Here is a 57,671-nt window from a genome sequence, read left to right as displayed (position 1 = left end):
TACGCGTCGATGCAGGAGGTTCCCCTGGTGGGGCGAGCAGCGTTTTTTGAACAGATTCCCGCGAATGACCGAGACCTGTACGAGGTGTTGGTCGGGGGGTGGGTACCACCAGAGGCGATTGTACAGGTGGTGATCCCGCGGGGTACGGAAGTGGATTTGTCGGTGACGGAGTCAATTAAGCGATTCCGAGCGGGGAAGGCATAAATCCGTTTGGGAAAATAAGGTGACAGTGTGTGGTTAGGGCGCGTAGGTTCGGTAGTAGCAGAGGTTTTTGCCGTCGTTTTGGAGGGTTACGTTGTACGGGCGAGAGGACTGCGTCCAGTAGTCGTAGCCGCTTTTGATGCGCCCGTGGGCGAGGTTCTTGTCTGGCCAGTTGTACTGGTTGTATTTGTCGTTGTCTTCGAGGGAGCCACGTTTCCCGATTTCTTCGCCATCTGGGAGGCTGACGGAGTATCTTGAATCGTAGCTGGAGGTACCTTCGATTTCCCACTGCGTGCGGTAGGTGTCGTTGCCGAGGCCGTTGTCATCAAGGCTGAAGGAAGCACAGCCGTCACAGCGGATGTACTCGATGTGGCCGGTGTAATAGAAGTCGTCTTGATAGCCCGTTTGGACCTCGCCTTCGAGGTAGTCGTCGGTAAGGACGTCGTCGTTGGAGTCGGCTCCGCCGCCTTTGGAGATGTCGCCGGTGACTTTGATGGCGTAGTGGGTGGTGATGTCGTCGCCGACGCCGTTGCACATGCTGGTACATTGGAGCCATTCGTCTTGACCGGTAACGGTGATGTGGCGACGGTTGGCGAGGGCGGGTTGGGTGAATGTGGTGAGGGCGGTCAGTCCGGTGAGGCTCGCTGCCCCGGTTTTCAGGAAGTTGCGTCTGGATGTCATCCATCCTGAATGTTCAGATGGAGTGTAAAGTGCTTTCTGTTTCAAGTTAAATTAAATTAATTTTATTTTTCAAGTTTGGATTTATTCGGTGGAATTTTCTCAGCGACTGTATTAATTACTCTGCAATCCAAGACCACACATCTACTGACCGGATCCGTCGGTAATGCGATCATCCTTGTTCCCGGCGGCACCGGAATCTTCCTTGGCTCACCATTCGCGGGCATCAACACGCCAACACCCCAATTGGTCACGCTCATGAAGCGCCGTCAGAATGACTGGCGCACCAACCTCAGAGTCATCATTCGTCATCGATCCCTCCACTGAAAGCTGGTGAAAACAGTCGTTGCACTACGTCAACCATCTGAGTGAACCGTCGTCTAAGAAGGGGTTTGTCCCACAGCGGAATCATTCGTTAAAATTTTATTCCCGAAAATGAATACGCCAAGTAATGAAGAAGGAGATCACCTCTAGTTAGAATTTTTACGGTAGGTATGTGAGGAATGTGCGAATTTGACGACTAGACGTGGTGATAAGAGTGAATCAGCCATATATAATAATAAATACATTAGTTGGTTTATTTTTAATCGGAAAATTCAGTACAGACGATTGATGAGAGTCCGGTTGATGAACGTCGATTATTAACTACAATTGGTATACTAATTGAAAGAATAGACATAATATTGGTGTTTTTCAGCGAAAATAATAATTTTATCAGACAAATGAACTTCGGCGATCGTTGAGATCCGTACTACACTGATATCACTAGAAAAACTTCTAATTTATAGTCAATTTTCAAATATGGTAGTGCTTCGATGACCCTAAGAGTGCAAATTAGTTTTGTCGAGGTAAGGTAATATATCTCGAAAAGAGTCTTTAATACGCCTTTTTGTAAATACTGGAATATGAGTAATACACGGACCAGTAGTAGAGTTCGTTATTTTCTAATTCATTTATATGTATGGCGGATTTACGCACGGATTACTCAATGCAATATGTTTGAGTATTTATTTACAATTTATTCACCGATTAGTTTCTCAAATCCAGTAGAGATGCCCAGGAGATGGTGAAAAACTCTCCACCTTGTCTGGAATATCCACCAAATTCGGAGTAAGGTGAACCATATCAGGCACATCCTCCAGTAGGATGCTATTCATTGTAGTTTAAAAAAAGACCAGTATTTGACCACGGAATTTTTATATCATGCTATGGTTAATCATACCAGTGAATAACATGCGAAACGAACAAACAACCATCATCAGATTAGTCAAATCTGCCGTTGGCAATGAACAATTCGAGAAAGCACTCTATAGAAAAAATAGTGGAACCCTTTCAAATCGAGACCAGGAGTGGGAGCATATTCACCTGATCTCGAATCTACCGATGACTAATCTCAAAGAATGGGAGGGGCTACTTGTATACACAGACGAGTCGGTGTATCGGTGGATTGAGTCTGGATTCGGTAAGAACCCAACACGCGTTCCAAGAAACCCAGGCTTTTCCACTAAATCGACATCTTAGTTCCTTCAGTTCAGGAATTGAGAAGACCCAGTGGTGTGTTCTCGATACTTACCACGTACCGATTGCTGGGAGTTGGTCAAAGAGAGCAAGGGAACGAGAGTGGAGGGGGTGTAGATACCCGCTTTGTTTACTGAATTGATTCCGACGGGAAACTCTGTGGATAGTCCTCAGTCGTAATCACCGCGACCGATACATTCATCCAATCGTTGATTGTTATTGAAGTACGAATGTCCGAGCACCGGGACAGAGTTATCGCTACCTGGCGGGCTGTGACTGTACTGTCCTGGCCAATCGTGGTTCAACAGGTGCTCAACACGCTAATGCGGTCAGTCGACATCGTGGTGACCGGCCTCTTCTCGCCAGCCGCAGTCGCTGCGATCGGGCTGGCCGATCTGTACGCGCAGATTCCATTTCGAATAGGGCGTGCACTTGGGACAGGAGGGATTGCACTTTCGAGTCAAGATACCGGTCGAGGCAACGCGAAAACCCGTGATCAAGCCGTGACCCAAGCGCTCCTTATCGGATTTCTCGTCGGCCTTCCGATCGTCATCATTGGGTTGACGTTGTCGGACGTTCTTATTGCGATTCTCGGCGCCGAGTCAGAAGTCGTGAGAATGGGCGCGCGTTATCTCGCGTTCGTTTTCGTCGCTGCACCGCTCCGAATCGTTGCGTTGGTTGGGGCACGCTCCTTGCAGGGGACTGGTGATACGCGAACGCCGCTCGTGGTGAACGGGCTAGCAAACCTTTTCAACATCATTGCGACGGTCGGATTGGGGCTGGGACTCGTGGGTCTCCCGCGGTTGGGTATCGTCGGCGTCGGGCTGGCGACGGCACTTAGCCGGGGGTTTGAGTGTATAACAATACTTGGAATGATCGTAAGTGACCGAACCGAACTGTCGCTCAGGCGACCACGAGATGCCACAGTTACAAAGCAACTTGTTGCCGTTGGTTTCCCGAATTTCGCGGAGGGAATGAGTACGTCTGTCGCCAATTTTCCGTTCAATGCCTTGTTACTTGTTTTCGGAACTGAAGTTAGTGCAGCGTACCATATCGGGCGGCGAATCTACCAACAGCTGGCAGGCCCGCTGTACCGTTCGTACAGCGTTGCAGCGAGCATCGTTGTCGGACAGAAACTCGGTGCGGGAGATACGGCCGATGCCCGTTTTTCTGGCTTGGCCATCACAGCGCTTAGCGCACTTTCGCTCAGCATCGTTGGTATCGTCATCTGGGTCATGGCAGAACCGCTTTCGAAGATATTCACGTCGGATTTGGTAACCCTCGGGTACGCCATCTCTTTTACGCGTATCTCTGGAATTTCGATGCTCTTTTTCGGGGTTTTCTTCCCGATGGCAGGGGCGCTTCAAGGCGCGAGCGATACGCGGACGCCCTTCTACGCTCGGTTCACCGGAACCGTCTGCTTCATGCTTTGCTTTAGCTATCTCGTCGGTGTTTGGCTCGGGTACGGCCTCTCTGCGGTCTATGTAGGAATCGTCCTCACGTACGTCTGGTGGGCACTCGTCGCGTGTGTCGGTTTTCTGTGGGGTGATTGGGCTGAGCGAGCAGAACAGATGATGGCAGAACGGGCCTCGACAGCGAACTGAACATCCTACATTGACGTCGTCAGGGTTCGGGCAAGTTACCCGTTGACTGCCCCATGGAACGAGACAGCGTAATGATGGGATTCACAAACCGCTACCAACCAGCTACTGGTCGGACGGCAACCAAGATCACAACTTAAAACACTTGGGGAATTAATGCAAGGAGTTCGCTGTCTTTTCAAAAGGGTCGTTTGCCAACGGCGAGACGACCATCATTATCGAACGCGACGCGGCAGATGACGTACCACGTTGCAATCGAAAGCACGATCGTCACAGCAAACGCAAGGATTCCCGATACCATCGTCGAGATTATCGACTGGTATGCCAGGACGAGCAAGAACGTCAGCAGTATCGGGACCAGAGTCTGGAAGGTATCCTGTATTCGGATCATTCGCTCGTCCCCGCGGTGTTGAATCCTGCTTCCTTCTCAGGGGACCTGGTCTCGATGGTCCTGTTTTCGTGAAGGAAGTTCTCGGGAGCGTACCTGTCTCTGGACGCCGACTCAAGCGTGATACCGCCGTCTCTGTCGAACGAACCAACGTGGATGCAGGCGGTTTCGTGACCGACTTTCGCGCCGTCGACCTGTTCCAGGTCAGGATCCATTGATCGACACTCCTCTGTCGCCTCCGGACAGCGAGGATGGAACGAGCATCCCTTCGGTGGGTCGATAGGTGACGGTACCTCACCCGAAAGTGGTTCTCGTTTCTGTGCGAGTTCCGGGTCTGGTTCTGGAATCGCTTTGAGCAATGCGCGAGTGTATGGGTGCTGTGGGTTAGCAAACAGCTGTTCTGTCTCTGCGATCTCGACGATTTCACCGAGGTACATCACCGCGACTCGATCACAGACATGCCTGATGACTGAGAGGTCGTGGGCAATGAACAGGATGGTGAGGTCGTATTCTATCTGCAGGTCTTTGAGCAGATTGAGAATCTGCGCCTGAATCGAGACGTCGAGCGCCGAGACAGGTTCGTCACACACGAGAAACTCCGGTTCGACCGCGAGTGCGCGCGCGATGCCGACGCGTTGGCGTTGTCCACCGGAAAACTCGTGAGGATACCGGTTCGAGTATTCGGGTGAGAGGCCGACTTGTTCCATCAGCTCTTCTACGCGTTCGTCGCGTTCGCCCTTGTACAAGCCGTGAATTTGCATCGGTTGTCGGATGATCTGTCCAACGGTCTTTCGTCGGTTGAGACTCGAGGCAGGATCCTGGAACACCATCTGGATGCGCTTTCGGAACTGTTTGAGTTCCTTCGCCGAGAGCGACGTCATGTCTGTCCCATCGTACGTGACGGTACCAGCGGTGGGTTCATCGAGTTGAAGAATGCTTCGCGCAGTGGTCGATTTGCCAGAGCCAGACTCACCGACGAGCCCGATTGTCTCTCCGTGACTGATCTCGAATGAGACGTCTTGGACTGCTTTGACCGTCTGCGTCGCACCGAACAACCGGTCGATGAAGCTGTCGTTCTGCGTGAAATGCTTCGTGAGTCCGTGGACGCTCATTATCGTGTCTTGGTTAGTCATTGGAGACACCTCCCTCAGTGGATGCCGAATTGTTTGTGTTTTGAGTCATCGTCGCTTGATTGTAGCCGAGGGCGTGGATACAGGCGGCTTCACGCCCAGCCTCAACCTCACGCAGGTCGGGGTCCGTCTGTGAGCACTCCTCTGTCGCGTGGATACACCGGGGATGGAACGAACACCCAGTCGGCAGTGCCGTCAGGTCTGGAATCCGACCCTCGATGGGGGTCAGCCGACTCTCGTTCGACCGCAGGTTCGGAATCGAACGCATCAATCCTCGTGTGTACGGATGGCGTGGAGAGTTAAACAGGTCGTGTACCCCCGCCCGCTCGACGATGCGCCCCGCGTAAACGACGGCAACCCTGTCGCAACTTCCGGCGACGACACCCAAGTCGTGCGTGATGAGAATGACACTCATCCTGTACTTTTCCTGAAGGCGGTCGATGAGGTCGAATATCTGTGCTTCGATGGTGACGTCGAGTGCCGTCGTCGGTTCGTCAGCGATGAGAATCTCTGGGTCACAGGAGATGGCCATCGCGAGGAGCACTCGCTGGCGCATTCCACCAGAGAATTGGTGTGGGTAGTCGTCGACGCGAGTCGCAGGTTCGGGAATCCCAACGTCACTGAGCAGCTCGATTGTCCGCTCACGTGCCGTTGCTTTCGTTGCGTCTGTGTGTTTGCGAATGACCCGAGAGATCTGACTCCCAATCGTGTAGACGGGGTTCAGCGACGTCATCGGGTCTTGGAACATCATGGCGATGTCGTTACCGCGAATCTCACGCATCTCCGCTTTACTCTTCGTTAGCAGGTCCTCTCCTTTGTACCGGACAGTTCCTTCTTTGATGTACCCCGGTTCGTCGATGAGGCGCATGATCGACATCGCGGTGACACTCTTCCCAGAGCCGGATTCGCCGACGATCCCTAGCACCTCCCCCTTGTAGAGGGTAAAGGAGTTGCCGTCAACCGCTTTGACGACACCCTCCTCTGTGCGAAATTGGGTAACCAAATTCTCGACTTCGAGAATTGGTTCACTGGTCATTGGAGGCCTCCTGAGAGTACCGTGGGTCGAGGGCATCGCGCAGTCCGTCACCGAGGAGATTGAATCCGAGGATGATGATCATGAGCGCCAATCCTGGGAAGACTGGGTACCACCACTGGCCACTGTAGACGAAGCTCCGCGCGTTCGACAACATCAGCCCGAGGCTTGCAGTCGGTGGTTGTAACCCAAGTCCGAGGAACGACAGCCCCGCACTTGCCAACACAGCAGTCGCCATGTAGAGCGTCGCTTGAACGACGACGATAGGAATCGTATTGACGAGGATGTCACGAGTGAGGATGTGGGAATTGCTCGCCCCGAGTGACTTTGCTGCGTCCACGTAGTCTTCTTCCATCTCCTTGAGCACCGCACTCCGCATCACCCGAGCGAATCTCGGAATGTAAGCGAACCCGATGACGAAGATGATTTTCGCGAGGTTGGGAACAACGATCCACCCATAGTCGGTCTTGCCAGCGCCGAGGATTCCAATAATCGCGATGGCTAAGATCAGACTCGGGAACGAGAGGATGATGTCCATCGCTCGCATGATCGTCTCGTCTACCCAGGAGTTACCCAAGTAACCAGCAATCGCGCCGAGTGTAATACCAACGGTCATCGCGACCAGATTGACGCCAATTGATATCATCATGAGCGTTCGAAGCCCGAAGATCATCCGCGAAAGGAGATCACGGCCGTGATTATCCGTCCCCAGATACGCGGTAATCTCAGCGTTGGAGTCGTCTTCTGCGAACAACGTAGAGCCCGGTGGGAGCGGATTGTGCTCTCCATCGGGGGCATCGAACTGCGTCGCAGGGTCGTGTGGTGCGAGAACCGGCGCGAATATCGCAGCAAACAGCGTCAGTCCGATAATTACCGCGCCGACAATCGACAATCGATTCTTCCGGAACTCCCGCCAAAACTGTTCGAACTGGCTCCGGTGTTCACTGGTCTTCGGTTCTTGCTCCATCGTGCGTGTCTCTTTTGTAGCCATTTCAGTTCCCTCCATCTTCACGAATTTTCGGATTGAGATATGCGTAGAGAACGTCGACACTCAGGTTAGCGAAGACGAACACGCACGTGATGAACAATACTAGTGCACGAATGACCTCGAAGTCCCGGCGGGCAATCGCTGTGATAAACAGTTTCCCAAGTCCGGGGAGATTGAACACTGTCTCTGTCAGAACCGCACCATTCAGCAATCCACCGATTCCAATTCCGATAACGGTTACAACGGGGATGAGTGCGTTTTTTGTCGCGTCCTTCAGCACAACTTCGACTTCGCCAATTCCCATAGCCCGGGCCGTCCGAACGTAGTCTTGATTGAGCGTTTCGAGCATCTCAGACCGAGTCATACGCTGGATAATCGCTGCCCGAGCAGTTCCGAGCGCGATGACTGGGAGGAGGAGATGCTGAAGGTTTGCAATTGGGTCTTCGAACGGGGATATCCAGCCACCGGTCCCCCAATCGAAGTTGAAGGTGACGCCGAACACCATGATCAAGACGATGCCTAACCAGAAGTTCGGAATCGAGATGCCCGAAAGTGCCCCGATACGAGACAAGTGGTCTGCGGGTTTGTTCTGTCGTACCGCACCGATGATTCCTGCCGGGATTCCGATGAGCACGGCAAGAAATTGGGCGAGGAGTGCGAGTTCGAACGTGAGCAAAAGGCGGCTTTTGATCAACGTCACCACTGGCGTCCCCTGCTGAACTGTCCACGAGGTACCAAGGTCACCTTGAATCGCACTGCTTGCCCACATCCAGTACTGGATGTAAAACGGCTGGTTCAGTCCGAGCTGTTGGCGTACCTGTTGAATGATCTGTTCGTTCTGGAGTGGCCCCAACATGACCGCTGCCGGACCTCCCGGTGCGATGTGGAGCAAGCCGAATACACTTACACTCACACCGAACAGTACCGGTACGATCAGCAACAATCGTTTGAGGATAAATCGTCCGATGCTCATAGGTTCAATGTATGAAACAAAATGTTAGTAGTGATTTCCATGGTTGTGACGTCAATCGCTTGCAGATGATTGATAATGACTCTTTTTGTGGATTTCCCTGGATTATCAGTCCTTTGTCACGGGCCTGAGATCAGACGAGAACGATCCCATCTCGTAGCCGGACGCCGCGTCACTCCACGCAGCCAGCCGACTCGAGTACGCGATATCGATCTGGATCGCATTCTCGACGAGGTACTCCTGCAGCCTGTACACAATCTCTTTTTGTTCTTGTTCGTCAACCGTCCGCTGGGCTTTCTTCACCGTTTGGACGTACCAGTCGTGGCCGTTAGAGAAGTCACCCTCCGCGTCTTCCGGGGCTGGCGGTCCGCTTGGTGCGTATCGGTCTGGCAGATCGGGAGACGCGTGATGCCAATTGTTGTGGTTCCGGTCGTTCGGAACGAACCCAGTACTCAGCCAGTAAGTGACGACTGGGACAGCGTTCGTCCAGTTCTCCAAGGCAGCGTGCCAATCCGTCGTGTTGTACACTTGGTCGAACAGTGCGGACTTCTCGAGTGTGGTGATCTCGACGTCGATGCCAATCTTCGAGAGCTGGTTCTGGATGACGACACCCTGGTCTTTGAGATGAGAGCCCTTCGTGATGAGCATCTCGAAGGTGAACCCGTCGGGGTTGCCCGCCTTCTCAAGTTCTTGGCGGGCCTTGTCTGGGTCGTACATCTCCATCTCCTTCAGTTTTGGCGATGTCCACTCGCTGTCCGGATACCAGAGCCCTTGCTGGGCAACTCCTCTCCCGTAGAAAATCTCGTCTAAGATCTCTTCTGCGTCAATGCCCCACTGGACTGCCCGGCGGTTGTTGACGTTGGACATCGGGTTCCCGTCCGCTTCCATGAGGTTCATGTAGAGCACCTCGGTCGTGTTCCCCGGAACGGTTCCCGTTTTGATGTTCGGGTCGTTTTGCAGCGACTCGAAGTCCTTGTCCGGGATAGATGTCGTCAGATCCGTCGTTCCAGATCGGAGGTTTGCCAACCTCGTCGAATCCTCTGGCATGATCTGGAAGTTGATCTCGTCGACCTTCGGAATGCCGTCCTTCCAGTAATTCTCGTTCTTTTTCAGAAGCACGTTCTCGTTGGTGTTCCACTCGACGAATTTGAATGGGCCAGTGCCGGCTCCACTCGGGTCTGTCGTGAGATTCGTCGCGATGCCAGTCGGCCCCTCTCGCTCACTGGCAGAGCCACGAGAGCCCTTCTGTACGATTCCCTCAAGTCCCCGAGTCAGCCACCAGTTGAGCGTGGCAAACTCTGTCGTCAGATTCAGTCGGAGCGTCCGGTCGTCTACGATTTCTGTTCCTTCCACGTTCGGAATCCGGCGTCGGATCGGAGAGTTGTTGTCTGGGTTCAGAATCCAGTCGACAGAATATTTGAAGTCCTCGACGGTCACGTCGTCTCCATTGTGGAACTGAAGTCCCTCACGGAGCGTGTAGTCAAACGCGAGTCCGTCGTTCGTCGGCTTCGGCACCTCTTCGACGAGACCTGGTGCGAGCTCGGAATCTGGCGTGAGCTCGATTACTTCGTCATAGATCAGACTCCCGATCGCGCTCGAACCCGTGTCAGCCCACAACGCCGGGTCGAAATTCCACGGCTCTGATGCGATTGCAACATTAAGGCGTACGGTTCCACCTGTGGAGCCAGACCCACTGCCAGTGTTGCTTCCTTCAGTACCGTTTCCTCCAGACTCACTATCACCCGTACACCCAGCAAGCGATGCACCCGTTAGGGCACCGGTCATTGCGAGGAACTGTCGTCGATTAATATCGTATTCGATGATGTCTCTAGCCATGTGTATGCGTACCTATTGCCAATCGTTGACATTGCAGTCAAAGGGTTACCATCATTTAAATCTATTCATCATTGCCAATATTTGTTATAGAAGTATGAGGAATATGCAGTACCATGGCTCAGTCGAAGATACATCCGCATTTTTGGAGACAGAAAGAAAACAGATGTCATACGAAAGATATCATACGTTCCTAACGTGCGCCCAGAGACGCACGAAAATTCGCTTTTTCGTCTGGCAAAGAGCGCAGTTGCACAAAGTTATAAATAGCAGATGCACATGGCTATTGGTAGACTTTCGATGTTAGCCATTAACACAGAGTCTTCGACTCGAGTAGAAGCAGTACCGACACTCTCTCCGCATCTGGGGGGACGCAGAATCGAGGTCGCAGTATGACTGTCTCACTTAACTACGACAGCTACGATCTCGGAAGCATGACATGGGAGGACGCGGAAGATGCCATCGAAAATGCTGATTTCATGGTTCTCCCAACAGGTGCAATCGAGCAACATTCGCTCCACCTCCCAGTTTCGGTCGACACCCTCCGGGCGGAAAATCTAACCCGGATACTCGTCGAAGCCGCAGCAGACCGTGAGCTCTCGATGATCCGCCTGCCCACGCTTCCATTTGGATACTCGGAACATCACATGACCCGAGCTGGTACCCTGACCCTGATGCCAGATACGTACCAGAAAGTCATCGAAGAGTTGGGAGCTTCGATTTCACAACACGGGGCAAAGCGATTGCTAATTGTCAACTGTCACGGTGGCAATAACCCACCACTGAAGCTCGCTGGAGACCGACTGCAGCGAGAGCACGATATCGAAGTGTATCTCGTAAACTGGACCTCGTTCGCTCGTGACCAACTGGAGACTCGCTTCGGAGAAGATTGGAGCCATGCAGGTGAACACGAAACGAGCGTCACTGAACTGTTCCACCCAGACCTCGTTCGGACGGAGAAGAAGGAAAAACAAGAGCGGAAGGCCAAGTTCAAAGCAAGACAATACACGTGGTACACCGACATCGCCGTCCAAGGTGGGCGTGGAGACCCTCGAAATTCAGACGCTGAATTCATGGAGGAGGTAGTTGCCGACACCACCGACCGTATCCTAGATGCACTGGAAGGAGACCTTGCACAAACCACGGACGGTGTCAATACACTCGAGCAATCCTCACAGTCACTGAACTAAGTTCCCGAACTACTCCGATATCGTGGTGGGATTTTCTATTGCAGGGTTTTTGTCGAAATTTGCTCTCAGCGGCCAGTGCGAGCGTTATTCACTCTGATTATTGGAGTGGCGGCACAACAAAACCGCGATGCCACGAGACACTTCAGTTGAGAGATTGCACACTGACACCGAACAGAGGTGTCCGAGACTGTTGGACGGATTCTGGACAATCCGGCAGCCTCAAACCTCACCGAACCGCAACCATTGTCAACGAGTTTGCGTCTATCGGAGGAACATATATGTTGGTACAGTTCACACGCTAACTCATGTCTGGTACAAAAACAAAACCACTCAAATCGCTACGATCAGCGTTTGAAGTTATTGACTACCTCAAACGGTCGGGTGGGTCAGGAGTCACAGATGTCGCAAACGAGCTCTCGATTCCAAAGAGTACCGCACACGTGTACCTATCCTCACTAGAAGAGGTTGGGTACGCAGTGAACGATGATGGAACGTACCGAATCGGGATGCGATTCCTCGAAATTGGCGAGAACGCCAGATCGCAAAACCGACTGTACGAACTCGGCTGCGAGGAGGTAGACCGCCTCGCAGAGGAGACTGGTGAATTAGCGAGCATGATGATACCCGAACACGGATACGGAGTCTATCTCTACCGAAAGCGGGGAGATCAAGCGATGCCAGTGAAATCCCACATCGGCAAACACGTCGATCTTCACTGCCGGGCATCGGGTAAAGCCATCCTCTCAGCACTCCCGAGAGCTGAAGTCGAACAAATCGTAGACGAAAGAGGATTGGTTCGCAGAACGGATAAAACGATTACAGACCGAGACGAACTCTGGGCAGAACTTGAGAAAGTGTCGAGACAGGGTTACGCCGTGAATGACGGGGAACTACGCAAGGGCCTCCGCTGTATCGGTGCACCAATTACTCGTGACGGCCAGGTTGTTGGTGCAGTGAGTGTATCAGGACCTGTAGGACGGATTCACGGTAAACGGTTCGAAGAAGAGATTCCGAAACTGGTCAAGAACGCGGCGAATATTGTCGAGATTACAGTCTCATATTCTTGATCAGAGATGCTTCCAACAGTGTTGGACGGAGTACGACATTTTCTAGCATCTCGTTGAAGGACCAGCGCTTCACAACCTCCACACACCTAACATCGATGGGTTCCACAAAGTGGATTTCGGGGGTCTGTGTATCCTCGGGGTTCAAAGAAGTGTTTGCCCGCTCGTTCAAAGAATGTCGTCTTCTTGTAGAGGAGGAAGCTCATGGAAACACAGTAGCGACACAGGTCTGCCACATGTCGCCAATTGTTATCGAGACAGATTACTGCAGATAGTGTTTCTCTCGTACACTTCCTCGATGAATGAACAAGTAAAAACGATTTACTGGAGTAGAAGCCTTCAGACAGTCACCATCGGAGAAATTCAACCTCGCACCACCAACATATCCGTTGTTCTAATACTACCACCATTTTGTCCGTTCCAACATTCATGGACGGTTGAAACGGTGTTCAAATAGGTGGGATTTCTGTGGGAAGGTACCATCCGATATCCAAGTCCACAAACCCAGAAAAAATCCATCCAGCCATAACAAAGTTACTATTGTTATGTATAGAATATCAGTAGAGTCAAATTGCGTTAGGAGAGGTGGAGACAACAATCTTCCTAAGTCGGCTATTTCTTGGTAGGCGGTATTCGCTTTCTGAACGTCATTTTCCCGGCCATTGTAGGCTGAAGAATGGTCAGTCCACACCAGCCGTTTTCTGCGAAAGTGTTGAAGAGATAGCATTCAATGACGTGAGTGTATCTTTACTCCGCCAGTAGTTTTGGGAAAAAGTTGATGCAACCTTCCCTGATTTGCCTGCGGATGAGCGACGTGGAGTCGTTAGAACAACGCCGAAGACGGTTCTATAGTGCAATCGGAAAACCTAGAGTGAGAGTTCCCTTATCACAATAGGCTAATGGGATAACAAAGGTACTACTGTTATCGCAGGTTTTCTACCAATCGCCGTATTCACCTGTGGAACGGACTGAGGTACGGTCTCTGAGAAATCGCTGACTCACCGCTACTTCCATGACAGATACGAATGAGAGTGAAGTTTCGACCTCTTTGGAGAACGTACTCTGATTTGAAGCTCACAAGTACCGTTCTACCAGGACTATCTGTCTGTATTTCCAATAACTTCTTTGAAATAGTTGAATTACTATTAATCGAGTGAGTAGATACGTGGTTCTTCGTATTTTCTACCTGAAGAGGGTGAGAATGGATACTTGCGACCAGCAAATGTCACTCAGATTGAACGCTGATATTCATTTCAATTGTGTTTGCCATGCCCACTATGTCCTTTGGCAATTCCTCGGAGAGCATTCTACCACTCAGAATGCCAACGGGTGCCGACGCCGATATTGCTCCGAGGAGGGATCCATCTTCTTCGGTTACTGCTGCTCCTACTGCGCGCAATCGGGGGATATATTCTTCGTCATTGATGGCGTATCCCTGGTCGGATATCTCCTTGAGTTCGGCAACTAGGCGGGCGCGGTTCGTAATCGTGTTCTCGGTGTGTTTTGATAGTCCACGGCGCGAAATATGTTCGTCTACCCTGTCCTGATCGAACTCCGCTAACATTGCTTTGCCAGCTGCAATACAGTGAAGTGGGGTTCGGTAACCGACCTCATCCACGGGGGAGATACTCCGTTGTCCACCCGCTATTCCGATACAAACCGCCTGCCCGAACTCTTCGACGTAGATTTGCATTCGGACGTTCGCCTCTTGAGCGAACGCACCAATTTCATCCATAGCGTGTTCAAACATGACGTCGTTCCGTCGTCGAGTTTCACCGATCGTCAAAAATCGGTATCCGGTGTAGTAGTGGTCGTCTTGCTTGATTACTCGTTCTTGCTGCATCAGAGTCGCTAGGTGGGGGTAAACTGTCCCGGGGGTCAAGTCAAGATGATCCGCAATTTCCGTGAGCGTTGCGCCGTTCATCTCATGGAGCGAGTCCACAATTGCACATGCTTTTTCGACTGCCGCGATTGTCCGCGGGCCGCCGTCTGACGAATTTTGAGCCATGTGCTAGTCATAGTCAATCACTGACTTCAATTTGTCCCTCTCAAAATGTCAGAAGGTCGAATTAGCGGGTGGCCCCTTGTCCCTCACCATAGATAATTGGAATTATTCCACAAATATCAGTAAAATTCGCATGGGAATAGAGCATATAGCGATTCTTATTGGATGAATTTTTAATTATGTATCGCAATAGGGAGTCGCTTTCTCAAAATTGACCCCAAATTATATAATGGGGATTGTGTGTTAGTTAATTTGTAGCATGGCACAAGCTAATTCCGCAGATAGCAGCGAGACGCTCATACAACGCGCTGGCTACAGATTGGCCGGGGTTGTTGAACGATGGATGCCTAGTCCGTTCCTGTTTGTCCTGATCCTGAGCTACGTAACGTTCGTTCTCGGGATGGTCATCGAAGGGACTGGGCCGTCGGAGATGGTAATGCACTGGTTTGACGGATTCTGGCTGTTCCTCACGTTTGCGATGCAGATGGCGCTCATACTTCTAACGGGGTACATGGTTGCCTATCATCCAAAGGTCAACGGAGCAGTGGTGCGGTTGACTCACATCCCGAGGACAAGCGGACAGGCAGTTATGCTCGTGGGAGTATTTGCGATGGTAATGGCCTGGGTTCACTGGGGACTTGGCCTGATTCTCGGAGCAATTATCGCACGTGAGATGGGGAAGACAGCTCACCAGAAAGGGATTGACATTCATTACCCATTGTTGTGTGTGGCCGGCTACATGGGCCTTGGACTCACGTGGCACTGGGGACTGTCTGCGTCTGCATCGCTTCTGCTTGCAACGCCCGGCAACGTCTTCATCGAACAGGGCATCGTCGATGGGGTTGTTTCGACCGCAAATACGATTTTTAGTCCCTATGCTTTGATTCTAGTGGCGCTCTCGATTGCATTCGCTGCGCTGTTGCTCTACCTACTCGACCCCCCAGAGGGGATGTCGAACGGAATCACTGAGTATGTCGCTAAAGAGAAACTGTTCGAGTCGGCCACTGACGGTGGAGAGACCAGCGGTATCGAACAAAAAGTCTCGGAACCGCAGGCGTCAGAACTGAAGAATTCAGAACCAACCGTCCCGGCGGAGAAAATCGATAATAGTCGACTCATTGGCGGTGGGATCGCACTCACCGGCGTCGCCGTGACCATCTATACGCTCGCCACGCAAGGGATCCAGGCCTGGAACCTCAACTTAGTAAACTTCGCGTTCTTATTCGGTGGAATTTCATTATACATGAATCCGATGGCCTATCGTGAGAGATTCGACGAAGCCGCAGATGCGGCCGGCGGAATCATCTTACTGTTCCCCTTCTTTGCGGGTATCCAGGGGATGATGAACGGGTCCGGTCTGTCGGCGACGTTCGCGGATTTGTTGATTTCGGTGTCAACGCCGCAGACGTTTCCAGTGTTCGCCTGGATGACCGGTGCAGTGGTCAATCTCTTCATCCCATCCGGGGGTGGTGAATGGCTAGTTATCGGTCCCGCGATTGTCGGTGCTGCGCAGGATATGGGTGTTAGCGTGGGTCAGGCAACGGTTGCCTATTCGGTCGGTGACGCTCACACGAATCTTCTCAATCCGCTCTGGGCGGTGCCACTGATTGCAATCACCCAAATCAAGGCACGTGAGATGTTTGGCTACGCCATCGCGATGCTCATCGGACTGATTCCATTTCTGGCTCTCGTGCTCTATTTCCTCCCCTTCTGGGCATAGCACTGGCAGATCTATGTATTCGGATGCCTCTTTTTGCGTGGCTTGGTTTAGATTCGTTCAGCTCGACCTGTACGTTGTGCCCTGCCTGCGGGCTTGATGCTGTCGGCAATTCTGAGGACGCTATCACAGGAGAGTGTCTAACTCATTCTACTCTTGCGGGCCCATTTCGGAAGAGGGCTTGCCAATACTGGTGTCGCCCCTCAAGAGCCGTGCTAGAAGTAGTAGCAAATATGTTATTGGTTGCAGTAGGTTTATGACGATGGGGTATTGACATTGTTATGCAATGCCAGACCCTTGCATTATAGGCGTGGGTACATCACCCATTGGCAGAACCGATCTCACTGGTCGCGATTTGTTCGCAGTCGCGATGGAAGAGGCCTTTAGTGGCCTCCCAGATCCGGCATCATTCGTTGACGCCGTTTACGCCGGAAGCCAATCCGAAATGTACGAACACCAGATTATGATGGGGACCTTGCTGGCCGAGTGGGCCGGCCTCCGAAACGTCCCCGCCGAGCGAGTTGAGGCGTGTGCCGCCGCAGGTGGGCTCGCATTGAAGAATGCAATGCGGGACGTCAAAACCGGCACTCACGACGCAGTCCTCGCCTGTGGTGTAGAGAAGATGACTGCTGGCGGAACCGCTCACTCGATCGAATCCCTTTCGGGGGCGTTTGACCGAGCACTCGAGCAACGGTCGGGAATCACCGCACCAAGTCAATACGCGCTCATCGCACAGCGGTATCTCCACGAAACGGGGATTACCGAGGAGGAACTTGCGGAGATTTCGGTGAAGAACCATCACAATGCGTCCCAGAATCCACGCGCGCACTTCCAGAAGGAAGTAGACATTGACGATGTCATGGAGTCTGACTACATCGCACCCCCGATCAAGCTCTACGACTGTGCGCCGGTCAGCGACGGGGCCGCAGCCGTAATCGTCGTGTCCGAAGACCTTGCTTCGGAACTAGTCCCTGACGAAGAACAAGTGAGCATCCTCGGGAGCAGCGTCACTTCGAACAACCTCTCGGTGGCCGACCGGAATCTTACTTCCATCGAGGGTGCTGAAGTGGCAGCTGAGCGTGCCTACGACGAAGCCGGAATGTCCGCCGAAGACATGGACGTGGCAGAAGTTCACGACGCATTCACCGCATGCGAGGCGCTCTTAGCAGAGGCTGCCGGGTTCGCTCCCTGGGGAGAGGGGATCCAAACAGTCCGCGATCCCGTCGACCGGTCAGACGGCTGGACCGATGTCCACATCAATACGAGTGGCGGCCTGAAGGCGCGGGGCCATCCAACTGGTGCGACTGGCCTAATGCAAGCCGTCGAGGTGTACGAACAACTCACGGGTAATGCGACGGCTGGGCGACAGATCGACAACGCTACCACTGGTCTGTTAATCAACGAAGGTGGTGTGGCTGATGCCTGTACCGTGGCACACGTTCTTTCAATCTAACAATGTCCAATAACAACATACAGACAATGACACACGAACAGCGAGAAATTACCTCCGATAGTCCCCTGACACTGCCAGGGTTCTTCGAGGCAATGGCAGATGAACGCCTGCTGGCCGGGAAGTGTTCGGAATGTGAAAATCGCATGATTCCACCCAGGCCAGCCTGTTACGCGTGTGGCAGCCGTGCCATCGAAATCGAAGAGCAACCAATGACCGGGGAGGTTGTCAGCTACACGGAAGTTTATCGGCCGCCACCGGCGTTCGAAGGTCTGGCGCCGTTCGCAATCGCGACGGTCGAACTGGACTCCGGTGCGCGATTAACCGGGCGAATGACGGTTCCATACGCCGACGTGGATATCGGGATGCCAATTCAAATTCGCATCAGACAGCCAGAAGACATCAGTGCCGACACGGAGCTCCGCCAGGAGCAAGACTGGCCGCTTCACGTAATCGAACCCGCCTGAGTGCTTCCGTCGTTCGATCAAGAAGCGGTGTAGCGGCGACATATGTGGCCGCATCGAAGCCTTGGTCCTGTTCCACCCTCAAACCGAGGGGACAGGCAGGAAAACATTTTTATTGATGGCCCATGATTTTGTGGATAGTTAGCAATGGGCTTGTCAAACATTAGCGAACTGGATGAGATTGTTCACGAACAGAACCTGGACTCAGGCAGGCAGACAAACGCCTACGAGTTCATGCAGCAGTACGATATCCAAACTACTGACGAGCTCATAACTCGGACGACGACATCGGTCGATGGAATCGAGGCATCGGGCCTCGACTGGTTCTGGGATGAGGTCGTCGAGTACCTAGATATTGAGTTCTATGAGGACTACGACACCGTTCGCGATAACACGAGCGGGCCGCAGTTCACGCATTGGTATCCTGGGGGCAAGTTCAACATCGCCCACAATGTCCTTGATCGGCACGCGGCGACCAATCCAGAGAACACCGCTTGCCTCTGGGAGTCCGAGCCAGGCGACGTGACCGAGACCAGCTTTCAGGAGCTTAACCGAGAAGCAAATCAGGTCGCGAACGCACTTTCCGAATCTGGCATTGAAGAGGGCGATAGAGTTGGGTTGTACATGCCGATGGTGCCGGAAGCAATATCGATCCTCTATGGCTGTTTTAAGATTGGCGCAGTTGTCGTCCCGATATTCTCCGGATTTGGTGTCGAGGCGACCGCCTCCCGACTACAGGACGCCGGATGTCGGATCTTGTTCACGGCAGACGGGTTCTACCGTCGTGGCTCCGAGGTAGATATGAAGACCACAGCAGATGCGGCTCGGAAACAGGCCGATAGCGTCGAACGCACCATCGTCTTCGACCGGTTGGATGCAGATCCTGACTGGGATGATGCAGTAGATGACTGGTGGGCAAATGCCGTCCTGTCTCAATCCACAGAATTCGAAACCAGGGAACTCGACGCCGACGCAGAAGCAATGGTATTGTACTCGTCCGGTACAACGGGGAAACCAAAGGGTATCGTCCAGACGCACGCCGGATTACTTGTGAACTGTGCGACCGAGCTGTACTTCCACTTCGACCTGAAGCCGGATGATCGGTTCTTCTGGTTGACTGATATCGGCTGGATGATGGGTCCGTGGGCGTTACTTGGGAACCACACCTTTGGAAGTACGGTGTTCCTGTACGAGGGGGCCCCGGATTATCCTGAAGCCGACCGGTTGTGGGAAATGGTCGATAGACACGAGTTAACGATCTTCGGAATATCACCGACCGCGGTTCGTGCCCTCATGAAATCAGGTGACGAGTGGGTACATAGCCACGACCTGTCTTCGCTTCGGTTGCTCGGCTCAGCTGGTGAACCATGGGATCCAGAGTCCTGGTGCTGGTTCTACGAACAAATCGGCAACGGTGAGATACCCATCATGAACATTATCGGTGGAACCGAAATATGTGGCTGTTTCCTTATGCCCTTCCCCTCGAATCCACAAAAGCCCTGTACGGTTGGGGGCCCAGCGGTCGGCAAACCCGTCGACATCGTGAATGAGGCAGGCGAGTCGATCGCTGACACGAACGAACGAGGCTATCTGGTGGCGACCGACTCGTGTCCGTCGATGACGAACTCCCTGTGGAGTGGCGATAGTCGGTACCTTGAGGAGTACTGGTCGACGTTCGACGACCTCTGGGATCACGGTGACTGGGCGCAAAAGGACGAGGATGGTTTCTGGTTCCTTCACGGCCGCGCAGACGATGCGTTGAACGTTGCTGGTCGAAAAGTCGGGCCTGCAGAAGTAGAGGGTGTCGCAATAGAACATGACTGTGTCAATCAGGCGGCAGCAGTCGGAGTTCCTGATGAAACGACCGGTACTGCCGTCGTGTTGTACGTCATTGTTGAAGCCGAATGCGACGAAAGTGAGTTGTTCCGTGAAGAGATACGCGATCGAATCGGTCAGGAACACGGCAAACCGTTCAAACCGCGAGAGATCCTGTTCGTCGACGAGTTCCCGAAGACACAATCCGGAAAAATTGTGCGTGGTATCATCAGCTTGCTCTACCAGGGCAAGGAGATTGAAGAGACGTCCAGTATCGAGAATCCGGAGAGTTTAGTGAAAGTCAGAGACGCTCGATAGCAACTACGAAATCCAGTAATACATCCAACAATGAGTAACCCATCTGCGGAAGTTTGGCCAGTCAGCCAGCCGGTAATTGGCGATACAGCAAAGAGATCGCGAACAATTGAGGAGAACGATATCGAACGGTTCTCCGCAATTAGCGGCGATTACAACCCGCTACATTACGATGCTGAGGCAGCGGCGAACTCCCAATTCGGTGAAATCGTTGTGCAAGGCGGAATCACAAGTGCGATCCTCAATGCGGTCGTCGCCGAAGATCTCCCTGGCCCAGGCACCGTTTTTCTCTCAGTAAATTGGGATTTCAAGGCACCGGCACGCCCTGGCGATACGATCACCGGCTGTGTAACGGTGACGGACGTGCGTGACGACAAACCAATCACGAACCTTGAGACGACCGTAACGCGAGACGATGGAACGGTCGTACTGGATGGCACCGCAGTTTGCTACACCATGGATCTGGATTCGAGGGACAATAACGCATGAAAGTCTGCGCTGACACCGTCTGCTATCCGACTCGAGTCAAATGACGGCAGGCATTCGTCTCTCGGGAGAATACCGATGAGTCAAGTAGACAATTCGAATAAACAGTGGTCGGTGGTGAATATGATTGCTGGGGGCGAACTGAAGTGGCGAATCTTGCTCCTCGTGGCTGTGGCCGAATTATTCGTCATGACGCTGTGGTTCAGTGCGTCAGCTGTATCGTCATCATTCGTAACTGCCTGGGGATTATCCGGGACTGAAGCCGCCTGGCTGACCATCTCCGTCCAACTAGGCTTCGTCGTGGGCGCGCTTCTTTCCTCTATCTTCACCATCTCGGATACAATCCGTCCCCAGTATCTGTTCGCTGGCTCAGCGTTTGTCGGTGCTGCGGCAACCGTGCTTATTGCCGGCATCGTCCAGTCGTTCCTTCCCGCTGTTGGCCTCCGGTTCGTGACCGGTGTAGCCATGGCTGGGGTGTACCCAATTGGCATGAAGATGATGGCAGAATGGTTTAAGGCAGGCCGTGGGCTGGCAATCGGCGTATTGGTTGGCGCACTCACTGTCGGGTCAGCCGCGCCCCATCTACTTCGCGTTTTCGGGGGGATCGGGCAACCGCGCCTCGTGCTCTATGGGGCAGCAATTGTCGCCACCGCTGGTGGACTCTTGATATTGAAATATGAATCGGGACCCTATCAAGCGGACACGTCACCGTTTGACCCCACTGCAGTCTGGCGAATCCTACGCGATCGGGGAACGTTGCTTGCGAACGTTGGTTACTTTGGCCACATGTGGGAACTGTACGCGATCTGGACCTGGATTCCATTCTACATCGCAGCGAGTTTGCACGCGAACGGAGGCGGCAGTTCCACTACGACATCGTTGCTTGCCTTCGGGACGATAGCAATCGGAGGTGTGGGTGCCTGGATTGCAGGCAGCGCGGCAGACCGCGTGGGGCGGACGACGGTAACTAGCGTGAGCATGGTCATTAGCGGCCTCTCCTGTCTCGCTGCTGGGTTTGTCTTTGGTGAACCACTGGTCATCCTGGCCCCGTTCTGTCTGGTCTGGGGCTTCATGATTGTCGCCGACTCCGCTCAGTTCTCGGCCTGTGTCTCAGAACTTGCGGAAGACAACTACGTCGGGACGGCTCTCACCTTGCAAACTGCGATTGGATATATTATCACCACGATCTCCATTCAGCTGGTTCCAATTTTCGAGGGATATTTAGGATGGCAATGGGCGTTCGCGCCTCTGGCTATCGGCCCCACCATGGGCACCGCAGCTATGCTCTATCTCCGTGTACTCCCAGAAGCGTCGAATCTGGCCGGCGGCAGGGGTTGAGTCAATACCTCCTCTCAGTAAGAAAGACCTAGCCTAATTTTTCCAGCAGTGAAATTGGAATCATTGACCCATGGAATTGCAAATCCAATGATATAAAATATTATTCGACTCTTTGAGTTGTTAGCCTGAAAATCACGTGAAAATTGGAGATGAACTACTGCACAATTTAATCAATAAAACCATGAATCAAGGAGTCATGGATTCAAAGATGAGGCATTATCGAAGACGACAACTGAGAAGGTAAGAGTGAGAAAAACCAACAATATAGTTAGAATTAATCACTCATATCAGAGGTAGCAGCTCTATCAGGTCTATTCTAAGTGATCATAGACATCAGTAAATTAAGAATCTGTGTTTATGACTAGTTACAGTGCAAATATATTGAGTTACTTAGAATAGAATTCATCTTCGTCCACATATGTACACGTTTAAGGAATGAGTTCTGGGACAGGCAGTTCTCCAAGAAATCCGGACGTTCACTGATGTCAACACCTACACGTTGATGGCTGAATTATTTTGTAACTGGTTAAACGCTCGCTCCATTGCATCATTTTAATTTTAAAGGGGGAGATGGTCTGTCTGTATGTTCTTAAATGGCAAGCACAAGTGACTGCTGTAAGCAGATTGAGACGGCTGGTGGAAATGTAGTGAGCTCAACTATCACTAATGAAGTCGATTAAACATTGTCGAGTGCTGCTGAAAATCAGCGGGTATTATCTCGAGGAAGTCAAAAGAGATTCGGAGAGATATCGGGTAGAAATTTTTAACGCCCAATAAGACCAGGTTTGGTTATTTAGATTGTTGAAAAGGTGACTAGTAATATTCGCTGATTGATCCAGTGAGGACTCGCTGGTGAATACAGAAGACCATTGCGATCGGAAGGCCCAATGGTAAATGATAGGATGAAACAATTGCTCTCACAATCAGGTAAACTGATAGCCACATAGGGAAATGGGGAAAAAGAGAGGATTTAGGATAAATTGGGAAAGAATATTGGATATATTGAATGTCTGACACACGCTGTATTGGTGTATTTTCAAACCTTATTATTAATGACGATAATAATTTTACTTAAGACAAGAGATCGATTCGAAGCCTCAATCAATTCGATATTCTTCAAGCACAGATTCATCAATTTCGATTCCAATTCCCGGCGTATCGGGGATCACAACCGTATTCCCATCATTGGAGATTGGACGGTCAATAAGATTATCGCGCAATGGGTTTGGGGTTCGGTCAAACTCCAGCATTGGTGCACCGCGAACCGTCGAGAGCAGTTGCAAACTGGCCGCAAGAGCGACAGCACTTCCAAATACGTGGGGGAGCGGTTGCACGTTTTGCGCCTCGGCCGCAGTAATAATTCGGCGAGTCGATGTGACACCACCCGCGCTCGTCACATCCGGCTGGACGTAATCCACCGCTCCCGCATCTAGGACACGATCGAACTCGTTTGCAAAGGCCCAGCACTCACCACCTGCAAGCGAGACAGAAGTATGCCGATTCACACGCGCGTACTGATCGATATGTTCTGGAGGTATAGGTTCTTCGAGAAAGTAGACGTCAAATTCGGTAAGCGCCTCTGCAACGCGGATAGCATCCGCAACATCGTATGCGTGGTTGGCATCAGCCATCAACCGCACATCGTCACCGACCGCCTCTCGTATTGCACCGACGAGTTCGACATCTTTCTCCGGCCCCCACCCCAAATTCCGAGCAAGCCCAATTTTGTTCTTCAGCGCGTCGAAACCCGAGCGAACATGATGCTCGGCTTCGGAAACCACGGCTTCACGAAGCTCTTCAAAGTCATCGACTGGCGGCCAGAAGTGGCCCGTCGCATAAGCTTGGATTTCATCCCGAACTCGACCACCCAAAAGGCAGGAGACGGACTGCCCGGTCGACTTGCCATAAAGATCCCACAGTGCAATATCAATGCCACTGACGACACTCGCAGGACAAAACGAATGATACTTCGTAGTAAGTAGATATCGTAATTCGTCATGAATTGATTCCACAGTACGAATATCCTGGCCTATAAGCCATGGCGCAACAACGGTGTCGATAATCTCACGATTCCCAGCGATTGGCCCCCAGCACTCACCCCACCCACTTGTTCCGTCCGCTGTCGTGATGCGAACAAGACAATACTCACGACTGGAGATCCATTTTTGTGCATTCGCAAAACGGTGGTCGAGCTCTCGCTTAAGTGGAATTGCTTCTACGCGTTCTACCTGCATAGCACAATGGAGAACAGTAACCGAGATACATCTATATATCCATGAAGATATGGCCGCAAACGAGCTCAAGAAGCAATAAACGGGGACTGGCCTCCAGGATTCAAGTTTCCGCTTCTTAATATTACAAACACGAACCATTATTCGACCGAGTTTTCCTGAAATCTTGATCACGTTCCCACAGCTGTCCATGACGAAATACGACTAACCGATACTGATTGAGATTTTTCTTTGAATTGAAATCGGAAAGCTTCGCCTCTGGTCTTAGGCCTCCGGCGGTGGTTGTAATGAATACAATAGGAGGAACAAGACCACCGAGAGCAGCGTAATCACTGCAGCGATGGAAAATGCGACTGTAAATGAGGTCACGTCAACCAAACCACCAACGATGAGCGGGCCAAAAATGGCGCCAATTTGCCAGGACATCGAACGTAAAGAAAGGCTACTGGCGACCGCTCGATAGTATTGGCCTTCTTCGACGAACATGGTGAGACTGGTCGGAAGTCGTAAACTGTCCGCGACGCCGAGAACCGAGTACACGAGAAACAAGACAAAGAAGGACGGCGTAAGCGTTATCGACTGATGCCAGAATGAAACCGTTGCCGGCTCGAACAGTCGGTCTGCGTCTGCTGCGAGCGGGATAGCTGCGATACCGATAGCATAGAGAATTGTTCCCGCAACGACGAACAAGTGGAGTTGGCCGATTCGATCGGCGATCGTACCGACATACCCCTGTGAAACGGCTTTAGTAAATTTCCCCCCGGCCAGGATGCCGCCGATGAGAAGTGCGCTCATCCCGAATTCTGTATGCGCGTAGATGGGGAGAAACAAAACAATCGCGGTCTTGGCAAAGCTAAACGTAAACCGGAACATCACGAGTGCCTGAATGGCCTTCCGACTGATGAGCATTCGAAGAGCGCCAAGGCCGAATTCCCTCGAGAGTTCCGTGTGTCCCCCTGGATCTGACGGAAGGAACATGAATACAGCGACGGCGGTTAGCAGTGTAACAACTGTCAGTACAACGTATGTCGTCGAAAATCCATACGTGAATAGTAAGAATCCACCCACAAGGTCACCCGACAGACTCGACAACGCAGTGACTTGGCTGTACGTGCCTAACCAGAGTCCGCGTTGTTCGTCTGGACAGATATCACCGACGACGGAAAGCCCAGTGAGAATCAAAATAATCGAGCCACCGCCCTGAATAGCTCGAAGTAAAATGACGTGTTCAAACGACTGGACATTCGTATAACCCACTAGCACCAGAACTTGAATCAGGAGTCCGATTAACAGATACCGTTTCGAGTCTCCCACGTCGATGTACTTTCCCAATGGGAGGACTAACACAAGTCGAACCACCGCATATGCGGTCCCGAATAGACCAGCAATGAGGCCGGATATTTGGAAAATATCGGCATACAGCGCCAGTGCAATGATTATCGTCGCAAAACTAATTCCCTGGGCGAAGTTGACACTCGCTATCGCTACAAACTCAAGATTTTTGAATAGCTTGAGCGGGGTGTAGTGCGTCTCGGTGTGTGTCACTTAATAGTTTGATTTGGTGCTGACAATACTTAACACACTGAAACCGGCCACTTTAACCGGGTTAACAAGGTCGCTACGGCAAAAGCGGGAACAAAACGGGCGCGTCAGGGACTTTCGTTCTCACCAGTCAGTGTAGATCACTCTCAACGCTGTCTCCGTAGCGAGGCTTGACACCTGTACGCATCAGCAACCACCTCCAAATTCGCTTCGCTCAGGGGTGCAAACGTGTGGATTTATGCTACTTCCTTCCGAGGTCAGAAGTACCCACGGGGTAGCTACAGATATGGCCAACGTATCAACATCCAACGCCAGTATCGACATTGTAAACCGCCACCGAACTCCAGACGGTGACACCGGGCCAGTGGAATTCGCCACCCGCGAACTCAACTCAGCTCTAACTGACCAAGGGTGTTCCATCAATTCACTCCGTCACTGGACCGAAGCTGACGAGTTCTGTTTGGCCATCGGGACAACGGACGATGAGGTAATACACCACCTCCTCACGACAGACGGCGTTGAAGTTCGCAAGGACCCAGAGGGAGTCATAACTTGGTGGTGTACGGCTGGCGCGTTGCGTGTACTCGTGATAGCCGGAACAGACGAGCGTGGACTGATGTACTCGCTCCTCGAAGTCGCCAACCGAGTCACAGATTCCGGCTTAGAGGCACTCGAAGCGGTCGAAAACCAGATCGAGTTTCCAGAGAACGAAGTGCGTGGGATCGATAAATTTGTCACCGGACCAGTCCACGATGAGTGGTTCTTCTCGGAGGAATTCTGGCATTACTATCTCGGACAATTAGCCAGCTGCCGATTCAACCGATTTGCACTGATCACCGGGTACGACACGTCATTCATGTCGCCCCCATATCCATTCCTCGTCGATATTCCCGAGTATCCGGAGGTAACCCTCACCGACGACGTGGGATACTCGCGCGAAGACTTTCAATCGATGGTTCGAACAATCGGGGGTTTATGTGCGCAATACGGCCTGGAATTCATTTTCGGGATCTGGTCGCAGATGGCATGGGAAAGTAATCCCGAGATGACCCTGGCAGATCGGTTGACCACGAAATATACAACCGATACATACGACCCGATGGTCGAGCAATTGCCAACCGAGGCTGAATCGTTCACTGACTACTGCGCGCAAGGACTCCACAAAATGCTCCTTGAGTGCCCAGAAATCGATGGAATTCAACTCCGCGTCAACTACGAATCCGGCTTCGGAGATATGGATACTGCAGAAGAATTCTGGCGCGAACTAATTCGTGCCACAGGCGAAGCGGCAGACGAATCTGGCCGCGATATCTCGCTGGATCTGCGCGCAAAGGGCCTGACCGACGAAATGATCCAGTGGGCGCTCGAAACCGGGCTCGACGTGACCGTTGCAACCAAGTATTGGTGTGAGTCGACGGGGCTCCCCCATCACAACACCCAGATGCGATCCGGGGAACTCGCCCGCCTTGACAATTTCAATTATAGTCGTCGATACAGTTACGGGGATATGCTACGCAGACCCCAGTCTTTCCGTCTCCTGTACCGCCTCTGGGTGATGGGCACGAATCGGATTTTCTTATGGGGTGATCCGGATTATGCTCGCCGGTTCGCCCACAGCACCCAGTTCGGCGGGGCGACCGGCTTTGAGGTCACCGCCCCGCTAACGCACAAGGGTGGCCATTCTTCCCTTCAAACTGAGGCATGGCCGTTGTTCGAGGATGAGTCTCTCGAACACTACGAGTGGGAAGACGAACGGTACTGGGCGTGGTATCTCATGTTCGGGCGGTTGGGATACTCGACGGAGACGGACTCTGCGGTCTGGGAACGCGCATTCACTCAACGGTTCGGTGAGGCGGCCGACGCGATCCAGAAGGGGTATCGGAGCGCGAGCAAGATTCTCCCGCTTCTGACCGCCGCCCACCTCACCCGCCATCCTGGAACGGTCAATTGGGCAGAGATGGACACTGGTGGGGCACTGTTTGCCGAACACAACTTTAACCGTGCATTTGAGGACGTGACGTACGCCACTACAGAACCGAGCGACCCAGGTTTATTCTATGGCATCAGCGAGTACGTCCACGACACCCTCAACGACACCCTCCGCGGGAAGTATACGCCACCACAGGTACGTAACTGGTATCGGCGGCTGGCCACCGAGACGCGCGACGCCGTCGAAGCCGCTGAAAAAACAGGACATGCCAGCGGCGAGTATCAGGCAACGAAACTCGACTTGTTGATGCTCGCCGACCTCGCTGAATACCACGCACACAAGACCGATGCCGCCGTCGCCCTAACGCTGTTCGACGAAACCGGAGACGCAGCGCAGCTCCATGCTGCGTACTGCGCGGCCGAACGAGCGCGGGAGTCGTGGGGGACACTGGCCGCACGCGGCGAGGGAACCTATCACGACGACCTCGTGTTCGTCCGCGGTGCCGCTACGGCAGACTCTGGACAGTGGGGTGACCGTCTCGTGGAGATGGACGCCGATCTTCGAAAACTCGAAGAACTCGCCGACGATGAGGGCGTCGATCTTGACACGGCACCAGCCGACCTTCCGACAGCAGGTCGGGCAACGTTCGCACTTCCCTCGTTCGATGTCTCGATTCCGGATCGAGCGCAAATCGGTGAGCCGATTGACATCGCGATTGAGATTGGCGAGCTCAACACTCACAATGACCTCGTCCTCCATTACCGTCACACCGACCAGACAGAGGGCCCATTCCGGGAGATCGTTATGGAACGAATCGACGGCGGATATCGTGCGACTATTCCCAGTGACTATGTCACCCCAGAGTGGGATATTCTGGCCTACTTCGCAACCGTCGACGAGGGAGGAAACGGACTCCTGATCCCAGGTCTGTATCACGCTGACGAACCCATGCCATACTACGTCGTGAAAGTGGATTCAGCCGGATAAAATCGAGTTGCGAGAACCGCATTCGTGATGTCTTCGAATTCTCGTGATTCATAAACGACGGCGATGGATGTTCTACATCCGGTAGACCCATAATTTGTGGTGCTTGGCGAAGACTTATTCTCACACCGTCAAAACAACTTCAAGTGATGATCGAGAGACTGATCTGTCAAATGGACAGCTGTGCGAACGGGAATACCTTTCACAAGAACGCCACCATCTACGAACTGGCGAACGGTGACCTTCTCGCTGGATGGTTCGCAGGCGGTGTCGGTGAGGGAAATCGCGACCAGAACGTCTACGGAAGTCGGCTGCCAGCCGACTCGACTGAATGGGAAGACGCGGAATGCTGGGCTGACGTTGAGGGCCGTGCTGTCGGATGTCCCGTCCTCTTCCACGGGCCGGACGATAAGCTATGGGTGACAGCACCAGTGATGTACGGCAATTGGCTTACCTCGTCCAAAGTATTCTTCAAGCGCTCCCCGGATGAAGGCGAGACGTGGAAAGATCTCGAGCTGCTTCATGAGAAGACCGGGATGTATTTGAAGAACAAACCGCTCGTTCTGGAGGACGAGAATCGGTGGATACTGCCCGCCTACGACGCTATCGACGAAAAACCGTACTTCTATCTCATCCCGGGAGATTACGCGGAACGCCCCGCTGACTTCCCGCAACTGGTCGGCGGTGACCAGATTACTCACTATGAGGCGGGGGGATACATGGGTAACTCCGGGCTGACCCATCCGACGGTGGTGGAGCTATCAGACGGAAGTCTCCTTGCATATCTTCGACCCCGACAGGGTGGCTACATTCACGAGACGCGCTCGACCGACCGTGGGTTGAACTGGACGCGAGCAACCCAAACGGCGATTCCTAATCCGAATGCCGCCTTTGATATGGTTCGTACCGACGAGGGAAATCTCGTTCTCGTGAACAATCCCTCCACAGGAGTAGACCATGGAACAATTCCAGAGGGGCGCAACAAGCTAGCGTTGTTCATGTCCGAAGACGAGGGCGAGACGTGGCCGTATCAACTATTTCTCGAACAGGCCGCTCTCGAAGATGAACACGATCCAGAGGGGGTGAGCTCTGATCTTCGCGCATCTCACAGACTCCAACTAGGCGAGATGGACCAGGTGGGACGACCGGAGTTCACCTACGGGAACGTCATTCAGGCTCGTGATGGCACACTCCATCTCGCGTACGAGTACCGTCGAAGTGCGATCAAGCACGTCGAAATTACTGAGTCGGAGATTCAAAAGCGCGGCACTGACACAGTCATTGTTGAAAACATGCTCAGCTAACTTCCACACACGCCAGCATCTGAATTCAGGGCCACGAGTGACAAGAGTAGCACGCAGTAGCCTCGTGTGGAAAAACAGCGTGTGGTTCGTTCGAATTCAGCCGATTCCACGAGAACCGACTTCGTTCGCTGGAGTGCGAATATCGGTACAAGAGGATTATCGGTCCACGGTTGCTCGTGCATCCTTCGCCGCGGCGAGCCTGTCGCGAGTCTTGTGGAACCAGGTCGTCTGTTCATCCAGAAGCGCGCGCTGTCGAGACAGATCGTCGTGATTTTGTTTCGGAGCGGTTCCGCCGAGAATGTCCCGACGGGTGACGTTCGTTTGCGGATCAAGTGCCTCCACCAGAGCTTCATTGGTCAGGAGCCCCGACTTTCCCACAGTGATCGAAGCAGCCGTCTCAAGGTCGGAAAGAGTGATTTGACCAGCGTGGCGTCCGTCCTCGTAAACAGCGCGAACGAGTGTGCTGACGACTTCGTGTGCCTGCCGAAAGGAGAGACCCGCTGCTCGGACGAGCGTGTCCGCAAGTTCGGTCATTGTACAGAAGCTGTCCTGGGCAACCTGATACATCCGCTGGTCATTAAGCTGAATGTCGTCGATGACCGCAGCAAAGAGGTGAATCGCATCGGCGGCATTCGAGGCCGCTCCAAGAAATGGATACGCGAGATACGTCGTCTCTCCGACATCCCCGTACGGAACCGCTTTCAGTGAAATGAGCGTACTGTTCGCCTGGCCAATGGACTCGTTTGCATACGCCCGCGTCTTTTCGAGGACGCCAGGGTTTTTCTTCTGAGGCATAATGCTACTGGTGGTTGACATTGTATTACTCAACTCGACAAAACCGAGTTCAAACATGCTCCAGACGAGCAGATCCTGGGACATCCGGCTGATGTTCGTCATCAGTAACGCGACCGCCGCCGTCGTTTCGGGAAGATAATCGACCGAGGCGATAGCATCGTACGTGTTCACAACCAGTCCGTCAAACCCGGAGAGTTCGGCGAGTCGCTCTCGGTTAAGCGGGAATCCAGTCCCGCCAATCGCCGCCGCCCCCAAGGGACTTCGGTTCGTCTCCGCGAACGCCCGGCAGAGCCTTTCGACGTCTCGCCCGATCAAATGGTCGAACCCGAGGAGATAATGTGCAAACGTGATCGGTTGTGCCGGCTGACTGTGCGTGTACGCCGGAAACACGACCTCGGTAGTTTCCGCAGCCCGAGCGAGCAGTTGCTCGCGAAGAGTAAGCGTCGCACCAATGATCTCGAGAATCTGCTCGCGCACAGCGACTCTCAACGTCGCACTGAACAAATCGTTTCGACTTCTGCCCGTATGGAGCTTCCCCCCGACGGCAGGGCCAAGTTCCTCAATAACGCGGTTTTCGATGAACAGATACGGTCCTCCAAACTCCGCATACGACTCAAACTCATCGGGATCAACCGATTCGAGGTCAGTGAGCACCGCTAAAACCTCGGAAACCTCTCGAGACTCAAGGATACCAACCTCATTCAACACGATTGCTTGCGCTCGATTGAGAGCCAAGAGAGAGTCCCAGAGAAAGGCCATCTTTTCTTTGAACTTCGGGACGCGGTAGTACTCCAGATGAGCGTTCGCAGGTGGTTCTCCAAGCCGACTCGAGAACATGTCTCTCGTCATTCCGAACGAAACACGAACCGCAACCACGATAAGCCTATCCTCTCACCAGACAAGCAATTCGGATCCGGCAGGTGCACGAAGCCTTTATACGGTTTTTCCTACAAATAGAGTACTGATGAATGTGAATCGTCGTTCAGCGCTATCTCTTATCGGGACCTCTCTGTGCTTTCTCGCCGGGTGCCTCGAATCAGGTGCTCAGGGATCACCTCCCACCAACGGCGACGACCTACCCGACGACCAGACGCCCGATGATGGCTACCCACCCCAGTTTTCATCCACGCACGAAGAACGCACCATCAACGTCAATTCGTACGATACCCTCGACCGGGAAGGCATCGATGTTCCGCTCGCCCCGATCGAAGACGTCTACTACTGGTACACGCGCGGGGAAGCGCGGTTCGTCGATGCGCGTCCAGAGATTGCGTGGGAGCGCTCGCGCATCTTCGGCGCAGTTTGGAGCCCCGCACCCGACGGTCGCGACGCCGACCCAGTCGTACAATGGCCGAAAGCCGACCGTATCGTTTGCTACTGTGGTTGTCCGCACACGATGGCGTCAATTCGCGCCGCGTCACTCATCAGCGACGGGTACGAGAACGTGTACGTCATCGACGAAGGGTTCTGGGAATGGCAAGGGTTGGAATACCCAATGGCTGGCACCCAGGTCGAAGCGCGACCGCTGCTTCGTGGCATCCAAGGGCAGACTCCACAACAGTTTGCGGGTGAACTGGCTTGGGTGCGTCATCTGCCCACCGGGCAGGTCGAAGTGGCCCCGATCAGCAACGACGGGACGTTCGAACTCGACTTCCGCTTCTCCGACATCAATGACCGGTCCGTTCTTGTAGTTGAGACACCGGCGTTCCGTGTGACCGATCGGGTCAGTGTATTAACCAGCGCTGTGGTCACTGGCCCCTGATCCTCGAGTGAGTAGAACGACACCGGTGTCGGGACAAGCTCGAACTCCCACGGTGGAGGGAGTGACGGCAGTCAGAGACGATTACGCCCCCTTGTAATCGTACGGTCGCGACATTTGGACGATGTGAATATCACGCTGGACTTGGTCGTTGTATTTCTTCCACGAGAACGTTGTTCCCTCTTTCCAGTCGGTCGCGTACGGAATCTCGTGATAGTGTTCATCGGTCACGGCACTTACGCGCTCCCAGTGGTCTGCGGCTTCACGGAGTAGTTCGACGGCGTCGTCTTTCTGTCGTTTCCCCGTGACGCGATAGGTTTCGTATTTGACGCCAGCGCGGAGTTTCTTCGCGAAGTAGAGAGTCAGATGCCCCCACGTAACGAGGTCAGCGAGTTCGCATTCAAGCGCGCCGGTGCCACGATGAACGTTTGCGTTGAGTGAATCTACGATTCCCAGGATCTGTTCGCCGTTCCGCTCCATTCGCTCAGCGAGATCGATGGGGGTGACCCGCGTTTCATCGATTTCTTCTCCACCGTCCCTCGCTTCGATGTACTCAGGAATGGATAGATACGACGAATCCAGGGTCTGGTGGTCGACAAGTTCGTCGATCGAGATGAACGGCGATACGCCATCGTCCAGCCCGCGAGCCACAACCGGGGCAAGAAAGCCCTCGGGGTAGAGAGTGTAGTCCCAGGTACCGGCGTGAAACGCCGCCAGTTCTATCGGCATCCGACTCCCGAATTTGTAGCCTTTGAGCAATCGTTCGCCGAGACCTGGCCCATACCGCGTCTCGAACGCCTGCTCAAACACCTCGTCGGAGGTGGTTGGATCGTACAGTAACCGCCCCCACAATAAGTAGAACAGCCACTGTTTCTCGAAGGCGTACTGCCACGTCTGGTGCTCGTGCACCCGGTGTGAGAAGTCTTTCGCAGGAATATATCCCTCGGAGCCGATGATGTAGCCGCCGACGTAGGATTTCGAGGCGTGGTTGGCCTGAATATGGTCGCGGATGAAATCGGGATCACCCCACCGAAGCACGAAGAAATCCTCGTTACGAACCGTCCAGACGAGTTCGTAATTCGTCGGTTCCGGGTTCCAGAGGCTATCGTCAACCTCGCCGGATCGGTAATCGTGGGTCATCTCCAGTGCTGTCGTTGAGTGACCGTGTGACCAGTTGAATTTCGACGGAACCCAGATTTTGGACACGTTGTCAACGTCGTCCGCCTCATCGATGACGCGTCGCATCTCGTCTATCGAGTTGGTTCGAACCGACCGATCGAGGAACGTCGCCGGTCGATCGGCGGCTGCAATCCCATCGACGAACGTCTCTTTGAGCCATTGCTGTTTCTCCCGTGGCGTCATCGCACCCATCCAATCGGACATCGTCGTCCCGATGCCAGTCAGGTCTTCATACTCGTTGAGCACCTGAGTGATGGATTCGCGAGTGTACGTTTTGATGACCTCAGCGGTATCGTTTAACCGTTCAACGCCATGGATGTCCGCGAATTCCTCAGTGACGACGATGTTCCACGTGAGGAGATAGGTCTCAATGCCCCGCTCTTTCGCCATGCGAAAGAGTTCGTGCCAGAACGACTTCCATTCGTCTAACTCCCTATCGGACAATGGGCTGGCTTCCGGATAGGCGTGGGGTTTGATCATGTAGGGAAACGGGTGGAGATTCCACAGCGTCAGCGCGTTAAACCGGTTGCGCGCCATCATGTCGAGGAACGCACGCCAGAACTCGAGATCCCGACACGTCTCATAATGAATCTCCGTTTGTTCTCCGTACCGATAGGGTGACCAGGGGAGGTTGAATTTGAGCGCCCGGAACTCGACTGCCGGGTTGATGGTGGACTCCTCAATCTCACCCCATTCACCTGCCGAGCGTGTCCGTTCGGCGAGTTCTAGCGTCCCGTACATGGCACCGGCGTCGTCGGATGCCCATACATAGATTGATCCGTCATCCGCTATTTCAATCTTGAACCCCTCGGCTGTCACATCCTCGGGAATGGCCGCATCGAGAGTTGCTGCGTCTGCGTCTCCGCCGATGATGTACAGGTCAGCGTCAGTTGCTGGTTGCAGATTCAGGTCGTAATGCGAGCTTTGTGAGATTGCGGCATCAAGCTCATCGACGCCGAATTGAATCAGCGGTGAGTCCGTTCGATAGGCTATGCTGACCGTCCCGTGGCTGAGGCTTGGCATATGCTCACACACTAAGGGGATTCTCTTTTACTTGTCGGTTGCCGGGTGGATTGCCAGTAAACAGGAGCAAATTCGGGACCGTAAGTGAGTCGACACCCGCCGCTAGCCAACAGGCTCGGGAATAGGTTCGTCTGCGTAGAGAGCTGCAAAAGCAATCGCTGACGAGACTGTGAAGCCAGCCGCGAGATAGAAGGCAGCCGCAAAGGAGACGTAGTCAAGGACAATACCTGCGCCCAACGGCCCAACAATCGCACCGACCTGCCACGCGATCGACCGCAGCGAGAGGCTGCCAGCGACCGCATTGTAATGTTCACCTTCGTCAACGAACAGCGTCGTACTGGTCGGCAAGCGAAGGCTGTCGGCGAACCCAAGCACTGCGTAGGCGAGAAACAGTACGATCGCTCCACCAGAGATTGTAACCTGTGCATTCACGAGTAAGCCTGGGAGCGAAAGCGATCCAAAAGAGTCTGCTACAGTAGCAAGAGGTATGATCGCCACCCCGGCAGCGTATAGAACGGTCCCTGCAATGATAAACCATGAGAGGTGGCCGACACGGTCGCTAACGGTCCCAACATACCCCTGTGCAACCGTCTTCGTAAGCCTCCCTCCGGCGAGGACGGCTCCAATGGCGAGCGGACTCATCCCGAACTGGGTTCGCGCGAAAATCGGCAAAAAGAGAACGACAGCCGTCTTCCCGAAGCTGAACAGGAACCGAAACGCAACGAGCGCCTGAATCGAACTCCGTCCGAGAAGTCGTTTGAAGGTCTCGAGCCCCGATGACTCCGGCTTAGCGTCGGAACCACTGGGGTTATCGCGGAGAGATGTGAAGACGGCGACCGTCGCAATCACCGTCACGGCTATCAAAACGAAGTACGTCGTCTGAAACCCGAACGTGAAAAGAAGCGTCCCACCGACGATGTCGCCGGTGAGACTCGAAAATGAACGCACCTGATTGTACGTTCCAATCCAGAGGCCCCGACCATCCTCCGGGCTGATTGTGCCAACGACGGCTGTTGCACTGAGGTAGACGACGAGAGAACCGATTCCCTGGAACACACGCATGAAAATGACGTGTTCAATAGTGTTTACGTACGAATACCCGACCAGAACGCCGACGTAAATCAGCAACCCCATAAGGAGGAATCGCTTCCCGTTCCCACGGTCGATAAATCGACCGAGGGGTAACACGAGGAAGAATCGAACAAAAGCGTACGCAGACCCGAACAAACCCGCGGCGATCCCCGAGGCCGAAAAGAGATCCGCGTAGAGGGCAAGTGCCAAAATAATCGTCGCAAACGAGAAACCACGGGCGAACTGGACGCTCGTCAGCGCGAGAAACTCCCGATTCGCGAATAAGGCGAGCGACGACGCTCGACTGTCTGTCCCTCTCATCGAGTCTTGGTTTTCACACAGTAACGCTGAACTTGACTGTATCAGATGGGGTTAGAATGGCCGGTTGTTGCTGGGTGAGCGGTTCTCACGATACGTAAGAAGCTCTCGTCCATCGTGACGCAGAAGAGGAGACAACAACATCGCTGTCTCTCGCAAGATTAGTCGAGTGCACTCCGTTCGTAGGTCGAGGCGGCGAGCCACTCCGGATTGATAGAGAAGCCCCAGCCGGGTCGGTCGGGAACCTCGATTTCGCCGTCTTCAACGGTAAGCGCGGGCTCAAGCATCCCTTCGGCCCACTGGTCTTCGATTGAGAATTCGAAGTAGGGGCCGGCGTTCTCAAGAGCGGTGAGCATGTGCATGGTGAACACCGTCACCAGCGAATGGTTGGCCGAGTGGGGGACGACGGGGAGGCCGGCGTCGTTGGCCATGTCGGCGACGCGGAGAGCTCGTGAAAGGCCGCCGACGTAACAGATGTCTGGCTGGACGATGTCGACGGCGTGCATGTCGATCATGCGGCGCCACTGCGCCAAGTCATTGTCCTGTTCCCCGCCAGCTACCTGAACTACAGTGTCGTCGAGGGCGGTGCGGACTTCAGCGGTCCATTCGAGTTCCGGGTACGGACACGGCTCTTCGTAATGGATGACGTTGTACTCCTCGAGCAGTTGCCCCACCTCGATTGCCTTCTCTGGTGTGTAGCAGCTGTTGGCGTCGACAAACAGGTTCGTGTCGTCCCCGATAGCTTCGCGAACAGTCGGGATGAGTTCCTCGGTCCGTCCCGGCCACGCATCCTCGTTGTGCCCCATCTTACTCCCGACGCGGATCTTGAATGCCTCATAGCCGTGTTTCTCTTTGAGGCGCGCGAGTCGTTCGGCCTCTTCTTCCGGCGTAATTTCACGGCTCATGCTCGATCCATAGGGTTTGAGCGTGGTCGGGCCGCCGCCAATCAACTCCGCCACGCTCACTCCCTCGCGTTTGGCTTTGAGGTCCCACAGTGCCGTGTCCAAACCGGTGACGGCGCGACAGAGGTAGGACCAGGGGAATTTGTACTCGGCGTCGATGATGTCGTCAACGAGCGACTCAACCGCAAGGGGATTTGCGCCAAGGGCATGCGGGGCGACTTGTCGGTGGAATACCTTTGCTGCGATGTCCGCGTTGTACGGCGAAATCTGCCCGATGCCTTCCTCGCCTGTATCCGTTTTAACACGAACGAAGCTCACTGGTGCTGGTCGTCCTTTACGCTGCGTGCTAGTAAAGGTCTCTAAACTCTCGATTTGCATGTCGGTCATGCAGACCTGTACTCCGTTCTATAAAAATATTGTGAATGAGGAACATGATACAGTTTGGCATGGTCACGATAATTTATAGACGGACACCCGTCGGTCCAGCGTGAGTGGCCTCTCTATCTTGCTGAGCGATGGGCGAACTGGATTCGCTCAAAATTTGGTCCGAACCCTGAGAGGACGGCAAAGGACAACCCCCACCCACATGCTTATTGAGGATGGGATACATCGAAAGGTGAGGACGCCCATAATGACACGAGCGACCAGCTTTAGCGGCTCGATAGCGATAGTTACCCGAAGCGACGCCCCCGATGGTCCGGTTGGTTTCGGCACGTCAGCACTGCTCGACGCACTCGACGAAACTGACACTACCGTTGAAAAATATTCACATTGGACAGAGACTGTGGCAGACCCGCTTCTCGTTGTTGGCCACACCACCGACCCCGTCATCGAAAAACTCCTTGGCAACGCGACTACAGACCCCGAAGCAGTCGTGTATAGATGGGTAGGAGTCGATGATCGGGAAGCACTCGTGGTCGCCGGCAGCGACGACCGCGGGCTCATGTACGCGCTACTGGAACTTGCTGACCGCGTCGAGGCTGAGGGCCCAGACGCTCTGGGTCAAGTAGAAGATACTGTTGAGACGCCCGATAACGAGGTCCGTGGGATCGACCGGTTCATCATGGGTCCCGTCCAGGATACGTGGCTGTACGACGAAGACTTCTGGCACTACTATATTCAGCGACTCGCGCGTAACCGCTTCAATCGGTTCGTGTTGATTGCGGGGTACGACAGCGCGTTCATGTCGCCACCGTACCCGTTTTTCGTCGACGTTCCTGGCTTCCCCGAGGTGACTGTCCCCGATGACAAAGTCTCAATTAGCCGGGAAGAACACCGGGAAGTGCTCCGCATGATCGGCCGGCTCTGCAAAGAATACGGTCTTGACTTCTTCTTTGGAATCTGGCAACAACGCCCCGACTGGAAAGAAGACCAAGGCGAACTCGTTGAAGGGTTATCGAGGGACCCCGACGAGCTTACAGAGTACTGTGCGACGGGACTCGAACGATTGCTGGTGGCCATCCCTGAACTCGACGGCCTCCAGTTGCGGGTCAACTTCGAGGCAGGTGTCGGTGGGTCAAGCTATGATTCAGGGTCCGGTATCGGACCTGCAACCACCACAGCTGAAGAGTTCTGGCGGGAGATCATCAACGCGGTCGAACGCGCCTCCGCCGAGCGCGCCGACCCGCTCAAATTCGACATCAGAGCAAAAGGCCTGACCGACGAAATGATCCGGTGGGCGCTTGAGACTGGTCTTGACCTGACCGTGCCGACCAAGTACTGGTGTGAGTCGACGGGGCTCCCCCATCATAACACCCAGATGCGACAGGAGGAGTTGCTGCAATTAGACGATTTGAACCGCAGTCGTCGGTATGGGCATTCGGATCTGCTGCGCAAACCCCGCTACTACGACGTGCTCTACCGCCTCTGGGTGGTCGGCACCAACCGAATCTTCGTGTGGGGGGATCCGGATTATGCTCGTCGATTCGCCCACAGCACCCAGTTCGGCGGGGCGACCGGTTTCGAGGTCACCGCCCCGCTCAGTCTGAAAGGCGGTCACTTCCACCTCCAAGACGAAAACTGGCCGTTGTTCGAGGACCCGGAACTGCAGAGCGGTGATTGGGAGGATGAGCGATACTGGGCGTGGTATCTCATGTTCGGGCGGCTGGGATACTCGACGGAGACGGACTCTGCGGTCTGGGAACGCGCATTCACTCAACGGTTCGGTGAGGCGGCCGACGCGATCCAGAAGGGGTATCGAAGCGCGAGCAAGATCCTCCCGCTTCTGACCGCTGCACACTTGACGGAACATCCAGCGCTGATGAACTGGGCGGAGCTGGATACTGGTGGGGCACTGTTTGCCGAACACAACGTCAACCCGTACTTCGGTGCGCGTGAGTATTACGACGGCACCTACCAAGACGTCGAACCGAGTGACCCGGGCTTGTTCTATGGTATCAACGAGTACGTCCGGGACGCACTCGCAGATGACCAAGATCACAAGTACACACCAATACAGCTCCAGCGCTGGTATCGGCGGCTGGCCGCCGAGACGCGCGACGCCGTCGAAGCCGCTGAAAAAACAGGACAGACCGGCGCTGAGTATCAGGCAACGAAACTCGACTTGTTGATGCTTGCTGACCTCGCCGAGTACCACGCCGAGAAAACCGCCGCCGCCCTCGCACTCGCCTTCTACCACGAAAGCGAAGACGCAGCATACCTTCCGGCCTCGCGTGATCGAATGGTACGCGCAATCACGGCGTGGGAGTCGTTGGCCGGGCGGGGGGAAGGGACGTATCACGACGACCTCGTGTTCGGAATGGGACCGACCCGCGCCGATGACGGCCAGTGGGTCGACCGTCTCCCCGAGCTCGAAGCGGATCTTGACGCGCTCGAAGCGCTCATAGATGACGTCGGCTCTGACACAAAGCAGGACTACAGAGACCCAGTCACCGAACGGGACGCCGGCCAGGCTGACTCATTCAATTCTCCGTCGTTCGATGTCGACGTTCCGGACGCGACGGTCGCGGGTGAAGATCTGACGCTCACCGTCCGAACCGGTGATCTGAACGATCACGACAGGCTTCGGATTCGCTACCGTCATACCGACCAGACCGCGGGCGCGTTCGAACACATTGAGATGACCAAAACCGATGGGGGATACGAGGGAACCATTCCTGGAGAATACATCGTCCCCGAGTGGGACCTGCAAGTGTACTTCTCGACTATCGACGAGACCGACAACGGACTGCTCGTCCCAGGTCTGTATCATGCTGACGAACCCGCGCCGTACTACGTCGTTGCGGTCACCACCGAGTAAGTCGATTGTAATCCCACGACGAGCTCCTCGGCTCACGGAACCATCTTGTTTTCAATGACAGCAGGCCTGATCGATGGATACGCTTATATCGATTCGAAGAAGAGTGAGAATGACTCGCATGACAGCTAGCTTTAGCGATTCGATAGCGATAGTTGACCGAAGCGATGCAGTCGACGGTCCAGTTGGGTTCGGAAGAGCAGAACTGCTGGACGCACTCGACGAAACTGACGCCACTGTCGAGGCAGTGGCTCATTGGACGGAAACGACTGCTGACCCAGTGGTCGTCGTTGGTCACACGACTGACCCCGTCATCGGAAAACTCCTTGGCGAGACGATTCTGGACTCCGAGGCAGTCGTGTATCAGTGGGAGAATACCGGTGATCGGCAGGCACTCGTGGTCGCCGGCAGCGACGACCGCGGGCTCATGTACGCGCTACTGGAACTTGCTGACCGCATCCAAACGAACGGTGTCGCTGCGCTCACCGCGGTCGAAGACTCCATCGAGACGCCCGACAACGAGGTCCGTGGGATCGACCGGTTCATCATGGGTCCCGTCCAGGATACGTGGCTGTACGACGAAGACTTCTGGCACTATTACCTCAGGCGATTGGCCAAGTGTCGATTCAATCGGTTCGTGTTGATTGCGGGGTACGACAGCGCGTTCATGTCGCCACCGTACCCGTTTTTCGTCGACGTTCCTGGCTTCCCCGAGGTGACTGTCCCGAAAAATCAGGTCGCGACCAGCCGGGAAGAACACCGGGAAGTGCTCCGCATGATCGGCCGGCTCTGCAAAGAATACGGTCTTGACTTCTTCTTTGGAATCTGGCAACAACGCCCCGACTGGAAAGAAGACCAAGGCGAACTCGTTGAGGGTGTACCAGAGAAGCCCGGTGAACTTGCCGAGTACTGTGCGACGGGACTCGAACGATTGCTGGTGGCCATCCCTGAACTCGACGGCCTCCAGTTGCGGGTCAACTGGGAGTCGGGTGTGTCGGTCGGTGAAATGGATAATTACACCAAAGACCGTTCGATCAGGACGGCCGAGGAGTTCTGGCAGGAGATCATCAACGCGGTCGAACGCGCCTCCGCCGAGCGCGCCGACCCGCTCAAATTCGACATCAGAGCAAAAGGCCTGACCGACGAAATGATCCAGTGGGCGCTCGAAACCGGACTCGACGTGACCGTGCCGACCAAGTACTGGTGTGAGTCGACGGGGCTCCCCCATCACAACACCCAGATGCGATCCGGGGAACTCGCTCATCTGGAGGACGAAAACAAAAGTCGTCGATATGGGCATTCGGATCTGCTGCGCAAACCCCGCTACTACGACGTGCTCTACCGCCTCTGGGTGGTCGGAACGAATCGGATTTTCTTATGGGGTGATCCGGATTATGCTCGCCGGTTCGCCCACAGCACCCAGTTCGGTGGGGCGACCGGTTTCGAGGTCACCGCCCCGCTCAGTCTGAAAGGCGGTCACTTCCACCTCCAAGACGAAAACTGGCCGTTGTTCGAGGATGAGTCTCTCGAACACTACGAGTGGGAAGACGAACGGTACTGGGCGTGGTATCTCATGTTCGGGCGGTTGGGATACTCGACGGAGACGGACTCTGCGGTCTGGGAACGCGCATTCGCTCGGCGGTTCGGTGAGGCAGCTGAAGCCCTGCTCGCAGGATATCGAAGCGCGAGCAAGATCCTCCCGCTTCTGACCGCCGCCCACCTCACCCGTCATCCCGCGCTAACGAACTGGGCGGAGCTGGATACTGGTGGGGCACTGTTTGCCGAACACAACGTCAATCCGGAGTTCGGAAACTGGGATGTGACATATATGAACGCGGAACCCAGCGACCCGGGCTTGTTCTATGGCATCAACGAGTACGTCCGGGACGCACTCGCAGATGACCAACACCGCAAGTACACACCAATACAGCTCCAGCGCTGGTATCGGCGGCTGGCCGCCGAGACGCGCGACGCCGTCGAAGCCGCCGAACGAATCAACGAAGGTGGAGTCGAATCAAACGAATATCGAGCGACAGTCCTCGACTTGCTGATGCTTGCTGACCTCGCCGAGTACCACGCCGAGAAAACTGCCGCCGCCCTCGCACTCGCCTTCTACCACGAAAGCGAAGACGTAGCATACCTTCCGACTGCCTATTGTGCAGCAACCGCCGCCCGGGACGCCTGGGCGTCACTGGCCGGGCGGGGCGAAGGGACGTATCACGACGACCTCGTATTCGGAATGGGACCGACCCGCGCCGATGACGGCCAGTGGGTCGACCGTCTCCCCGAGCTTGAGAAGGACGTTGAGGAACTGGACCGGTTGCTAGAAGCAGAAGGAATCAACGCTGAGGACGAACGCTCGCTTGACCATCCTGCCTTCGCTCGGACCGATGGACAGTCTTTCAATTTCCCGTCGTTCGACGTGGCACTGCCTAAGGCAGCGTCAGCGGGTACCGACATCGATGTTGCGGTTCGGACTGGCGAACTGAATCCACACCGCGGTGTCACTCTCCATTATCGGCACACCGACCAGACAGAGGGCGCGTTCAAACAAGTCGAGATGGAGCAGACCTCGCAGGGTTATCAAGCAATCATTCCAGGAGACTACGTGAAATCGGAATGGGATTTGCAGGTGTACTTCTCGACTATCGATGAGACAGGAGATACGCTCCTGTACCCAGGGCTCTACCACGCCGAGGAACCCGCTCCGTATATCGTCGTGACCGTCGATTCGGTATAGGTATCCTAGTTCGCGGTGATTTTTTGGCCGTTTGCTCACATCGACCGATAGACCATTTTTTCCGGTACGTTGAATTCATTGATAATCCGCAACCAGTTCTAAACGGGTTCAAACACGGTCAAAAACGAGAGACAGCGTGTGAACAATCTATGAAGAAAATTAAACGCGAAACTAATGCCTGAGTTCGGGACAATACGCTTGCAACTCAATCGTATTTTCACGAAATCAATGGTGGACCGTCTGTGTGGAGCTGGTTGTGCGCTTCAATGGCGACTAAGAGGTGCAATCTCACGTGATGTGGAAACTCCAACTGATGTTCTTCATGAAGCTAAATTGAGATTCAACAGTGTGTAGTGACTTGTTAGCAATTAACAAATCATTTCGTCAAATAGATGATGAAATGAATAACAATCGTACGAGTGTTATAAGGGTGTGATTGACAAACACACTTTTGGTTAGACGGTTCACAGGTTTCCAATAGATGAACACCGAAATGTACACTCAAATACGAGGAGAAAATTCGTCACAGATATCATTATTACGCTCGAGAGGGGACTAAGAGACGAAATGTGGCGAGATGTGACGGACAGCGAGAGGCAGCGACCGCCCGAGCGAGATGTTAAAATCACTGGTATAGAAACGATGGGGGTGAAGGGTAATCCGAGAGACAACGGAGAACATTATACTTGGGGTATCGTCAAGGTCAAAACAGACGCCGGAGACTACGGAATTGGTGAGACGTTCCGGGGTGAAGAGTCAATGGACGTCGCAATGCGGATGGAGTCACTGGTTGTCGGTCAGAATCCCTTAGATCCGGAGCGAATATACGAACACTTGGCAGGTAAGTACACCGGAAGCGGGACTATCGGCCAGTCCGCTATTACTGCCATCGAAACCGCCTGTTGGGACATCAAGGGAAAGATCCTCGGCGTTCCGGTGTACGAACTACTAGGCGGAAAATTTCGGGACGAGATCGGTGTATACTCGGACACGCAAGCAACGGCAAAAGAAGAGGGGTCGTCAGAAGAGTTTACGCCGGAAGCGTTCGCCCGAGCCGCGAGAGACGTTGTTAACCAAGGGTTTGAGTCGATCAAGTTTGATCTGGATGTGATGACACCGGGTCATCCAAACGACGATACGGCCGCGCGGCGTATGGATGACCGGGAAATCCAGCACAAGGCAGAATTGGTGCGCGCAGTCCGAGACGAAATTGGGTACGAAGTTGATCTTGGGATGGATCTGCATTGGAAGTACACAGTTGAGACCGCAGTTAGACTCGGCCGCGAATTAGAGGAGTTTAATCTCTCATTCCTCGAAGATCCAGTCCATCCGGAGAAACTCGACGCGCAGGCCCGCGTTAGAGAACAGATCGATATTCCGATTTTGACCGGCGAGAACGTTGTTACAGTCAATCGATTTGCCGACTTACTGAAACACGATACACTCGACCTTGCGGCACCGGATGTAACGGAGTGCGGCGGCTTGAGCGTCCTTCGAAAGATCGCCGCTGTCTGCGATCTCTACGGCGTCCCGATGGCACCACACAACTTGGCAAGTCCAGTCGGGACGATCGCAGGCGTCCACTTCGCCGCATCGATTCCTAATTTCTATAGCCTTGAATACCGAGGAGGTGATGCCCCGTGGTGGGACGGAACGGTTGTCCGGACGGGTGAAAGCGGTCCAATCCTCTCTGAAGGTTCGATTTCCCTCCCCGAAGGTCCGGGCTTAGGGATTGAAGTGAACCCGGATGTTGTGCTTGATCGGCTTACCGAGGAATCTGAATATATCTTCTAACGCCAGCTAGAAATCTGTGTAGGCCATTTTTCGACGGCGAATGTGGTTACTGATTATTTCGATTGGGAGAGCATTCAAATGGCATCATCGACACTGTCGATGTATTTGAGATTGTCCAACTCACTAGTGAACTTCCGAAATCCTAGTGCGCCGATACCGATGGCGAAGGCCACGAAAACAACCATTGCAATCATGAATCCACGATCTAAGGCAGCGGAAGCGAGCAATGCCAAGAAAATTGCGAACCCAAACCGTGTACCCGATGCTACTGCTGCTTTCAGTACGTTCATTGGATTACCAACGTCCATATGCATAAGGAGACCGACCACACCTTAAAATTTCCCCCGATAGTGCGCCACAGTGAGGTGCGTCGTGAAGCATACTCAACGACCGTATGCAGCGGTATCCACGGTGTACTTTTGGATGAACTCCTCGCAGAAGGTGAGGCCAAATCCAGGACCCTCAGGGAGGCGAAGACGACCGTCTTCAACGGGTGGGCGGTTTTCAACCATTTGATACCAGATTGGGTCAAGGTCGGGATGGAAGCCCTCTAAATGGCCACTGTTCGGTATGCTCGCGAGGAGATGCATTGCAAGATGCGGCTCTTCGTGATGACCCATCGTTATCCCCTGAATTCCCGCGGTTGCCGCCACCTTGTGCCACGCAGTCGGTCCTCCGCCCAGGCTTGCGTCGTAGTTGAGGATATCGACAGAGGACTCATTCAATAAACGTACACATCCAGATGGAGCAGTCTCATTTTGACCAGCCGTGACAGGAATGTTCGTTCGTTGTCGAACCTCTCGCATGCCACGATACTGGTCGAACCAAGCAACTGGCTCTTCCAACCACGCAAGGTCATACTCGATAGCGCGCTCTGCAAAGGTGATTGCCTGGATGACACTCCAGGCTCGATTCGCGTCACACGCGATGCAGTACTCATCACCGAGTTCCTTTCGGATAGCAGCAAGTCGCGCGATGTCTTCCTCAATCGAGGCGCCCCCTACTTTGAGCTTTATTCCGTCTAAACCCAACTCCCGGTATTCGGTTGCTTCCGCAACGAGTCCGTCGAGATCTTTGTCGTCCTCGTAGTATCCGCCAATCGCGATCATCGGGAGCGTGTCTTGGTACCCACCCCACAGCTGGTACAATGGGACGTCAAGTGCCTTCCCAATCGCATCCCAGATTGCGCTGTCTACCGCACCGAGGGCGTGCATATAGAGGTCTCGATCGCTCGCGGTTGAACTACCGGCGACCGCTCGTTCCCAGAGCCGCTCAACGGAGAACAATTCTTCGTCGATCAAGAGCGGAGCGATGTCATCGATGATATACGTGGCAATCTGTTCTTGGTGGTCGCGCTTATCCCCCGCGTAGATTCGTCCACGGATTCCGGAATCGGTTTCTATCGTGACGAGGACTGTACAGCGCCGCGTCTTGGTGAAACTGCTTGCGACGACGGTTCGCTCCAACGGACAAGCGATAAGTCGTACGCTGATACGCTTGATTTTCATCTGACACACTGACTTTTAGGACGAGTCGGTATATAGGTATCACCGGGAGGGAACTCAGAACAGAGTGTAGAAGACGTAGAGAAGATACCAGAAGGCGAAGGTGTAGGCGAAGCCGGCGATGCCTGATTGTATCCCACCTCCCGAATTGATTCCCGGAAGTGACGTAAGTGCGTCTGCCCAACCACCGGCGTTCAGGTATATGATAAGGCCAACGAACGTCGGGGCGAGCGTCAACCATATCGGAGCTGTGATTAAGTAGAGCAGGACGACGGCCACATTACGAGGCGTGTTACCTGATTTTGTCCCCGGAAGCCAGACTCGAGTTTTCACACGTGTACAACGTAGAGGAGTGTTCAAATGATTTTCGTTGATTCGACCAATTCAGGGATTGCCGATGTAGCTATGACGCCGGTATAAGTGGAAACCCATCGTGAGGAAAGTGGTGATGATAAACGAGAGAATGCCTAGTAGCACGCTGACGGAGGGATGATACCAGATGAGGCTTGCCGTGAATACGACTAGTGGCAGTGTGAAGCCAAACACAATAGCGGACCACGACTTCGGATTCCACCCGACGACTGTCTTTCGAATGAATGCAGTGTCCTTGAACAGGGCTGGGTATGATAAAACCGCGAGGACGACCAGTCCAATCAGCCAGAGGTTCAGAAACGAGCCACTGATGGCGGATTGTCCTCCAATTCGAGTTACGACGGCGATGTAAATGATGCTGAAAAGGGTCGCAGCAAGAAATGCAGCCAGTGCGTACCAGTACTTTGGCTCCGACTCAACCACGTCTCTCGGCGGTTTTTCGCGTTCAGAAAAGACTGATTGTAGATCATTGTCCATGGTCATGTAGTACATTATAGCGCGACAATAAAAATCTCCCCCGAACTAAGCTTTGTCGAGTCGAGCTGGGTTGGAATACAAGCACTCAACGAGAGAATTTAGGCGATACGTTCACCCGTTTCGTCGAAGACCCAAATTTGATCTCTGTCGAAACTTACGTCGAATGATTCGTCGGCACGTACCTGACCCTGTCGCACCGCCGCCACGAGTTCAAGCCCTCCTACCTCAAGGTGAATTGTGTCTCGAGCGCCCTCCGGTTCGACAAGCGTGACCTTCACATTCGTGAGGACGGCCTCGTTGCTCTCTCCAAGTCTGAGATACTCCGGACGGATACCCATGTAGACCGACTCGCCAATGTGGCTTGCGAGCATATCACTCCGTTCGCTCGAGAGCGTCACCTCGAATGATTCAGTCACAAGAGCGACATTGCTACCACGGGATTCGATATGAGCGCGAATCATGTTCGTGGACGGTGAACCGATGAATCGGGCAACAAATTCGTTTGCCGGGTCGTTGTAAATCTCGTAGGGAGACCCCTGTTGCTGAATAGTTCCGTCGCGCATAATGACAATCTTATCTGCGAGTGTCATCGCTTCAGCTTGGTCGTGCGTGACAAAAATCATGGCACGATTCAGGTTTCGCTGCAATTTCTTGACTTCTGTTTGCATCTCGTCTCGCAGATTCGCGTCGAGGTTCGAGAACGGTTCGTCAAGCAAGAATGCGGCAGGCTCCATAACCATTGCCCGCCCGATACTCACACGTTGTTGTTGTCCGCCTGAGAGATCACTTGTACTTCGGTCGAGATAGTCGTCGATTTGGAGGATCTTCGCGACATCTCGTACCCGACGTTCCTTCTCTTGTCCATCCAAACTCGTCGCCATATCGAGCCCGAACCGCATGTTTTTCCGAACGGTCATATGCGGGAACAGCGCGATGCTCTGGAACACGTATGCGAGGTCGCGATCTTTTGGTGCATGGTTTGTGATGTCTTTATCCCCGAGCATTACCGTCCCGCCGTCGGGAATTTCGAGCCCGGAGATGCATCGAAGGGTAGTCGTTTTTCCGCACCCCGACGGACCAACAAGGACCACAAACTCGTCTGGTTCAACCGTAATGTTAACGTCCTCTGCCGCGATGACCGTTCCGCCACCGAATGTTTTCGTTATGCCTTCTAATCGAAGCGTTTCACCCTCTCGCTTGCTGAATTCAGAAACGTCACCAATATCTGTAGTACTACGAGCCCTCTGTTCATCGCTAGTTTGTGCCATTGTACCAGTTAACATGGCCGCCAATATTAATCCTTTTGGAAAATAGGCCCATACCGGTAATTCAAATTTGAATCCGTTAGTGGTTTTGTGACATTTCTCAAGGATAAATAACCAATCGAAGTGACCAACGAGAATTCAATCGCCAGAATAACTCAAGACCAGCACCGTCGTGAACCGACGAGTTGAACACGAAACGTCTGCATTCGATCACGGCTGAGGTAACGAACCCGCAAAGTACATCGTCGTTCCACGAGGATCTACGGAGTGTCTCAGAACATTCACACTCGAAGATGAATGGGATGGCTCCGAAAGTGAGAGATTCAGAAGTTCAACGCCTCTTGTAGCGTTCGCCGAATGAGTCCGTAGAAGACAATCGGCGGAAGCGAGACGATGAACGACGCAGCCATCAAGAGCGGCCAGTTGGGTGAGTGGTCGGGGTTCATGAGACTGAACAGAACCACGATAGCTGTCCAGCCACCTCCGGGTGTACTCAGCATATTCGTAAACAGGAATTCTGTCCACGCGCTGAGGAACGACAAGAACGCGACCGTGATAATCGCGGGTGTTGCGAGGGGCAGTACCACCTTTCGGAACGCAGAGAACTGTGTGCAACCGTACACCATCGCCGCTTCCTCTGCATTTGGTGGCAGCCGCATGAAGTTGTCCCGCAGAATCCAGATGGCGATCGGCATGCCACCGATAAGTAACGCGAGCCAGAGACCCGCAATCGTGTCGAATAGATGGAGCCATCTAACGATCTGTGCGACCGGGACGATGAGCATGACCTCCGGGACCAGCACGATCATCACGATAGCATAGAACAAACCTTTTCGACCCTTGAACTCAAGCCGGCCGAACGCATACGCCCCCGGAATCGCGATCAGGAGGATCAGCATACTCACACCCGTCGCGACCAGTAAACTGTTGACGAGATATGTACTGGAATCGGCGAAGAATGAGAGATACGGCTCGATGGTGGGTTCGTAAGGGATGAGATGAACCGGTCCGAAGACTTCGCTTCGCGGTCGAAGTGAGACTGAGAAGGCGTAGAGAACGGGGAGGAAAACGATGACACTCACAATGACAGTGATCGCCCACCGAATCACGTCCATGAAGGTGATATTCGAATCAGAGAGGATCCGAGTTCGAGTGCTCATGCTATCGAAACCTCCCCTTCTTCTTGTTCGAACTTATAGACGAACAGAGAGATGAAGACGAGAGAGATTACACTAAGGATGACTCCGGTGGCGAACGCCAACCCGAAGTCAGTCTGTATCCAGGCCAAGCGATAGATTAGCACGCCAAGCATCGACGTGGAATAGCCGGGACCACCTCTCGTCATCACGAACGGTTGAGAAACTTTTCCGAGGTTCCAGATGATACGAATGATGAGTGCAATCAGGAGTGTCGTTTTGATTTGGGGGAACGTGATGTAGCGGAATCGTTCCCAGACGTTTGCACCGAAGACCTCCGCAACTTCGTAGTACTGCTTTGGGATCCCTTCTAACGCTGAGATGACTAGCAGGAAGACTAACGGTGCCCAAGTCCATACTCCAACCAGAGTTACGACGGCGATTGCAGAGAAGTCATCAGAGAGCCAATACACTGGTTTTGCGAGGATACCCCATTCCGTCATCAGTTCGAAGAACGGACCAACGTTTGGGTTGAGCAAGTAACTGAACAAGGTCCCCGTTACCAGTGGTGGAATCACGTACGGGATGAGGAAGATGATACTGACAACGCCGACGAATCGTTTCTGCTTCCAGACGATAAGCGCCATTATCGTCCCCAGTAAGAGGTGGCCAATTGTTTGGGTCCCATAGATGAGGGTAGCGACAAGCGATTGACGAAACACCTCCCACGAGATAAGGTATGTGTAGTTATCGAGTCCAATGAACGTTTTGGGGCCGAAGAGCGGCCAATTGAAGAAGCTCATTACAAGTCCTTGCATCCAGGGGAACCAGACTAGTAGCAAGAGGTACAACACTGTCGGGAGTACCATGAGATATGCGAATTTATTCTCCTTATACGTTTCCCGCGCACGGGCAAGACGTGAGAGGTTCCCTGTCTCACCTGCGCTGAGGTGTTTTGTTGTTTCAGACATTCTTTTTATATTAGTTGAATGATGTGTGTTATTCGTTTGCTGTACGAAGCGGAAGAGGGTAGAATTCTCTGGCTTAGTTGTTCTTCCACGGTTCGTTGGACTGTTTCAGGTGGTTCTCCATCTCCGTCGCAGCCTTGTCAAGCCCGTCCTCTACAGAACCTTCACCCTTCCAAGCTTCTTGGAGCGCAGGGCCAATAATTCCTGGTGCAATGCCCTCAAGCGGATGTGCTTCGTATCCATACGCAACGTCGGAATTCCGAACCATGTTTTGCGTGACTTCAAGCCAGTTGCCTGCCGTAGTGAAGTCATCTTCGGGCATGGCGTTGAAGTGTTCCTTCCACGAGGGGTGATACGCGAGTCCAGCCGGGAAGTCGTGACTGAGAATCTGCGTTTCGTTAATCGCATAGTTAACCATCGCGTACGACGCCTCGATAGACTTGTCCCACGTCGCCTGATCTTTCCCCTGTGGCTTGGTCGCAAAGTTCGCTCCGTCGTTGAGGAAGTGCGCTTTGATGTTGTTCGACCCGCCCCAGGGTTCGGCGTACTGTATCGTCCCATCTTCCAGGAGACCGGGCGCCTGCTCCATGAAGAGCTTGTGATTAGCGGAGGTCATCTGAATAATGCTCAGTTCACCACCGAGAATCATTGGAAGGGCTGGTTCGTCACATATCGACGGGGTGTTTTCGGCGCCGAGATTGTGATCCTGGAAGAGAGCAACGTTCTTCCCGATCCATTCCGTCCACGTATCATTCCGCCAGTTGATTGCGGACCAATCGTCACCCCAGTTATATCCATCCTTGCCCTCGTTTCCACCGTTGGCCGCCAGCCACTGTGTCCCGTAGACGTCGAGCAGGTCACAACCACCAGCGTAACATTGCCACCCAAGACTCTGATCGTTTGCGTCGCGAAGTTGCGTTGCAACGTCGATTAACTCTTCATAGCTTGTCGGCATGTCATCCGCCGACAACCCAGCGCTTTCCATATGATCCATCCGCACGGCAAAGGGAGCATACGGTTTTGAAGTCATGATGAGATTGTAGACGTCATCCCATTGAGAATAAATATACTCAATCTGGCTTTGATTGACATCCATGAGTCCGCCATCAAGGAAATTAGGGAATTTATCCTGGAACTCATTTTCGTATCCTTGCACAATGCCCGATGAGAGGAGCTGGCCTTGGAAGCCAGGGTGTCCCGTCCAAAAATGCGGAATGTCCCCTGACTGAATGGACGTGAGCAAGGTCTCGCTTTCCGGGAAGTTGAATTTCACCGACGCCCCCTTCTCCTGCTCGAACTGGGAGGCCCACTTATTGATCGCGTCCTTCGCTATCGGCCCCAGACCGATGTAGCCGATATCGGCCGCGTTGATCGTAACACCCGAAAACTCCTTGCCATCGTTAGACGCGGTCGTTCCGCCACCGCCGCCGCCAGTACAGCCGGCCAATCCAGCTGCTAAGCCCGTCGCAACCGCCGATAGTACGGACCGGCGTTTTAATCCACTGTCTGTCTTTCGTGAGGTGCCCTCGTTGAGACTCGTAGTAGAGTCTGCGGGTTCACTAGTTGCTGCCATAGTACATGCCAACACCTGTCACATACGCACATAAGTGTTTCTCTAGGTACTTGAATAGTATAATTCGATAAGCCGCGCTGCGATATAGTTTCTATTCAAATTTCGAGGAATAAACTCAGTTCCGATTATTTTACAGCTAATTACGGGATCTCATAGTCGTATGGCCGGGTGTTCCGAGCGATTTGAATGTCGCGCTGTACTTGATCTCGGTAGTGGTCCCACGCAAAGGTTTGTCCCGGCCAATGGTCCGTCGCGTAGGGAAGAGGTTGGTAGTGATCAGAGGTGATAGCACAGATTTCGTCCCAATGATCGGCAGCAGTTTCGAGGTGGACGACTGCAGTCTTCCATCGGTTCATTCCTGTCATTCGATACGTCTCGAATTCCACACCGGCACGAAGCTTTTCGGCGAAGTAGAGGCTCAGATGCCCCCACGTACGGATGTCACAGAGTTCGCATTCGAACGCACCCACGTCGTCCGGTCGTTCTTGCTTGAGTGAATCGGCGAGGGCCAGCGCAGACTCGCCGGTGTCGGTCATTCGGTCAGCAACATCCAGTGGTGTCACAAGGTGGTCCTCGATAGCTTGGCCGTCAAGGACTCGCTCAAGGTAGGTAGGAATGGACAGATAATCCGGGTCGAGCGTTTGGTGGTCGATGAGTTCATTGATCGAGATGAACGGGGACACGCCGTCGTCCAGTCCCATATTTTCGATGGGAGCGAGAAAGCCCTCGGGGTAGAGAGTGTAGTCCCAGGTGCCGGCGTGAAACGCCGCCAACTCCTCTGGCATCTGACTCCCCAATCGAAATCCGTCCAACATCCGTTCGCCGAGACCTGGCCCATACCGCGTCTCGAACGCCTGCTCAAACACCTCGTCCGGGGTGGATGGGTCGTACAGCAACCGCCCCCACAATAAGTAGAACAGCCACTGTTTCTCGAAGGCGTACTGCCACGTCTGATGCTCGTGCACCCGATGAGAAAGATCTTTGGCGGGGATGTAGCCTTCTGAGCCAATGATGTAGCCGCCGACGTAGGATTTCGAGGCGTGGTTGGCCTGAATATGGTCGCGGATGAAATCGGGATCACCCCACCGGAGCACAAAGAAATCCTCGTTACGAACCGTCCACACCACACTATAGTCATCGGGTGGGGGATTCCAGAGCAGATTATCGACGTCTCCAGATTTGTGATCATGCGTGAGTGCGAGTTTCGTTGTCGAGTGGCCGTGAGACCAGTTGAATTTCGACGGAACGAGCACCTCCGAAACGTTATCGAGCGCCGCCTCAGCCTCGATTACTCGCCGCATCTCATCGAGTGCCTGCGATTTGATCGATCGGTGGAGGAGTTTAATTTCTCGGTCGGCGCGTTTGATTCCCTCTACGAACGTCTCTTGAAGCCAGGTATGCTTCGCTTCAGGCGTCATGTTCTCCGTCCAACTCGCGACACTCGTCCCGAGACCGGTAAGCTTCGGGTATTCGTTTAGTACCTCCGTGACGCACGCACGCGTGTATTCTTTGATTTTATCTGCAGGATCGTTGTACTGGTGTACGCCGTGGGCCTCGGCGAATTCGGGTGTAGTGTGGATATTCCAATTGACGATGTAGGTCTCGACGCCGCGATTGGCCGCCATGCGAAAGAGTTCGTGCCAAAAGTTCTGCCATCGCTCCAGTTCCTCGTCCGTGAACGGGCTGGCTTCCGGATAGGCGTGGGGTTTGATCATGTAGGGAAACGGGTGGAGATTCCACAGCGTCAGCGCGTTAAACCGGTTGCGCGCCATCATGTCAAGGAACGCACGCCAGAACTCGAGATCCCGACACGTCTCAAAATGAATCTCCGTCTGCTCACCATCGCGGTAGGGTGACCAGGGGAGGTTGAATTTGAGCGCACGGAACTCGACTGACGGAGTCGCCGTTTTCTCCTGGATTTCCTCGATTTTTGTCCCCGCTCGAAGCTGCTCGCAGAGGTCCAACGCCCCGTACATTCCGCCGGTGTCGTCAGCCGCCGAAACGAGAAGGGTGGATTCATCGCCGATTCGAATCCGGGAAATCGTATACCCTTCTGGGTCATGAGACGACGGAATGAGAGTTTCATCGGTCAGCTCCGCCAGCTGGTCTCTATCCGCGCTGTTTCCGAGGAGAACGATGCTCGGTGAATCATTTCTTGATAAATCACCGAGGTTGGTTTGGGTGACCGCAGCGCGGCATTCGAGGATAGCGACGAGATCGTTCACGCCGAATCTGAGTTGCGGAGAGTTGGTTCGATACGCGATACTGAGTTCGTGGCTAGTAGTCGTGGACATTAGCAGGTCGACCTCTGTCATTAGAACGCCCCTCGCGAAGTCTCTTAACTCTATGTGCGTCCGAAGAGGATAACTGGAAAACAACGTCCATGAAGGGTGAAAATCCGACGAATATGGCGTGTTCAGTTGACAGTATCTTCGGTGATTCGGTAAGAATGAGGCCGACCGGATATTGACTGGCAGGATATCCCAGCTGGTTAGAGATCTCGAGCTAAGAACCAGTAGTTATAAATCGATTGTGAAGACATCACATGGTAGGCGTGTGAAAGCATGACACAAACATTAGATGATATCATAACCAGGGTTGCTGCGTACACGGTCAGCCGTGACATGGAACACGAAAGTTGGGAGCGCGCGACCGCTGTGAACGGACTTCTCGCAAATGAAATCCGAATTGATGAGGCTCACGAACTCGTGGAAAGTGCGGTAGAAACACAGACAAGCGCTGGTCAACTGGCGTACGGGTATGGCGACCAAGCCTCTTTCAGGGAGTCTCGGTCGAGAGAATGGACGAAATACGACCTATCGTCGTATTTCCCGACAGCAAACACAGCGTCGATGGCGTCGAGCGTCCTAGAGTTTTACGATCGAACCGGCGACGAACGGTACCTCGATGCGGTTCGAAAACAGTATGAGTACTTCGAAACGGTCGACCGTACGCGAGATGGTGGCATCTCCCGCCGCGATGGACCAATCGAGTTGTTCACCGAGGTTCTCTATTTCCTCTGTCCCTGGTACGTGCGGTACGGGCTGCTCACCGACAATGATGAACCCGTTGAGGATGCGGTACACCAGATCAAAATCCACGCAAAGCACCTTCAAGATCCGCATACTGGCTTGTTCCGGCATATTTGGCGTGAGACGCCCGACTACTATCCTGCGAGTGAGTACTGGGGTCGTGGGGTTGGATGGGCGACCGCTGGGCTTATTGACACACTCGGGCTGTTGCCGGAGGATCATTCCGAGCGAGAGACGGTGCGGGAGATTCTTGAGCGCGTCGTCGACGGTCTCCTGGTCTATCAAGATGACACCGGTTTCTGGCGTCAACGGGTCGACGACACGAAATCCCCGCTGGAACTGTCTGGCACAGCATTTTTCACCTACACGATTCAGCGAGCACTCAACGAGGGTATTCTCGATGGAGCACCGTATGCAGCCGCTGCTGAGAAGGGGATGGATGCGTGCATCGGCGCTGTTCGGGAAGATGGGGCAGTTCAACGGGTCGCGAAACCACCCGCGAGTTCGTTCGCGCCGCTTGGTATCACCTCGTACGGCCAAGGGAGTTTTCTCCTCGCCGCGAGTTGTTTCGTTTGAGTCGAGTAAAAGAGAATAACCAGGTGTTCAGTAGATACCTGCGATTAACTTCGATCTCATGTTTTTCATGGGGTGGTGGATAGCTCCTGTCAGGATTCGCGGTGAACGAGGAGAAGCCACTTAAGTACCGTTGCGGTCGTCCCATCTTCCTTTGTGAGTTCACAGTTAATCGTGATGACACCTGTTTCCTCATTTCGAACCTCTTTATTGATGACTTCCGCCTCCAGATGGACAGTGTCACCAATGAAAACTGGGTTCACGAACCGAATCTTGTCGAATCCATAGAGGGCGTAGGTTTGGAAGTTCCACGGCGTACTCGCCATGAGTCCCTGAATCAACGTGACGTTTAGTGCGCCGTGAGCGATTCGGCGACCATATGGTGTCGTTTCTGCGTACGCTTTGTTTGTGTGTAACTCACCGTAGTGTCCCTCAAGGCCGGCGAAGCCGTGGATATCGGATTCGGTGATAGTTCGTCCGTAGGACGTACGCGTTTCTCCAACTGGTACCTCCTCGAAATACCGTTTCTCTGCTCTCATATCAGACGTATGCATGTCTTCCACTTCGATATTAATACCTATTGGTCACGGTCATTCAAGACAGCCGTGTCGGTCTCACGGTTCTTTTCTGGGGGGTATCGACGTCTGAAAGTGCTCCAGCACAGTGCTCGTTTGGGACGGAAGTTAGCGGCGGTCGTTGAGTTGGCGACACCCAAAATAATGGCAAAAATTCTATATGATGATTTAAGTAGGTGAGTTAACAATTGGACCTAATGATGAGCGAAATAGATAACCGGCAATCACCCGTCCCCGACATCGACGAGGACTTCTTCGCCGAGGAGCTCTTTGCCGAAGACCGCTTCGACGACGACCTCTTTGGTTCCGAGATTGGCCGTCTGGTCGACGAGGAGGCAGGGGGATATATTATCGCGTCCGCCCGCGCCGTTGCGGACGCCGTTCGTTCGACGCTGGGGCCCAAAGGGATGGACAAAATGTTGATCAGCGATATCGGAACCGTCACTATCACCAACGACGGGGTGACGATTTTGCGAGAAATGAGGGTCGACAATCCAATTGCGAAGGTCATCATCGAGGTTGCGAAAGTTCAGGAGGAAGAGGCTGGCGATGGCACGACTACGGCCGTGGTGCTGGCGGGTGAATTATTGAAGCGCGCCGAACGCCTGCTTGAGGAGGGGGTTCATCCCACCCGAATCGTCGGAGGGTTCAATCTTGCAGTTGAGGAGGCACTCAGACAGGTCGATAACCTCTCAGAGCAGGTGGGGCCGGATGACGAGACACTCCTCCAAACGCTTGCGGAGACGAGCATGACCGGGAAAAATGCCGATCAAGTGAAGCAAATGCTCAGCGGACTCGTCGTCGATGGAGTTCGTATCGCCGCTACCGAAACAGCAGATGGAGAGCGAGTGGTAGACATCCGAGATCTCGCAGTCGAAACCCAAGTTGGGCACGCAGCAGCCGAATCGACGCTCGTCTCCGGTGCGGTGTTCACGCGAGACGCAGTACACGACGATATGCCCTACGAGGTCGATGATGCGCGGATTTTGCTTCTCGATTCTCCGATTACGTCCGACGAACTCGAAAGCGGATCGGGATCACACATCGAAGTCGATGACCCCTCGCAGCTCAAAGCGTTTCGCGACAGTGAGGAGGCTACGCTCCGAGAGATTGTAACCCGCTTCGTCGATGGTGGGGTGAACGTCATATTCTGCTTAGAGAAAATCGACGACCTCGCGCGGTC

At 53.7% G+C, this 57,671-nt stretch carries 41 protein-coding genes and 1 pseudogene (2 of these 42 only partly in view); 19 read left to right on the top strand and 23 right to left on the bottom strand.

All coding sequences use genetic code 11. The features are described 5' to 3' along the window. Window positions 1–204, top strand: the 3' portion of a protein-coding gene (locus P0648_RS17540; RefSeq protein ID WP_277505932.1) for a hypothetical protein. 150 nt of this gene lie to the left of the window's left edge; 204 of the gene's 354 nt are visible here — the last part of the coding sequence; its start codon lies beyond the left edge, outside the window; its stop codon occupies window positions 202–204. Window positions 205–237: 33 nt separating this feature from the next. Here P0648_RS17540 and P0648_RS17535 read toward each other — a convergent pair whose 3' ends face one another. Then, window positions 238–882, bottom strand: coding sequence for a twin-arginine translocation signal domain-containing protein (locus P0648_RS17535; protein WP_276275331.1), 645 nt, complete (start codon window positions 880–882; stop codon window positions 238–240). A 1,745-nt stretch (window positions 883–2,627) separates the two neighbouring features. Between P0648_RS17535 and P0648_RS17530 the strand changes: the two genes are divergently transcribed. Continuing rightward, the gene (locus tag P0648_RS17530; protein WP_276275330.1) at window positions 2,628–4,001 is read left to right on the top strand and encodes an MATE family efflux transporter; all 1,374 of its coding nucleotides are present in this window, start codon (window positions 2,628–2,630) and stop codon (window positions 3,999–4,001) included. 384 nt (window positions 4,002–4,385) lie between these two features. Here P0648_RS17530 and P0648_RS17525 read toward each other — a convergent pair whose 3' ends face one another. From P0648_RS17525 to P0648_RS17505, 5 genes are all read right to left on the bottom strand, one after another. Further along, window positions 4,386–5,519: an ABC transporter ATP-binding protein gene (locus P0648_RS17525; protein WP_276275329.1), complete on the bottom strand. Its 1,134-nt coding sequence runs from the start codon at window positions 5,517–5,519 to the stop codon at window positions 4,386–4,388. Further along, complete coding sequence (locus P0648_RS17520) at window positions 5,512–6,552, bottom strand: ABC transporter ATP-binding protein (RefSeq protein WP_276275328.1); 1,041 nt, start codon at window positions 6,550–6,552, stop codon at window positions 5,512–5,514. Before P0648_RS17520 ends, P0648_RS17525 begins: the two co-directional genes overlap by 8 nt. Then, on the bottom strand, window positions 6,542–7,540 hold the full coding sequence (locus P0648_RS17515) for an ABC transporter permease (protein ID WP_276275327.1): 999 nt from the start codon (window positions 7,538–7,540) through the stop codon (window positions 6,542–6,544). Before P0648_RS17515 ends, P0648_RS17520 begins: the two co-directional genes overlap by 11 nt. A gap of 1 nt (window position 7,541) precedes the next feature. After that, entirely contained in the window at window positions 7,542–8,504 is a 963-nt protein-coding gene (locus P0648_RS17510; protein ID WP_276275390.1) for an ABC transporter permease, read from the bottom strand. Between the two features lie 111 nt (window positions 8,505–8,615). Beyond that, the gene (locus P0648_RS17505; RefSeq protein ID WP_276275326.1) at window positions 8,616–10,343 is read right to left on the bottom strand and encodes an ABC transporter substrate-binding protein; all 1,728 of its coding nucleotides are present in this window, start codon (window positions 10,341–10,343) and stop codon (window positions 8,616–8,618) included. A 389-nt stretch (window positions 10,344–10,732) separates the two neighbouring features. Here P0648_RS17505 and P0648_RS17500 point away from each other — a divergent pair, with 389 nt between their 5' ends. Together P0648_RS17500 and P0648_RS17495 are read left to right on the top strand one after the other, a co-directional pair. Next, on the top strand, window positions 10,733–11,530 hold the full coding sequence (locus P0648_RS17500; protein ID WP_276275325.1) for a creatininase family protein: 798 nt from the start codon (window positions 10,733–10,735) through the stop codon (window positions 11,528–11,530). Between the two features lie 305 nt (window positions 11,531–11,835). Beyond that, complete coding sequence (locus P0648_RS17495; protein ID WP_276275324.1) at window positions 11,836–12,597, top strand: IclR family transcriptional regulator; 762 nt, start codon at window positions 11,836–11,838, stop codon at window positions 12,595–12,597. 1,222 nt (window positions 12,598–13,819) lie between these two features. On the opposite strand, the gene P0648_RS17490 is transcribed toward P0648_RS17495, so the two are convergent. Further along, entirely contained in the window at window positions 13,820–14,602 is a 783-nt protein-coding gene (locus P0648_RS17490) for an IclR family transcriptional regulator (RefSeq protein ID WP_276275323.1), read from the bottom strand. A 256-nt stretch (window positions 14,603–14,858) separates the two neighbouring features. Between P0648_RS17490 and P0648_RS17485 the strand changes: the two genes are divergently transcribed. From P0648_RS17485 to P0648_RS17455, 7 genes and pseudogenes are all read left to right on the top strand, one after another. After that, complete coding sequence (locus P0648_RS17485) at window positions 14,859–16,319, top strand: short-chain fatty acid transporter (RefSeq protein WP_276249067.1); 1,461 nt, start codon at window positions 14,859–14,861, stop codon at window positions 16,317–16,319. A 283-nt stretch (window positions 16,320–16,602) separates the two neighbouring features. Further along, the gene (locus P0648_RS17480; RefSeq protein ID WP_276249068.1) at window positions 16,603–17,769 is read left to right on the top strand and encodes a 3-ketoacyl-CoA thiolase; all 1,167 of its coding nucleotides are present in this window, start codon (window positions 16,603–16,605) and stop codon (window positions 17,767–17,769) included. A gap of 2 nt (window positions 17,770–17,771) precedes the next feature. Then, window positions 17,772–17,951: pseudogene (locus P0648_RS20590) on the top strand (zinc ribbon domain-containing protein); the annotation flags it as partial. Window positions 17,952–17,978: 27 nt separating this feature from the next. Beyond that, window positions 17,979–18,233 (top strand): Zn-ribbon domain-containing OB-fold protein, encoded by a 255-nt coding sequence (locus tag P0648_RS17470; protein WP_276249219.1) that lies wholly within the window; start codon window positions 17,979–17,981, stop codon window positions 18,231–18,233. 144 nt (window positions 18,234–18,377) lie between these two features. Then, window positions 18,378–20,363, top strand: a complete 1,986-nt coding sequence (locus P0648_RS17465) for an AMP-binding protein (protein WP_277505928.1) — start codon at window positions 18,378–18,380, stop codon at window positions 20,361–20,363. A 30-nt stretch (window positions 20,364–20,393) separates the two neighbouring features. Continuing rightward, the gene (locus tag P0648_RS17460; protein ID WP_276249070.1) at window positions 20,394–20,849 is read left to right on the top strand and encodes a MaoC family dehydratase; all 456 of its coding nucleotides are present in this window, start codon (window positions 20,394–20,396) and stop codon (window positions 20,847–20,849) included. Between the two features lie 120 nt (window positions 20,850–20,969). Further along, window positions 20,970–22,184, top strand: a complete 1,215-nt coding sequence (locus P0648_RS17455; protein ID WP_277506068.1) for an MFS transporter — start codon at window positions 20,970–20,972, stop codon at window positions 22,182–22,184. 1,097 nt (window positions 22,185–23,281) lie between these two features. Here the strand turns inward: P0648_RS17455 and P0648_RS17450 are convergent. After that, complete coding sequence (locus P0648_RS17450) at window positions 23,282–24,418, bottom strand: mandelate racemase/muconate lactonizing enzyme family protein (protein WP_276249071.1); 1,137 nt, start codon at window positions 24,416–24,418, stop codon at window positions 23,282–23,284. A gap of 261 nt (window positions 24,419–24,679) precedes the next feature. Continuing rightward, window positions 24,680–25,960, bottom strand: a complete 1,281-nt coding sequence (locus P0648_RS17445) for an MFS transporter (RefSeq protein ID WP_276249072.1) — start codon at window positions 25,958–25,960, stop codon at window positions 24,680–24,682. Between the two features lie 283 nt (window positions 25,961–26,243). Between P0648_RS17445 and P0648_RS17440 the strand changes: the two genes are divergently transcribed. Further along, on the top strand, window positions 26,244–28,874 hold the full coding sequence (locus P0648_RS17440; RefSeq protein ID WP_276275321.1) for a hypothetical protein: 2,631 nt from the start codon (window positions 26,244–26,246) through the stop codon (window positions 28,872–28,874). 170 nt (window positions 28,875–29,044) lie between these two features. Next, window positions 29,045–30,175 carry an exo-alpha-sialidase gene (locus tag P0648_RS17435; protein ID WP_276249074.1) on the top strand — a complete coding sequence of 377 codons (1,131 nt, stop codon included), beginning with the start codon at window positions 29,045–29,047 and terminating at the stop codon, window positions 30,173–30,175. Between the two features lie 156 nt (window positions 30,176–30,331). Here P0648_RS17435 and argH read toward each other — a convergent pair whose 3' ends face one another. Then, window positions 30,332–31,819, bottom strand: a complete 1,488-nt coding sequence (argH, locus tag P0648_RS17430; protein ID WP_276249075.1) for an argininosuccinate lyase — start codon at window positions 31,817–31,819, stop codon at window positions 30,332–30,334. A gap of 115 nt (window positions 31,820–31,934) precedes the next feature. On the opposite strand from argH, the gene P0648_RS17425 reads away from it, so the two are divergent. Beyond that, a complete protein-coding gene (locus P0648_RS17425) occupies window positions 31,935–32,732 on the top strand; it encodes a rhodanese-like domain-containing protein (RefSeq protein WP_276249076.1) in 798 nt (265 codons plus the stop codon). An 81-nt stretch (window positions 32,733–32,813) separates the two neighbouring features. Here P0648_RS17425 and P0648_RS17420 read toward each other — a convergent pair whose 3' ends face one another. The 3 genes from P0648_RS17420 to P0648_RS17410 form a co-directional block, all read right to left on the bottom strand. Next, window positions 32,814–34,931, bottom strand: a complete 2,118-nt coding sequence (locus P0648_RS17420) for a hypothetical protein (RefSeq protein ID WP_277505927.1) — start codon at window positions 34,929–34,931, stop codon at window positions 32,814–32,816. A 102-nt stretch (window positions 34,932–35,033) separates the two neighbouring features. Beyond that, entirely contained in the window at window positions 35,034–36,323 is a 1,290-nt protein-coding gene (locus P0648_RS17415) for an MFS transporter (RefSeq protein ID WP_276275319.1), read from the bottom strand. Between the two features lie 158 nt (window positions 36,324–36,481). Continuing rightward, window positions 36,482–37,540 (bottom strand): mandelate racemase/muconate lactonizing enzyme family protein, encoded by a 1,059-nt coding sequence (locus P0648_RS17410; RefSeq protein WP_369685134.1) that lies wholly within the window; start codon window positions 37,538–37,540, stop codon window positions 36,482–36,484. Between the two features lie 466 nt (window positions 37,541–38,006). On the opposite strand from P0648_RS17410, the gene P0648_RS17405 reads away from it, so the two are divergent. From P0648_RS17405 to P0648_RS17395, 3 genes are all read left to right on the top strand, one after another. Next, a complete protein-coding gene (locus P0648_RS17405) occupies window positions 38,007–40,481 on the top strand; it encodes a hypothetical protein (RefSeq protein ID WP_277505926.1) in 2,475 nt (824 codons plus the stop codon). 118 nt (window positions 40,482–40,599) lie between these two features. After that, window positions 40,600–43,218, top strand: coding sequence for a hypothetical protein (locus P0648_RS17400; RefSeq protein WP_277505925.1), 2,619 nt, complete (start codon window positions 40,600–40,602; stop codon window positions 43,216–43,218). Between the two features lie 579 nt (window positions 43,219–43,797). Then, the gene (locus P0648_RS17395; RefSeq protein WP_276249081.1) at window positions 43,798–45,012 is read left to right on the top strand and encodes a mandelate racemase/muconate lactonizing enzyme family protein; all 1,215 of its coding nucleotides are present in this window, start codon (window positions 43,798–43,800) and stop codon (window positions 45,010–45,012) included. A 74-nt stretch (window positions 45,013–45,086) separates the two neighbouring features. Here P0648_RS17395 and P0648_RS17390 read toward each other — a convergent pair whose 3' ends face one another. The 9 genes from P0648_RS17390 to P0648_RS17350 form a co-directional block, all read right to left on the bottom strand. Then, on the bottom strand, window positions 45,087–45,320 hold the full coding sequence (locus tag P0648_RS17390) for a hypothetical protein (RefSeq protein WP_276249082.1): 234 nt from the start codon (window positions 45,318–45,320) through the stop codon (window positions 45,087–45,089). Window positions 45,321–45,395: 75 nt separating this feature from the next. After that, window positions 45,396–46,520 carry a mandelate racemase/muconate lactonizing enzyme family protein gene (locus tag P0648_RS17385; RefSeq protein ID WP_276275316.1) on the bottom strand — a complete coding sequence of 375 codons (1,125 nt, stop codon included), beginning with the start codon at window positions 46,518–46,520 and terminating at the stop codon, window positions 45,396–45,398. A 54-nt stretch (window positions 46,521–46,574) separates the two neighbouring features. Next, window positions 46,575–46,796: a hypothetical protein gene (locus P0648_RS17380; protein WP_276249084.1), complete on the bottom strand. Its 222-nt coding sequence runs from the start codon at window positions 46,794–46,796 to the stop codon at window positions 46,575–46,577. Between the two features lie 105 nt (window positions 46,797–46,901). Continuing rightward, window positions 46,902–47,372 (bottom strand): hypothetical protein, encoded by a 471-nt coding sequence (locus P0648_RS17375; RefSeq protein WP_277505924.1) that lies wholly within the window; start codon window positions 47,370–47,372, stop codon window positions 46,902–46,904. A gap of 92 nt (window positions 47,373–47,464) precedes the next feature. Next, entirely contained in the window at window positions 47,465–48,634 is a 1,170-nt protein-coding gene (locus P0648_RS17370; RefSeq protein ID WP_276249086.1) for an ABC transporter ATP-binding protein, read from the bottom strand. A 320-nt stretch (window positions 48,635–48,954) separates the two neighbouring features. Next, complete coding sequence (locus tag P0648_RS17365) at window positions 48,955–49,791, bottom strand: carbohydrate ABC transporter permease (protein WP_276249087.1); 837 nt, start codon at window positions 49,789–49,791, stop codon at window positions 48,955–48,957. After that, complete coding sequence (locus P0648_RS17360; RefSeq protein WP_276249088.1) at window positions 49,788–50,738, bottom strand: carbohydrate ABC transporter permease; 951 nt, start codon at window positions 50,736–50,738, stop codon at window positions 49,788–49,790. The genes P0648_RS17365 and P0648_RS17360 overlap by 4 nt, the downstream gene beginning before the upstream one ends. A gap of 73 nt (window positions 50,739–50,811) precedes the next feature. After that, a complete protein-coding gene (locus tag P0648_RS17355; protein ID WP_276249089.1) occupies window positions 50,812–52,308 on the bottom strand; it encodes an extracellular solute-binding protein in 1,497 nt (498 codons plus the stop codon). 140 nt (window positions 52,309–52,448) lie between these two features. Continuing rightward, entirely contained in the window at window positions 52,449–54,686 is a 2,238-nt protein-coding gene (locus P0648_RS17350; RefSeq protein WP_277505923.1) for a hypothetical protein, read from the bottom strand. A gap of 186 nt (window positions 54,687–54,872) precedes the next feature. On the opposite strand from P0648_RS17350, the gene P0648_RS17345 reads away from it, so the two are divergent. Continuing rightward, on the top strand, window positions 54,873–55,916 hold the full coding sequence (locus P0648_RS17345; protein ID WP_276249091.1) for a glycoside hydrolase family 105 protein: 1,044 nt from the start codon (window positions 54,873–54,875) through the stop codon (window positions 55,914–55,916). An 89-nt stretch (window positions 55,917–56,005) separates the two neighbouring features. On the opposite strand, the gene P0648_RS17340 is transcribed toward P0648_RS17345, so the two are convergent. Continuing rightward, window positions 56,006–56,452 carry a MaoC/PaaZ C-terminal domain-containing protein gene (locus P0648_RS17340; protein WP_276275312.1) on the bottom strand — a complete coding sequence of 149 codons (447 nt, stop codon included), beginning with the start codon at window positions 56,450–56,452 and terminating at the stop codon, window positions 56,006–56,008. Window positions 56,453–56,685: 233 nt separating this feature from the next. Between P0648_RS17340 and thsB the strand changes: the two genes are divergently transcribed. Further along, window positions 56,686–57,671, top strand: partial view of a thermosome subunit beta gene (gene thsB / locus P0648_RS17335; RefSeq protein WP_276249222.1) — the 5' portion only. It continues 745 nt past the right edge of the window; 986 of the gene's 1,731 nt are visible here — the first part of the coding sequence; its start codon is at window positions 56,686–56,688; the stop codon falls past the right edge of the window.

Origin of the sequence: Haladaptatus sp. DYSN1 (genome assembly GCF_029489995.1) — an archaeon.
Lineage (GTDB): Archaea > Halobacteriota > Halobacteria > Halobacteriales > Halococcaceae > QDMS2.
The sequence above is the reverse complement of the archived record's forward strand: the minus strand, read 5'-3'. Positions and strand labels throughout refer to the sequence as shown.

What these genes read in the sequence shown, in the direction of transcription:
- P0648_RS17520 (WP_276275328.1), bottom strand. Translation starts at nt 6,552, where the DNA reads ATGACCAGTGAACCAATTCTCGAAGTCGAGAATTTGGTTACCCAATTT.
- P0648_RS17500 (WP_276275325.1), top strand. Translation starts at nt 10,733, where the DNA reads ATGACTGTCTCACTTAACTACGACAGCTACGATCTCGGAAGCATGACA.
- P0648_RS17530 (WP_276275330.1), top strand. Translation starts at nt 2,628, where the DNA reads ATGTCCGAGCACCGGGACAGAGTTATCGCTACCTGGCGGGCTGTGACT.
- P0648_RS17415 (WP_276275319.1), bottom strand. Translation starts at nt 36,323, where the DNA reads ATGAGAGGGACAGACAGTCGAGCGTCGTCGCTCGCCTTATTCGCGAAT.
- P0648_RS17525 (WP_276275329.1), bottom strand. Translation starts at nt 5,519, where the DNA reads ATGACTAACCAAGACACGATAATGAGCGTCCACGGACTCACGAAGCAT.
- P0648_RS17370 (WP_276249086.1), bottom strand. Translation starts at nt 48,634, where the DNA reads ATGGCACAAACTAGCGATGAACAGAGGGCTCGTAGTACTACAGATATT.
- P0648_RS17425 (WP_276249076.1), top strand. Translation starts at nt 31,935, where the DNA reads ATGAATGTGAATCGTCGTTCAGCGCTATCTCTTATCGGGACCTCTCTG.
- P0648_RS17400 (WP_277505925.1), top strand. Translation starts at nt 40,600, where the DNA reads ATGACAGCTAGCTTTAGCGATTCGATAGCGATAGTTGACCGAAGCGAT.
- P0648_RS17440 (WP_276275321.1), top strand. Translation starts at nt 26,244, where the DNA reads ATGGCCAACGTATCAACATCCAACGCCAGTATCGACATTGTAAACCGC.
- argH (WP_276249075.1), bottom strand. Translation starts at nt 31,819, where the DNA reads ATGACGAGAGACATGTTCTCGAGTCGGCTTGGAGAACCACCTGCGAAC.
- P0648_RS17480 (WP_276249068.1), top strand. Translation starts at nt 16,603, where the DNA reads ATGCCAGACCCTTGCATTATAGGCGTGGGTACATCACCCATTGGCAGA.
- P0648_RS17470 (WP_276249219.1), top strand. Translation starts at nt 17,979, where the DNA reads ATGACCGGGGAGGTTGTCAGCTACACGGAAGTTTATCGGCCGCCACCG.
- P0648_RS17360 (WP_276249088.1), bottom strand. Translation starts at nt 50,738, where the DNA reads ATGTCTGAAACAACAAAACACCTCAGCGCAGGTGAGACAGGGAACCTC.
- P0648_RS17515 (WP_276275327.1), bottom strand. Translation starts at nt 7,540, where the DNA reads ATGGCTACAAAAGAGACACGCACGATGGAGCAAGAACCGAAGACCAGT.
- P0648_RS17495 (WP_276275324.1), top strand. Translation starts at nt 11,836, where the DNA reads ATGTCTGGTACAAAAACAAAACCACTCAAATCGCTACGATCAGCGTTT.
- P0648_RS17465 (WP_277505928.1), top strand. Translation starts at nt 18,378, where the DNA reads ATGGGCTTGTCAAACATTAGCGAACTGGATGAGATTGTTCACGAACAG.
- P0648_RS17390 (WP_276249082.1), bottom strand. Translation starts at nt 45,320, where the DNA reads ATGGACGTTGGTAATCCAATGAACGTACTGAAAGCAGCAGTAGCATCG.
- P0648_RS17450 (WP_276249071.1), bottom strand. Translation starts at nt 24,418, where the DNA reads ATGCAGGTAGAACGCGTAGAAGCAATTCCACTTAAGCGAGAGCTCGAC.
- P0648_RS17435 (WP_276249074.1), top strand. Translation starts at nt 29,045, where the DNA reads ATGGACAGCTGTGCGAACGGGAATACCTTTCACAAGAACGCCACCATC.
- P0648_RS17345 (WP_276249091.1), top strand. Translation starts at nt 54,873, where the DNA reads ATGACACAAACATTAGATGATATCATAACCAGGGTTGCTGCGTACACG.
- P0648_RS17420 (WP_277505927.1), bottom strand. Translation starts at nt 34,931, where the DNA reads ATGCCAAGCCTCAGCCACGGGACGGTCAGCATAGCCTATCGAACGGAC.
- P0648_RS17365 (WP_276249087.1), bottom strand. Translation starts at nt 49,791, where the DNA reads ATGAGCACTCGAACTCGGATCCTCTCTGATTCGAATATCACCTTCATG.
- P0648_RS17505 (WP_276275326.1), bottom strand. Translation starts at nt 10,343, where the DNA reads ATGGCTAGAGACATCATCGAATACGATATTAATCGACGACAGTTCCTC.
- P0648_RS17385 (WP_276275316.1), bottom strand. Translation starts at nt 46,520, where the DNA reads ATGAAAATCAAGCGTATCAGCGTACGACTTATCGCTTGTCCGTTGGAG.
- P0648_RS17490 (WP_276275323.1), bottom strand. Translation starts at nt 14,602, where the DNA reads ATGGCTCAAAATTCGTCAGACGGCGGCCCGCGGACAATCGCGGCAGTC.
- P0648_RS17485 (WP_276249067.1), top strand. Translation starts at nt 14,859, where the DNA reads ATGGCACAAGCTAATTCCGCAGATAGCAGCGAGACGCTCATACAACGC.
- P0648_RS17340 (WP_276275312.1), bottom strand. Translation starts at nt 56,452, where the DNA reads ATGAGAGCAGAGAAACGGTATTTCGAGGAGGTACCAGTTGGAGAAACG.
- P0648_RS17535 (WP_276275331.1), bottom strand. Translation starts at nt 882, where the DNA reads ATGACATCCAGACGCAACTTCCTGAAAACCGGGGCAGCGAGCCTCACC.
- P0648_RS17460 (WP_276249070.1), top strand. Translation starts at nt 20,394, where the DNA reads ATGAGTAACCCATCTGCGGAAGTTTGGCCAGTCAGCCAGCCGGTAATT.
- P0648_RS17375 (WP_277505924.1), bottom strand. Translation starts at nt 47,372, where the DNA reads ATGACCATGGACAATGATCTACAATCAGTCTTTTCTGAACGCGAAAAA.
- P0648_RS17455 (WP_277506068.1), top strand. Translation starts at nt 20,970, where the DNA reads ATGATTGCTGGGGGCGAACTGAAGTGGCGAATCTTGCTCCTCGTGGCT.
- P0648_RS17355 (WP_276249089.1), bottom strand. Translation starts at nt 52,308, where the DNA reads ATGGCAGCAACTAGTGAACCCGCAGACTCTACTACGAGTCTCAACGAG.